This is a genomic window from Paenibacillus rhizosphaerae (genome assembly GCF_014192015.1).
Lineage (GTDB): Bacteria > Bacillota > Bacilli > Paenibacillales > Paenibacillaceae > Paenibacillus_AQ > Paenibacillus_AQ rhizosphaerae.
Genome location: NZ_JACHXJ010000011.1, coordinates 1 through 55287, shown reverse-complemented (window position 1 = coordinate 55287; position 55287 = coordinate 1). Strand labels below are relative to the sequence as shown.

At 50.2% G+C, this 55287-nt stretch carries 73 protein-coding genes, 1 rRNA gene and 1 other annotated feature (1 of these 75 only partly in view); of the genes, 70 read left to right on the top strand and 4 right to left on the bottom strand.

The genetic code is table 11. The annotated features are described in order from the left end of the window. The 3 genes in view from radA to pssA are tightly spaced (at most 54 nt apart) and all read left to right on the top strand, a layout consistent with a single transcriptional unit that may run on beyond the window. A protein-coding gene (radA, locus tag FHS19_RS33440; RefSeq protein WP_183587621.1) for a DNA repair protein RadA crosses the window boundary here: on the top strand, positions 1-192 show its 3' portion. 1176 nt of this gene lie to the left of the window's left edge; 192 of the gene's 1368 nt are visible here — the last part of the coding sequence; its start codon lies off the left edge, out of view; it ends in the stop codon at positions 190-192. 13 nt (positions 193-205) lie between these two features. Beyond that, the gene (disA, locus tag FHS19_RS33435; protein WP_183587619.1) at positions 206-1282 is read left to right on the top strand and encodes a DNA integrity scanning diadenylate cyclase DisA; all 1077 of its coding nucleotides are present in this window, start codon (positions 206-208) and stop codon (positions 1280-1282) included. A 54-nt stretch (positions 1283-1336) separates the two neighbouring features. Beyond that, entirely contained in the window at positions 1337-2068 is a 732-nt protein-coding gene (gene pssA / locus FHS19_RS33430) for a CDP-diacylglycerol--serine O-phosphatidyltransferase (RefSeq protein WP_183587617.1), read from the top strand. Positions 2069-2175: 107 nt separating this feature from the next. Here pssA and FHS19_RS33425 read toward each other — a convergent pair whose 3' ends face one another. Beyond that, a complete protein-coding gene (locus FHS19_RS33425; RefSeq protein WP_076176710.1) occupies positions 2176-2571 on the bottom strand; it encodes a nucleoside triphosphate pyrophosphohydrolase family protein in 396 nt (131 codons plus the stop codon). A gap of 227 nt (positions 2572-2798) precedes the next feature. Here FHS19_RS33425 and FHS19_RS33420 point away from each other — a divergent pair, with 227 nt between their 5' ends. From FHS19_RS33420 to rpsI, 59 genes are all read left to right on the top strand, one after another. Next, complete coding sequence (locus FHS19_RS33420; protein WP_183587615.1) at positions 2799-3875, top strand: PIN/TRAM domain-containing protein; 1077 nt, start codon at positions 2799-2801, stop codon at positions 3873-3875. Between the two features lie 60 nt (positions 3876-3935). Continuing rightward, positions 3936-4640: a 2-C-methyl-D-erythritol 4-phosphate cytidylyltransferase gene (gene ispD / locus FHS19_RS33415; protein ID WP_281382626.1), complete on the top strand. Its 705-nt coding sequence runs from the start codon at positions 3936-3938 to the stop codon at positions 4638-4640. Then, the gene (ispF, locus tag FHS19_RS33410) at positions 4637-5125 is read left to right on the top strand and encodes a 2-C-methyl-D-erythritol 2,4-cyclodiphosphate synthase (RefSeq protein ID WP_183587613.1); all 489 of its coding nucleotides are present in this window, start codon (positions 4637-4639) and stop codon (positions 5123-5125) included. The genes ispD and ispF overlap by 4 nt, the downstream gene beginning before the upstream one ends. Positions 5126-5200: 75 nt before the next feature. Next, positions 5201-6661: a glutamate--tRNA ligase gene (gene gltX, locus FHS19_RS33405; protein WP_183587611.1), complete on the top strand. Its 1461-nt coding sequence runs from the start codon at positions 5201-5203 to the stop codon at positions 6659-6661. Positions 6662-7262: 601 nt separating this feature from the next. Continuing rightward, positions 7263-7946: a serine O-acetyltransferase gene (cysE, locus tag FHS19_RS33400; protein WP_183587609.1), complete on the top strand. Its 684-nt coding sequence runs from the start codon at positions 7263-7265 to the stop codon at positions 7944-7946. 38 nt (positions 7947-7984) lie between these two features. Beyond that, positions 7985-9391, top strand: coding sequence for a cysteine--tRNA ligase (gene cysS, locus FHS19_RS33395; protein ID WP_183587607.1), 1407 nt, complete (start codon positions 7985-7987; stop codon positions 9389-9391). After that, positions 9388-9852, top strand: a complete 465-nt coding sequence (locus FHS19_RS33390; RefSeq protein ID WP_183587605.1) for a Mini-ribonuclease 3 — start codon at positions 9388-9390, stop codon at positions 9850-9852. The genes cysS and FHS19_RS33390 overlap by 4 nt, the downstream gene beginning before the upstream one ends. Positions 9853-9895: 43 nt before the next feature. After that, on the top strand, positions 9896-10642 hold the full coding sequence (gene rlmB / locus FHS19_RS33385; RefSeq protein WP_183587603.1) for a 23S rRNA (guanosine(2251)-2'-O)-methyltransferase RlmB: 747 nt from the start codon (positions 9896-9898) through the stop codon (positions 10640-10642). A 5-nt stretch (positions 10643-10647) separates the two neighbouring features. Beyond that, a complete protein-coding gene (locus tag FHS19_RS33380; RefSeq protein ID WP_183587601.1) occupies positions 10648-11169 on the top strand; it encodes an NYN domain-containing protein in 522 nt (173 codons plus the stop codon). Between the two features lie 161 nt (positions 11170-11330). Continuing rightward, positions 11331-11975: an RNA polymerase sporulation sigma factor SigH gene (sigH, locus tag FHS19_RS33375; protein ID WP_076176719.1), complete on the top strand. Its 645-nt coding sequence runs from the start codon at positions 11331-11333 to the stop codon at positions 11973-11975. Positions 11976-12379: 404 nt separating this feature from the next. Further along, entirely contained in the window at positions 12380-12529 is a 150-nt protein-coding gene (rpmG, locus tag FHS19_RS33370) for a 50S ribosomal protein L33 (RefSeq protein WP_076176720.1), read from the top strand. Between the two features lie 21 nt (positions 12530-12550). Next, positions 12551-12739, top strand: a complete 189-nt coding sequence (gene secE, locus FHS19_RS33365; RefSeq protein WP_076176721.1) for a preprotein translocase subunit SecE — start codon at positions 12551-12553, stop codon at positions 12737-12739. Positions 12740-12761: 22 nt separating this feature from the next. Beyond that, positions 12762-13295 carry a transcription termination/antitermination protein NusG gene (gene nusG, locus FHS19_RS33360; RefSeq protein WP_076176722.1) on the top strand — a complete coding sequence of 178 codons (534 nt, stop codon included), beginning with the start codon at positions 12762-12764 and terminating at the stop codon, positions 13293-13295. Between the two features lie 66 nt (positions 13296-13361). After that, positions 13362-13787 carry a 50S ribosomal protein L11 gene (rplK, locus tag FHS19_RS33355; protein WP_076176723.1) on the top strand — a complete coding sequence of 142 codons (426 nt, stop codon included), beginning with the start codon at positions 13362-13364 and terminating at the stop codon, positions 13785-13787. Between the two features lie 83 nt (positions 13788-13870). After that, positions 13871-14563, top strand: a complete 693-nt coding sequence (rplA, locus tag FHS19_RS33350) for a 50S ribosomal protein L1 (protein ID WP_076176724.1) — start codon at positions 13871-13873, stop codon at positions 14561-14563. A 72-nt stretch (positions 14564-14635) separates the two neighbouring features. Next, positions 14636-14791 (top strand) — a sequence feature (ribosomal protein L10 leader region). Between the two features lie 112 nt (positions 14792-14903). Continuing rightward, entirely contained in the window at positions 14904-15407 is a 504-nt protein-coding gene (gene rplJ, locus FHS19_RS33345; protein WP_183587599.1) for a 50S ribosomal protein L10, read from the top strand. A 63-nt stretch (positions 15408-15470) separates the two neighbouring features. Further along, a complete protein-coding gene (rplL, locus tag FHS19_RS33340) occupies positions 15471-15836 on the top strand; it encodes a 50S ribosomal protein L7/L12 (protein WP_094600187.1) in 366 nt (121 codons plus the stop codon). 136 nt (positions 15837-15972) lie between these two features. Next, positions 15973-16578, top strand: coding sequence for a class I SAM-dependent methyltransferase (locus FHS19_RS33335; RefSeq protein ID WP_183587631.1), 606 nt, complete (start codon positions 15973-15975; stop codon positions 16576-16578). A gap of 357 nt (positions 16579-16935) precedes the next feature. Continuing rightward, on the top strand, positions 16936-20481 hold the full coding sequence (gene rpoB / locus FHS19_RS33330) for a DNA-directed RNA polymerase subunit beta (protein WP_183587598.1): 3546 nt from the start codon (positions 16936-16938) through the stop codon (positions 20479-20481). A gap of 83 nt (positions 20482-20564) precedes the next feature. After that, on the top strand, positions 20565-24179 hold the full coding sequence (gene rpoC, locus FHS19_RS33325; protein ID WP_183587596.1) for a DNA-directed RNA polymerase subunit beta': 3615 nt from the start codon (positions 20565-20567) through the stop codon (positions 24177-24179). Positions 24180-24338: 159 nt separating this feature from the next. Continuing rightward, positions 24339-24590: a ribosomal L7Ae/L30e/S12e/Gadd45 family protein gene (locus tag FHS19_RS33320; RefSeq protein ID WP_152400028.1), complete on the top strand. Its 252-nt coding sequence runs from the start codon at positions 24339-24341 to the stop codon at positions 24588-24590. 144 nt (positions 24591-24734) lie between these two features. Then, on the top strand, positions 24735-25157 hold the full coding sequence (gene rpsL / locus FHS19_RS33315; RefSeq protein WP_076176731.1) for a 30S ribosomal protein S12: 423 nt from the start codon (positions 24735-24737) through the stop codon (positions 25155-25157). Positions 25158-25199: 42 nt separating this feature from the next. After that, positions 25200-25670, top strand: coding sequence for a 30S ribosomal protein S7 (gene rpsG, locus FHS19_RS33310; RefSeq protein ID WP_145030011.1), 471 nt, complete (start codon positions 25200-25202; stop codon positions 25668-25670). 48 nt (positions 25671-25718) lie between these two features. Next, positions 25719-27800, top strand: a complete 2082-nt coding sequence (gene fusA / locus FHS19_RS33305) for an elongation factor G (RefSeq protein WP_183587594.1) — start codon at positions 25719-25721, stop codon at positions 27798-27800. 119 nt (positions 27801-27919) lie between these two features. After that, complete coding sequence (gene tuf / locus FHS19_RS33300; protein ID WP_145030007.1) at positions 27920-29110, top strand: elongation factor Tu; 1191 nt, start codon at positions 27920-27922, stop codon at positions 29108-29110. Positions 29111-29433: 323 nt separating this feature from the next. After that, positions 29434-29742, top strand: coding sequence for a 30S ribosomal protein S10 (gene rpsJ, locus FHS19_RS33295; RefSeq protein WP_005544556.1), 309 nt, complete (start codon positions 29434-29436; stop codon positions 29740-29742). A gap of 36 nt (positions 29743-29778) precedes the next feature. Next, positions 29779-30402: a 50S ribosomal protein L3 gene (gene rplC, locus FHS19_RS33290; protein ID WP_094600179.1), complete on the top strand. Its 624-nt coding sequence runs from the start codon at positions 29779-29781 to the stop codon at positions 30400-30402. Between the two features lie 26 nt (positions 30403-30428). Continuing rightward, positions 30429-31052, top strand: coding sequence for a 50S ribosomal protein L4 (gene rplD, locus FHS19_RS33285; protein WP_076176736.1), 624 nt, complete (start codon positions 30429-30431; stop codon positions 31050-31052). Further along, positions 31052-31345, top strand: coding sequence for a 50S ribosomal protein L23 (gene rplW, locus FHS19_RS33280; RefSeq protein WP_076176737.1), 294 nt, complete (start codon positions 31052-31054; stop codon positions 31343-31345). Before rplD ends, rplW begins: the two co-directional genes overlap by 1 nt. Positions 31346-31357: 12 nt before the next feature. After that, complete coding sequence (gene rplB / locus FHS19_RS33275; protein WP_076176738.1) at positions 31358-32188, top strand: 50S ribosomal protein L2; 831 nt, start codon at positions 31358-31360, stop codon at positions 32186-32188. 70 nt (positions 32189-32258) lie between these two features. Then, on the top strand, positions 32259-32537 hold the full coding sequence (gene rpsS / locus FHS19_RS33270; RefSeq protein ID WP_076176739.1) for a 30S ribosomal protein S19: 279 nt from the start codon (positions 32259-32261) through the stop codon (positions 32535-32537). A gap of 35 nt (positions 32538-32572) precedes the next feature. Further along, positions 32573-32905 (top strand): 50S ribosomal protein L22, encoded by a 333-nt coding sequence (gene rplV, locus FHS19_RS33265; protein WP_076176740.1) that lies wholly within the window; start codon positions 32573-32575, stop codon positions 32903-32905. 13 nt (positions 32906-32918) lie between these two features. Continuing rightward, positions 32919-33584, top strand: coding sequence for a 30S ribosomal protein S3 (gene rpsC / locus FHS19_RS33260; RefSeq protein WP_105441900.1), 666 nt, complete (start codon positions 32919-32921; stop codon positions 33582-33584). Between the two features lie 2 nt (positions 33585-33586). Beyond that, positions 33587-34021 carry a 50S ribosomal protein L16 gene (rplP, locus tag FHS19_RS33255; RefSeq protein ID WP_076176742.1) on the top strand — a complete coding sequence of 145 codons (435 nt, stop codon included), beginning with the start codon at positions 33587-33589 and terminating at the stop codon, positions 34019-34021. Continuing rightward, a complete protein-coding gene (gene rpmC / locus FHS19_RS33250) occupies positions 34011-34208 on the top strand; it encodes a 50S ribosomal protein L29 (protein ID WP_076176743.1) in 198 nt (65 codons plus the stop codon). The genes rplP and rpmC overlap by 11 nt, the downstream gene beginning before the upstream one ends. Positions 34209-34252: 44 nt before the next feature. Further along, positions 34253-34519, top strand: coding sequence for a 30S ribosomal protein S17 (gene rpsQ, locus FHS19_RS33245; protein WP_025336666.1), 267 nt, complete (start codon positions 34253-34255; stop codon positions 34517-34519). A gap of 36 nt (positions 34520-34555) precedes the next feature. Next, entirely contained in the window at positions 34556-34924 is a 369-nt protein-coding gene (gene rplN, locus FHS19_RS33240; protein WP_076176744.1) for a 50S ribosomal protein L14, read from the top strand. 76 nt (positions 34925-35000) lie between these two features. Continuing rightward, on the top strand, positions 35001-35354 hold the full coding sequence (rplX, locus tag FHS19_RS33235; protein ID WP_076176745.1) for a 50S ribosomal protein L24: 354 nt from the start codon (positions 35001-35003) through the stop codon (positions 35352-35354). 31 nt (positions 35355-35385) lie between these two features. Beyond that, entirely contained in the window at positions 35386-35928 is a 543-nt protein-coding gene (gene rplE, locus FHS19_RS33230; protein ID WP_076176746.1) for a 50S ribosomal protein L5, read from the top strand. A 46-nt stretch (positions 35929-35974) separates the two neighbouring features. Continuing rightward, on the top strand, positions 35975-36160 hold the full coding sequence (locus FHS19_RS33225) for a type Z 30S ribosomal protein S14 (RefSeq protein WP_013312154.1): 186 nt from the start codon (positions 35975-35977) through the stop codon (positions 36158-36160). Between the two features lie 33 nt (positions 36161-36193). Further along, positions 36194-36592 (top strand): 30S ribosomal protein S8, encoded by a 399-nt coding sequence (gene rpsH, locus FHS19_RS33220; protein WP_076176747.1) that lies wholly within the window; start codon positions 36194-36196, stop codon positions 36590-36592. 30 nt (positions 36593-36622) lie between these two features. Next, a complete protein-coding gene (gene rplF, locus FHS19_RS33215; RefSeq protein ID WP_183587592.1) occupies positions 36623-37165 on the top strand; it encodes a 50S ribosomal protein L6 in 543 nt (180 codons plus the stop codon). A gap of 84 nt (positions 37166-37249) precedes the next feature. Then, positions 37250-37618 carry a 50S ribosomal protein L18 gene (gene rplR, locus FHS19_RS33210; protein ID WP_183587590.1) on the top strand — a complete coding sequence of 123 codons (369 nt, stop codon included), beginning with the start codon at positions 37250-37252 and terminating at the stop codon, positions 37616-37618. A gap of 26 nt (positions 37619-37644) precedes the next feature. Further along, the gene (gene rpsE / locus FHS19_RS33205) at positions 37645-38142 is read left to right on the top strand and encodes a 30S ribosomal protein S5 (protein ID WP_076176750.1); all 498 of its coding nucleotides are present in this window, start codon (positions 37645-37647) and stop codon (positions 38140-38142) included. Between the two features lie 12 nt (positions 38143-38154). Next, positions 38155-38340, top strand: a complete 186-nt coding sequence (gene rpmD, locus FHS19_RS33200) for a 50S ribosomal protein L30 (protein WP_076176751.1) — start codon at positions 38155-38157, stop codon at positions 38338-38340. Positions 38341-38388: 48 nt separating this feature from the next. Beyond that, positions 38389-38829, top strand: a complete 441-nt coding sequence (rplO, locus tag FHS19_RS33195) for a 50S ribosomal protein L15 (RefSeq protein WP_076176752.1) — start codon at positions 38389-38391, stop codon at positions 38827-38829. Then, positions 38829-40127, top strand: coding sequence for a preprotein translocase subunit SecY (gene secY / locus FHS19_RS33190; protein ID WP_183587588.1), 1299 nt, complete (start codon positions 38829-38831; stop codon positions 40125-40127). Before rplO ends, secY begins: the two co-directional genes overlap by 1 nt. 86 nt (positions 40128-40213) lie before the next feature. After that, positions 40214-40858, top strand: a complete 645-nt coding sequence (locus FHS19_RS33185) for an adenylate kinase (RefSeq protein WP_183587586.1) — start codon at positions 40214-40216, stop codon at positions 40856-40858. Between the two features lie 5 nt (positions 40859-40863). After that, positions 40864-41616 (top strand): type I methionyl aminopeptidase, encoded by a 753-nt coding sequence (gene map, locus FHS19_RS33180; RefSeq protein WP_183587583.1) that lies wholly within the window; start codon positions 40864-40866, stop codon positions 41614-41616. A gap of 10 nt (positions 41617-41626) precedes the next feature. After that, on the top strand, positions 41627-41935 hold the full coding sequence (locus tag FHS19_RS33175) for a KOW domain-containing RNA-binding protein (RefSeq protein WP_076176756.1): 309 nt from the start codon (positions 41627-41629) through the stop codon (positions 41933-41935). A gap of 2 nt (positions 41936-41937) precedes the next feature. Beyond that, positions 41938-42153: a translation initiation factor IF-1 gene (gene infA / locus FHS19_RS33170; protein ID WP_017692098.1), complete on the top strand. Its 216-nt coding sequence runs from the start codon at positions 41938-41940 to the stop codon at positions 42151-42153. A 155-nt stretch (positions 42154-42308) separates the two neighbouring features. Next, the gene (gene rpmJ / locus FHS19_RS33165) at positions 42309-42422 is read left to right on the top strand and encodes a 50S ribosomal protein L36 (protein WP_026688601.1); all 114 of its coding nucleotides are present in this window, start codon (positions 42309-42311) and stop codon (positions 42420-42422) included. Between the two features lie 21 nt (positions 42423-42443). Beyond that, positions 42444-42812 (top strand): 30S ribosomal protein S13, encoded by a 369-nt coding sequence (gene rpsM / locus FHS19_RS33160; protein ID WP_076176757.1) that lies wholly within the window; start codon positions 42444-42446, stop codon positions 42810-42812. Positions 42813-42831: 19 nt separating this feature from the next. Beyond that, positions 42832-43227: a 30S ribosomal protein S11 gene (rpsK, locus tag FHS19_RS33155; RefSeq protein WP_009589209.1), complete on the top strand. Its 396-nt coding sequence runs from the start codon at positions 42832-42834 to the stop codon at positions 43225-43227. Between the two features lie 135 nt (positions 43228-43362). Further along, positions 43363-44307, top strand: a complete 945-nt coding sequence (locus tag FHS19_RS33150) for a DNA-directed RNA polymerase subunit alpha (RefSeq protein WP_076176758.1) — start codon at positions 43363-43365, stop codon at positions 44305-44307. A gap of 33 nt (positions 44308-44340) precedes the next feature. Beyond that, the gene (gene rplQ / locus FHS19_RS33145; protein WP_076176759.1) at positions 44341-44706 is read left to right on the top strand and encodes a 50S ribosomal protein L17; all 366 of its coding nucleotides are present in this window, start codon (positions 44341-44343) and stop codon (positions 44704-44706) included. Between the two features lie 260 nt (positions 44707-44966). Continuing rightward, on the top strand, positions 44967-45791 hold the full coding sequence (truA, locus tag FHS19_RS33140; RefSeq protein WP_183587581.1) for a tRNA pseudouridine(38-40) synthase TruA: 825 nt from the start codon (positions 44967-44969) through the stop codon (positions 45789-45791). A 134-nt stretch (positions 45792-45925) separates the two neighbouring features. After that, positions 45926-46363, top strand: coding sequence for a 50S ribosomal protein L13 (gene rplM / locus FHS19_RS33135; protein WP_076176761.1), 438 nt, complete (start codon positions 45926-45928; stop codon positions 46361-46363). 19 nt (positions 46364-46382) lie between these two features. Further along, complete coding sequence (rpsI, locus tag FHS19_RS33130; RefSeq protein WP_076176762.1) at positions 46383-46775, top strand: 30S ribosomal protein S9; 393 nt, start codon at positions 46383-46385, stop codon at positions 46773-46775. A gap of 113 nt (positions 46776-46888) precedes the next feature. Here rpsI and FHS19_RS33125 read toward each other — a convergent pair whose 3' ends face one another. Continuing rightward, complete coding sequence (locus FHS19_RS33125) at positions 46889-47122, bottom strand: hypothetical protein (RefSeq protein WP_183587579.1); 234 nt, start codon at positions 47120-47122, stop codon at positions 46889-46891. A 340-nt stretch (positions 47123-47462) separates the two neighbouring features. On the opposite strand from FHS19_RS33125, the gene FHS19_RS33120 reads away from it, so the two are divergent. The 4 genes from FHS19_RS33120 to salA all read left to right on the top strand — a co-directional run bounded on the left by FHS19_RS33120 (position 47463) and on the right by salA (position 51371). Further along, on the top strand, positions 47463-48155 hold the full coding sequence (locus FHS19_RS33120) for a phosphoadenylyl-sulfate reductase (protein ID WP_183587577.1): 693 nt from the start codon (positions 47463-47465) through the stop codon (positions 48153-48155). A gap of 33 nt (positions 48156-48188) precedes the next feature. Continuing rightward, positions 48189-49358, top strand: coding sequence for a sulfate adenylyltransferase (gene sat / locus FHS19_RS33115; RefSeq protein ID WP_183587575.1), 1170 nt, complete (start codon positions 48189-48191; stop codon positions 49356-49358). Positions 49359-49427: 69 nt separating this feature from the next. Further along, a complete protein-coding gene (cwlD, locus tag FHS19_RS33110; protein ID WP_183587573.1) occupies positions 49428-50195 on the top strand; it encodes an N-acetylmuramoyl-L-alanine amidase CwlD in 768 nt (255 codons plus the stop codon). 72 nt (positions 50196-50267) lie between these two features. After that, positions 50268-51371 carry an iron-sulfur carrier protein/transcriptional regulator SalA gene (salA, locus tag FHS19_RS33105; RefSeq protein WP_183587571.1) on the top strand — a complete coding sequence of 368 codons (1104 nt, stop codon included), beginning with the start codon at positions 50268-50270 and terminating at the stop codon, positions 51369-51371. Between the two features lie 59 nt (positions 51372-51430). Here the strand turns inward: salA and gerD are convergent, their stop codons facing one another. Further along, complete coding sequence (gerD, locus tag FHS19_RS33100; protein WP_183587568.1) at positions 51431-52147, bottom strand: spore germination lipoprotein GerD; 717 nt, start codon at positions 52145-52147, stop codon at positions 51431-51433. Positions 52148-52274: 127 nt separating this feature from the next. Between gerD and FHS19_RS33095 the strand changes: the two genes are divergently transcribed. After that, positions 52275-52865 (top strand): KinB-signaling pathway activation protein, encoded by a 591-nt coding sequence (locus tag FHS19_RS33095; protein ID WP_183587566.1) that lies wholly within the window; start codon positions 52275-52277, stop codon positions 52863-52865. 30 nt (positions 52866-52895) lie between these two features. On the opposite strand, the gene pdaB is transcribed toward FHS19_RS33095, so the two are convergent. After that, positions 52896-53702, bottom strand: a complete 807-nt coding sequence (gene pdaB, locus FHS19_RS33090; RefSeq protein ID WP_183587564.1) for a polysaccharide deacetylase family sporulation protein PdaB — start codon at positions 53700-53702, stop codon at positions 52896-52898. 216 nt (positions 53703-53918) lie between these two features. Between pdaB and FHS19_RS33085 the strand changes: the two genes are divergently transcribed. The 3 genes from FHS19_RS33085 to FHS19_RS33075 form a co-directional block, all read left to right on the top strand. Continuing rightward, positions 53919-54491 carry a stage II sporulation protein M gene (locus FHS19_RS33085; RefSeq protein WP_246426954.1) on the top strand — a complete coding sequence of 191 codons (573 nt, stop codon included), beginning with the start codon at positions 53919-53921 and terminating at the stop codon, positions 54489-54491. A 121-nt stretch (positions 54492-54612) separates the two neighbouring features. Then, on the top strand, positions 54613-54843 hold the full coding sequence (locus tag FHS19_RS33080) for a hypothetical protein (protein ID WP_076176772.1): 231 nt from the start codon (positions 54613-54615) through the stop codon (positions 54841-54843). A gap of 350 nt (positions 54844-55193) precedes the next feature. Beyond that, positions 55194-55287 (top strand): 16S ribosomal RNA (locus tag FHS19_RS33075); the annotation flags it as partial.

The following is a 55287-nucleotide window of genomic DNA, read 5'->3' as shown; positions in this document are numbered from 1 at the left end:
GGCGAAGTCGGCCTGACCGGCGAGGTCCGGGGCGTATCCCGTGTGGAACAGCGCGTCCGGGAAGCGGAGAAGCTGGGGTTCAAGCGGATTATTTTACCGGAGAAAAGTTTGAAAGGATGGAGGCACCCCAAAGGTATTGAAATCATCGGAGTGAGTACCGTTGCAGATGCACTAGCGGTCGCGTTAGATTAGGGGGCAAATGAAGATGAAAGAACCGAGCCAATTGGAGAAAATGAACGATTTATTGAAGCTCGTGGCACCCGGCACGCCGTTTCGCGACGGCCTGGAAAACGTGCTGCGCGCCAAAACCGGGGGACTGCTGGTGGTCGGCTACAGTCCCGAAGTGATGGAGGTTGTGGACGGAGGCTTCTCCATCAACTGCGATTTTTCGCCCAACTACTTATATGAGCTGGCCAAGATGGACGGGGCCATCATTTTGAGCGAGGACCTGAAGCGGATTCTGTATGCCAACACCCAGCTGATTCCGGATTCATCCATTTCTTCGATCGAAACGGGGATTCGGCACCGGACAGCCGAGCGGGTCGCCAAACAGACCGGCAAGCTGGTCGTGTCGATTTCCCAGCGCCGGAACATCATTACCTTGTACCAAGGCACGCTCCGCTACGCGCTGAAAGAGATCGGCGTCATTCTGACCAAAGCCAACCAGGCGCTTCAGACGCTGGAGAAGTACCGGGCGGTGTTGAACCAGTCGCTGACGAACCTGTCGGCTTCCGAATTCGAAGAGCTGGTCACCGTTCCCGAAGTGGTCAACGTCATCCAGCGTGTGGAGATGGTCCTGCGCATCAAAATGGAAATCAAGCGCTACATCAACGAGCTCGGGAATGAAGGGCGCCTGATCAGCATGCAGATGGAAGAACTCGTAAGCAACATGGAGGAAGAAGCCTGGCTCCTGTACAAAGACTATGCCCGTGACGACAGCGATGAGAAGATCCGCGAGATGATCGCCGGACTGAAACGGGCGACCGACGACGAGCTGCTTGATATCCACTATGTCGTCCGCCTGCTAGGATATCCGTTGTCGGCCGCGACCTCAGAAGAGTCTGTAGCGCCCCGTGGTTACCGGATCCTCAACAAAATTCCACGTCTGCCGAATGTCATCATCCACAACCTGGTGGAACGCTTTGAACGGCTGCCGCATATTATGATGGCTACGATCGAGGAACTGGATGAAGTGGATGGAATTGGCGAAGTCAGAGCCCGCAATATCAAAGAGGGACTGAAACGCTTGCAGGAACAAGTATTCATTGACAGACAAATTTAAATGCCATACAATCAATGGATGACATGGGGGTACTACGATATTTGAGGTGAGAAAATGTTTACGAAATCAATTCCGAACATGTGTACCTTGGGTAACTTGTTTCTCGGAATGGTAGGGATTATGCTGGCCCTCGACAACAAGCTGAGCTTGGCGGCCATCATGATTATCATTGCAATGCTTCTCGACGGATTGGACGGCCGGGTGGCCCGGGCGCTCAATGCACAGAGTGAGTTGGGCAAGGAACTGGACTCCCTCTCGGATGTAATTTCCTTTGGTGTTGCACCCGCTCTTATCATGTACATTTCTTGTTTCAACGATATGCATCACGCGCTGATCTGGACGGTAACCGCCGTATTTCCCATGTGCGGGGCGCTTCGGCTCGCCCGCTTTAACGTCCAATCAGGCAGCCCTGGATACTTTATAGGTCTCCCTATACCGGCAGCAGGCGGCGTGCTTGCTACATTATCTTTGTTTCGTGATGATATTTCCGCCCCCTATATGATCATCGCCATGCTGCTGCTGTCATACCTGATGGTCAGCACGGTCCGGTATCCGAATTTCAAAAAAATCGGCTTTCCGAAGAAAGCGATGATGTACGCGCCGTTCGTCATTCTTGCCGGAGTCGCGGTCGCCGTCACGTTCCCGGATCAGCTCTCCAAGCTGATTTTCCTGCCGCTGGTGCTGTATGCCGCTTACGGTGTGAAAGAGAACGTGAGAAGGTTGTCGCGCAGACGCCGCCGTCAACGCGAGCAGTCCGATAAAGTGTTCAACGACCACTCTTCATAAACGACGTCCTGTTTAATAGAACGGGATGCAAAAAATAAAAAGCATTTATTTCCTGCCCGGAGCAGCGAGATAAATGCTTTTTTTGATGTATAAAAAATCTTGTCGTTCTATGACATGTTAAACAGCCCGAGGGTGGAGCATTTTTGCGATTCCTTCCGGACCACTTCATCCATATTGATATCGAGCAGATTGCACAGCGCCGACATATAGAACAGGTTCCGCCCCAGCTCGGTGCTGATCACCTCGCGGCAGTTCTCGCACAGCTCCCCTTGGACATGGGTCCGTACCGTTTCCTTGGCTTCCTCGAGGTTCAGTCCCGGAGCAAAGGTTTGTTTGGTGGCATGAAGTTCAATACAACCGCAATCGGTAATCGCCTTGGCGACGGACCGGTTAACGGAGGCACTGCTTTGTCCATTCTTTGACAATACATCCAGCAGACTGCGGTGACGGAGCAACAGTTCGGAAACCTGATCTTGAAAGTCTTGTAAACTTGGTGTGCCCATGTAACCTATTCACCTCTAACCTCTAGTTTTTTGAATTGAACTTATTATATTCCAGTCAATTCCCCATTTTCAACCAAAAACGAGACTTCTGTAGGATGGTACAAAAGAAAGGTTCAGCCGTCCAATAAAAATTGGAATATACAGGATTAGGTTGCTGCAAAATGGACCATACTGCTAATGAAATCTGCAACTATTAAAAATATGGATTTAAGGAGGTGAGGGAACTGATGCTGAGGAAATCGATCACGGCATTCGCCGGATTATGCGGGGCATGGATCGGGTACTCGCTGCATCATGCAGCAGGCTGGTCGTTCCCTGGAATTGGAATTGATGATTCGCTGTGGGGCAGCCTGATGTTCGCTGGGGTTGGCGCAATTTTATTTTTGTTGATTGGTTCCCTGTGTGCTCAAGCTGTATCGTATCGTCTGCATTCGTTTATCGCTTCGTTCTCGAACACGCCGATGAATGAGCTGGCGGCCGGAGCGTCGGGCCTGATCGGAGGACTGCTGCTGGCTCTATTAATCTACCCCAGCCTTGCCTGGATTGGACATGCCGGGGATTTGCTGGCTGTCGGTGTGACATTCGTGTGCGGTTATATGGGGCTGCGGATTGGCTTGGAAAAGAAAGAGGAGCTCGCGTCCCTGTGGACTTCAGGCAAATGGAGCCGGGGCGAGCTGCCGGAGGAACGCCGGATTGAGGAGCATAAAATTCTGGATACGAGCGTCATCATTGACGGCCGGATCGCGGATATCTGCAAAACCGGTTTTATCGAAGGAACGATCGTCATTCCCGAATTCGTTCTGGAAGAGCTCCAGCATATTGCAGATTCCTCGGACCTCTTGAAGCGCAACCGCGGACGCAGAGGACTCGATATTTTGAACAAAATCCAGAAGGAACTGGATGTCAGGGTGTTGATCTATGAAGGGGATTTCGAAGAAATTTCCGAAGTGGACAGCAAGCTGGTGAAGCTCGCCAAAGTGCTGCAGGGCAAAGTGGTGACCAACGATTTTAACCTGAACAAGGTATGCGAGCTGCAAGGCGTATCCGTACTGAACATTAACGATTTGGCTAACGCCGTGAAGCCGGTCGTCCTGCCGGGGGAAGAAATTATGGTGCAGGTGATCAAGGACGGCAAAGAGCATGGCCAGGGAGTGGCTTATCTCGACGACGGAACCATGATTGTGGTTGAAGGCGGACGCGACTATATAGGCAATATGATGGAAGTGCTGGTAACGAGCGTGCTGCAGACCTCCGCGGGGCGGATGATCTTCGCCAAACCGAAACTGTTGGAAAAAGCCCAGTAAACGCGGTATGATGGGGGTATACTCTTTTTCGGTCAGTTGTTGAGGAGGCTTTGCATCGACTTGGGCACAGAGAATCAGGTGGGCGTCATTGTGGTATCCGCGGGCCGCGGCTCCCGGATGGGGACGCAGGAAAGCAAGCAGTACCTTATGCTTGAAGACAAGCCCATCATTATGCATACGCTTGACATTTTTGAACAAATGCCGCTGGTGAAAGAAGTGGTCCTGGTCACCGGTGCGGACGATATTCCGCGCTGCGAGCAGTGGATCCAGGATTACGGACTTGGTAAAGTCACCAAGGTCATCGCCGGCGGAAGCGAAAGACAACAATCCGTATACAACGGCTTGATGGAAATCGGTACAGAATGGGTAATGGTTCATGACGGGGTTCGCCCGTTCGTGGAACCTGCGCACATTGAGGCATGCTACCGGAAGGCGCTCCAGGAAGGAGCGGCCGTGCTGGCGGTGCCGGTGAAGGATACCATCAAGCAAGTGAACGATTCGGGGACGATTCTGGCGACCCCTGATCGCCGGAGTCTGTGGGCCATTCACACCCCACAGGCTTTTCGTCTTTCCGATTTGAAAAGGGCTCATGAACGCGCCGCGGCGGACGGCTTTGCCGGCACCGACGACTCGATGCTCGTGGAGCGGCTGGGCATTCCCGTGGCGGTTGTGGAAGGCAGCTATACGAATATCAAAATTACGACACCGGAAGATTTGGAGTACGCCGTATTTATGCAGAAACGCAAGGGAGAGAAAAAGGGATGATACGTGTAGGACAAGGGTTTGACGTTCATCAGTTGGTGGAGGACAGGCCGTGCATTATTGGCGGTGTGACGATTCCGTACGAGAAGGGGCTGCTGGGACATTCCGACGCGGACGTGCTGCTGCATGCCGTGGCGGATGCCATTCTGGGTGCGCTTGCGCTGGGGGACATCGGCAAGCATTTTCCCGATACGGATCCGGAATTCAAGGACGCGGACAGTCTGAAGCTGCTGCAGCATGTGTGGGGCCTCGCCAAGGAGCGGGGGTACCGTCTGGGCAACATCGATTCGACCATTATCGCCCAGCGTCCGAAGATGGCTCCTTATATTCCGCAGATGGCCGAAGTCATCGCCAAGGCGCTGGATGCTGATGTGACGCAGGTCAACGTGAAGGCGACCACAACGGAGCAGCTCGGATTCACGGGGCGGGGAGAAGGCATTGCAGCCCAATCGGTTGTATGCTTGATCCAAGATGTGCTATCATCTTGAAGGATTTAGGCTGGAATAGGGTAAAGTATTTCTGAACGGACTTTATTGATCAATGATATGACGGAGGGGATCAGGATGAGCAAAGTGCGCGTACGTTATGCACCGAGTCCAACCGGACATTTACATATTGGCAATGCCAGAACGGCGCTGTTTAACTATTTGTATGCCCGCAACCAGGGCGGAGAGTTTATTATCCGAATCGAAGATACGGACGTGAAGCGGAATATCGAAGGCGGCGAAGAAAGCCAGCTGAAGTATTTGAAATGGCTCGGCATGGACTGGGACGAAAGCGTCGATGTGGGCGGGGCGTATGGGCCTTACCGCCAGACCGAACGTCTGGACATTTACAAGAAATACTGGCAGGACCTGCTGGACCGCGGCTTGGCTTACCGCTGCTATTGCACCGAGGAAGAGCTTGAGAAGGAGCGGGAAGAGCAGATCGCCCGCGGCGAGACGCCGCGCTATTCCGGCAAGCACCGCGACTTGACCCCGGAGCAGTGTCAGGCATTTGAAGCGGAGGGCCGGGTGGCCAGCATTCGCTTCCGGGTGCCGGACAACAAGACATACACGTTCAACGATATGGTCAAAGGAACGATTTCTTTTAATACCCAGGACACCGGAGACTTCGTCATCTTGAAAAAGGACGGCATTCCGACGTACAACTTCGCGGTAGCGATCGACGATCATCTGATGGAAATTTCCCACGTCCTGCGCGGGGAAGACCATATTTCCAACACGCCGCGCCAGTTGATGATTTACGAGGCGTTCGGCTGGGAGCCGCCGCAGTTCGGTCATATGACGCTGATCGTGAATGAGAACCACAAGAAGCTCAGCAAACGGGATGAGTCGATCATACAGTTCATCGAGCAGTACGACCAGCTGGGTTACCTGCCGGAAGCGATGGTGAACTTTATCGCCCTGCTGGGCTGGTCTCCGGAAGGCGAAGAAGAGATTTACAGCAGAGAAGAGCTGATCAAGATCTTCAATCCGGACCGCCTGTCGAAGAGCCCGGCCGTGTTCGATCAGAACAAGCTGGCTCACCTGAACAATACGTACATTAAGAATGCCGATACCGATCGGATTACGGCGCTGGCCATTCCGCATCTGCAGCGGGCGAGCCGTCTGTCGGCCGAATTGGATGAGGAGCAGAAGGCCTGGACGCGCAAGCTGGTCGCCCTCTATCAGGAGCAGATGACAGCCGCATCGGATATTGTCGATCTGTCGGAGGTGTTCTTCCGCTCTCATCTGGAAATCGATCAGGAAGCCCTGCCGGTGCTGGCCGAAGAGCAGGTGCCTACCGTATTGTCGGCGCTGCTAGCGAAGATCGAGGCTTCGGAGGAGTATACCGCTTCGCATATTGCCGCGCTCATCAAAGAGGTTCAGAAGGAGACCGGCGTGAAAGGCAAGCAGCTCTTTATGCCGATCCGCGTCGCGCTGACCGGCCAGATGCACGGCCGCGATCTGAACGAAACGATCTTCCTGCTGGGCCGCGGACGCGTTATCGAGCGGCTGAAATCGCAAATTAAGGGAGCATAAGTGGATTCTTTCTTGTAATCACGGCATATTCTAACCCATAAGCTCCCTGAAACACTTCTTGTCAGTAAGACGACTTATCGGCTATAATTACAAGCAAAATCAATTCGGCCCCGCTGTTCCAGGGAGTGTCGAATGATCCAATGTGCGATCAGCGAAGATCAGGAGAAGTACATTGATCAAGCCATTGACAGAGAGGGTGACCGAGAGGAAGGCGTAAGTCTTTCTCAAGGCTGGAAGTTACCTATTGGCCGGCAGTGGAAATGCACCTGTGAGCTGCACGGATGAGCGGAGGAGGATCTCCCCGTTAGACTGTGCCGGACGTCCGCCGTTATGAGGACAGAAAGTGGGGCTTGGTTTGCGATGCAGTCTGCCGGAATCACCGGTGGTACGTCATCAGCAGCTAGGCCCAAGCAGAGTGGGACCGCGCGTATAACGTCTCTGCAGCATGATGCTGCAGGGGCGTTTTTTGTTGGAAGATCTTTTGCTGAGCGTAGGTTGGCTTCTAGAATAATCGTCATGAATGTTTTTGTCGTCATTGCGAGAAGGGTGTTGTGCCTCCACGTAACGATGGAGAACAGAAGAAGCAAAGAGGGGAACGGATATGTTCAAGCACATGAAATCGGATATCCAAACCGTATTCGAGAATGATCCGGCGGCCAGAAGTCTGTTCGAGGTCATTTTCACCTATTCCGGACTGCATGCCATCTGGGCTCATCGGGTTGCGCATGCGCTGTACAAACACCGATGGTTTACGCTGGCGCGCGTGATCTCCCAGGTTAGCCGCTTCATGACGGGGATCGAGATCCATCCCGGAGCGAAGATCGGCAAGCGCCTGTTCATCGACCATGGCATGGGCGTGGTCATCGGGGAGACCTGTGAGATCGGGGACGACGTCGTTATTTACCAGGGCGTTACCCTCGGAGGCACCGGGAAGGAAAAAGGCAAACGGCATCCGACCATCGGCAACAATGTCGTAATCGCGTCCGGCGCGAAAGTGCTGGGTTCGTTTACGGTCGGGGACCAGTGCAACATCGGAGCCAACTCGGTCGTCCTGAAGGAAGTCCCCGCGAACAGCACGGTGGTGGGCATTCCGGGAAGAATCGTGAAGCAGGACGGGCGCCGGGTGGACCGTCTCAGCCACCAGCTGCCTGACCCGATCGTTGATTCGCTGCGCAGCATGCAGCAGGAGATCGAACAGCTTCGCGGTGAATTGGAAAGACTACAAACGGAAAACAACCGGCTGCAGCAGGAGGAGGAAACTCCGGCTGGAGCACGTTCGAAATAAAGAAGCAGCGAATTTCATGAATGAAAGGAAATGTGGATATGGCCCTTCAAATTTATAACACGATGATCCGGGCGAAAGAAGAGTTTGTGGCGAAGCAGCCGGGAAAGGTGAACATGTACGTGTGCGGTCCGACCGTATACGACTACATTCATATTGGGAATGCGCGTCCGATGATCTTTTTCGACGTCGTTCGCTCGTATCTGGAGCAGATCGGCAACGAAGTTAATTACGTGGTGAACTTCACGGATGTGGACGACAAGCTGATCCGCAAGGCCGAACAGATGAGCAGCACCGTGCCGGTGGTGGCGGACACGTTTATTAAAGCGTACTACGAGGACCTCGACGGGCTGGGCATCCATAAGGCGACGATCAACCCGCGGGTGACGGAGAACATGGATAACATCATCTCCTTTATCAAGGAGCTGGAAGACGAAGGCTTCGCTTATGAAAAAGGGGGCGACGTGTTCTACCGGACCGGCAAATTTGCGGGTTACGGCAAGCTTTCGCATCAGAAGCTGGAGGAGCTGCAGTTCGGCATCCGGATCGGCGTCGACGAGCGGAAGGAAAGCCCGGAGGACTTCGTGCTCTGGAAGGCGGCGAAGCCGGGAGAGATTTTCTGGGCGAGCCCTTGGGGCGACGGCCGCCCTGGCTGGCACATCGAATGCTCGGCCATGGCCCGCCGCTACCTTGGTGACACCCTGGATATCCATGGAGGCGGACAGGACCTGCAGTTCCCGCATCACGAGTGCGAAATTGCGCAGTCGGAAGCTTTGACCGGCAAGCCGCTGGCCAACTACTGGATGCATAACGGGTACATCAAGATCAATAACGAAAAAATGTCGAAATCGCTCGGAAACGGCATTTTGGTCAAAGATTTGCGCGCACAATATAAAAAAGAAGCGATCCGCTACTTTATGCTGTCCACGCATTACCGCAATCCGCTCAACTTCAACAGCGAGACGATGGATCAGGCGATGAAGAGCGTGGAGCGGATCGCCAACGCCGTCACGAATATGAAGCACCGCCTGGATACGGTGGCTCCGGACGGAAACGGTCCCGTCCGCGAATCCGTGCAGCAGAAGCTGGATGCGATTCTGGCTTCCTACTATGAAAAAATGAACGACGATTTCAATACGCCGGATGCGATTACCTCCGTATTCGAATGGGTCAGTGAAGCCAACCTGCTGCTTCAGGAGCCTGTGGCGAACCCTGCGGAACTGCAGGCGATGCTGGCGGCTTTTGACGAATTGAACGCGGTGCTGCGGCTGTATTTCGAGGAAAAGGCCGAGCTTCTGGACGAGGAAGTGGAGCAGCTGATCGCCGAGCGTGTCGAAGCCCGCAAAAACAAAAACTGGAGCCGTGCGGACGAAATCCGCGACGAGCTTGCGGCCAAAGGAATTCTGCTGGAGGATACGGCGCAGGGCATGCGCTGGCGCCGCAAATGAGCGGGGCGGACGGAAACGAACTGCTGCCGGAAAGTGCGGGGAGCTGGATGTTCAGCTACCCGCCTTCCAAGCCGGCCCGGCTGATTCCGCCGATCGTCCTGGCGTATATTGGCGATGCCATCTATGAGGTGGCCATCCGCCAATATTTGATCTCCAAGACGAACCTGCGGCCCAATCAGCTACACCGTTCGGCGACCGGACTTGTCTCAGCCAAAGCCCAGAGCCGGATTATCGGCGCGTTGGAGGAGATGCTGACCGAAGAGGAGCGCGACGTGGTCCGTCAGGGCCGCAACGCCAAGTCGGGCACCATTCCGAAAAATGCCGACGTGCTGGAATACCGGCATGCCACCGCGTTCGAGTCCCTGATCGGTTACTTGTACTACACCGGACAGTTCGAGCGGCTGCAGGAGTTAATCGACGCGGGGATCCGGTTCATAGAGCAGCAGCCCAAGAAGAAATAAGACAGCAGGCCATCACAGGCAATAAGAATCAGGAGGAAAATCGATGGAGGAAGAAATCATTGCCGGGAAGCATTCGGTCACCGAAGCGCTTCGATCCGGGCGGACGATCAATAAAATATGGATTGCGGAAAATGCCCAAAAGCATCTGACGCAGCCGATCATTTTCGAGGCCAAAAAGCTTGGCGTCGTCATTCAGCAGGTGGACAAGCGAAAGCTGGACCAGATGGCGCCGGGCATGCAGCATCAGGGCGTGGTCGCGCAGGCTGCGCCTTACGCTTACGCCGAAGTGGAGGACATCCTGCAGGCGGCGGAAGCCAAAGGCGAGGCGCCGCTCATCCTGCTGCTGGATGAGATCGAAGATCCGCACAATCTCGGCTCGATTCTCCGGACTGCGGACTGCACCGGCGTACATGGGGTAATCGTGCCGAAACGCCGGTCGGCGCAGGTCACCGCGACCGTGTCCAAGACGTCCGCCGGCGCCGCCGAATACGTCCCGGTCGCACGCGTAACGAACCTGGGGCAGACCATTGAAGAACTGAAGGAGAGAGGGATTTGGGTCGTAGGTACCGACGTTTCGGCTTCTTCCGAGATGTACGACACCAATGTGTTTGACGGCCCCGTCGCCGTGGTCATCGGCAACGAAGGGAAAGGCATGGGCAGACTGATTCGCGAAAAATGCGATGTTTTGGTGAAACTCCCCATGAAAGGTCAAATCAACTCGCTTAACGCTTCCGTGGCCGCGGGAGTCGTGATGTACGAAGTTCTGCGCCGGCGCCGCACCCAAGGTTAGCCGGAATGGCGGCTTTGCGCGATGTGCTTCTGGTCGATGGCTATAACATGATCGGTGGATGGCCTTCCCTTGCAGAGCTGTCGCAGATCAGCATGCAGGAGGCCAGGGACGAGCTGCTGGCCAGGCTGGCCGATTATCAGGCCTTTTCCGGAAGAAAAGTGATCGCGGTATTTGACGCCTACCGGGTGCCGGGGCTGGGCAAATCCTTTTCCCAGAGCAAGGTCCAGGTGTACTTTACGAAGGAGAAGGAGACAGCGGACGAATGCATTGAACGCCTGGTTGGAGAGCTGACCCGGAGAAGCAGGCAGATCTATGTGGCGACCAGCGATTTGATCGAACAGCATGTCATCTTTGCGCGGGGAGCGCTCCGCTTGTCCGCCCGGGAGCTGCTGATCGAAGTGGAGAACAGCGAGCAGATGATCCAGAAGCGGATCAAGGAAGATCAGGCCAAATCGACGCGCAATACGCTGGACAGCAAGCTGTCACCAGATATCCGCGAAATCTTCGAACGGTGGCGGCGGGAATAGCCAACTTTTGTATGAAATGACAAATATGCAGCTCTTGACAATTTTGCTATCGCTGTTCTTTTTTGGATAATCCGTGGTTGACGGCTCGGAGAGCATCATTTATACTGTTCGTATATTTCACGAGTAACGGGTACCTTGCGTTGCAGCCGGGGGGTTTCTTGGTGAGCGTCGACCTTAAAGAGTTAATGTTATCTGATTATGATTACAAGACGGATGAGGACGTAGTCGAATATTTCCGCGAGGGTGACAGTGAAGCGCTGGAGTACTTGATTAACAAGTACCGGAATTTCGTGCGGGCCAAAGCCAGATCTTATTTTCTGATCGGCGCCGACCGCGAGGATATCATCCAGGAAGGCATGATCGGTTTATACAAATCGATCCGTGATTTCAGAGGGGACAAGCAGTCCTCGTTCAAGGCTTTTGCCGAGCTGTGCATTACGAGGCAGATCATTACGGCAATCAAGACCGCGACGAGACAGAAGCATATCCCGCTGAATTCTTACGTGTCGTTGGACAAGCCTATCTATGATGAGGACTCCGACCGTACGCTGCTTGACGTGATTTGCGGCTCGCAGGTATGCGATCCGGAAGAGCTGATTATTAACCAGGAAGAGTTCGTCGGACTCGAGGACAAGATGTCCGAGATTCTGAGCGACTTGGAGCGCAAAGTGCTGATGCTGTATTTGGACGGCCGCTCCTATCAGGAAATTGCGGTGGATTTGAAACGGCATGTGAAATCAATCGATAATGCTCTGCAGCGGGTCAAGCGCAAGCTGGAGAGATATTTGGAAGTTCGCGACAACTGAACAGACGCTAAGGTGAAGAAAGGCTCGTAAGGAGTCTTTTTTTATTCACACCGGAAGTGCCGAGGTTTAACCTCTGGACGAATGAATCATACTGGTAAATGAATGCAGGCGGCTTATGATGAGAAAAAAGGCTTGAAACGACAGGGAATCGTGGTTTTTAAACGCGTATTGACAAGGCCATTCTTTCGTTGACATGGTTTGACCCTTGTGATAAAGTGTTTTAGGTAGGCCTAAATTCGCGTGTTTTAATGAATGAGAGAGCAAAGGCTTCGGCACTAGCTTAATCGTTCATTTCGCAGGAACGGTTTTTTTTCTTTTCAGCGATGAAAAGTTTAGGCTGTTTCCTACTAGGGATCAATATTGACTCTTCTGAAATAGAAGGACGTCTTCGGGAGGTGCACAGCATGCGGGTAATTATCACTTTGGCTTGTACGAATTGCAAACAAAGAAACTATACGACGACCAAAAACAAGCGAAATCACCCCGACCGCATGGAGATGAAGAAATTTTGCAAGTTTTGTAACGAGCAAACTCCTCATCGCGAAACCAGATAGTTTTTTGGAGGTGTAGTCGGCGTGAAAGGTTTCAAGTCTCTGTTTTCCTTTTTCTCTGAAAGCTGGGCGGAACTTAAAAAAGTTCGCTGGCCTAATCGTAAAGAGTTGACGAATTACACGCTTATCGTACTTGGCACCATTGCGATCGTCACGATTTATTTTTGGGTTCTAGATATCGGCATTTCCGCTGTGATCGAAGCGATTATTTAAGAAGGGTCCCGGGTGGCTTGATATGGAAAAAAGATGGTACGTAGTTCATACCTACTCTGGGTATGAGAATAAGGTCAAAGCCAATTTGGAAAAGCGCGTTGAGTCCATGGGCATGGAGGACAAGATTTTCCGCGTTCTTGTTCCGATGGAAGAAGAAGTGGTAAACAAGGACGGCAAGAAAAAAGTCGTCATGAGAAAGGTTTACCCCGGATATGTCTTGGTGGAAATGATCCAGACTGACGATTCCTGGTACGTTGTCCGCAATACGCCAGGGGTTACGGGTTTTGTCGGTTCAACGGGTTCGGGTTCCAAGCCGACGCCTTTGCTTCCGGAAGAAGTGGAACAGATTCTGAAGCATATGGGTATGGAAGAGCCGAAGCCGAAGATCGAATTCGATATTAAAGAATCCGTACGGATCAAAGTTGGTCCTTTTGCGAATTTTGTTGGCTCGGTAGAAGAAATTCTCGTCGACAAGAGCAAGCTGAAGGTACACGTCAACATGTTTGGACGGGAAACCCCGCTTGAGCTGGATTATACTCAGGTGGAGAAGATATAAAGTTCTTCAGGTTTCTTGTGGGAGGGCCCCGAGGCCCGCTAACCACTTTTGAAGGAGGTGTCTTACATGGCAAAGAAGGTAATCAAGGTTGTTAAACTGCAAATCCCTGCAGGTAAAGCGAATCCGGCCCCGCCAGTAGGTCCAGCATTGGGTCAAGCAGGTGTCAACATCATGGCATTCTGTAAAGAATTCAACGCTCGTACCGCTGATCAAGCTGGTTTGATCATTCCGGTTGAAATTTCGGTATTTGAGGATCGTTCCTTTACGTTCATTACCAAAACTCCACCGGCTGCAGTTCTGCTTCGCGTAGCTGCCAAAATCGAGAAAGGTTCCGGCGAACCTAACAAGAAGAAAGTCGCTACCGTTAAACGCAGCACTGTCCGTGAAATCGCTGAGCAAAAAATGCCTGACCTGAACGCCGCTTCTGTTGAAGCAGCTATGCGTATGGTTGAAGGTACTGCACGCAGCATGGGTATCACAATCGAAGACTAATCCGGTTTTTCTTGCGACACCCGGCCTATGAGGCCGGCACATGTGGGAGGAATATCCGCTAAAACCACAAAGGAGGAACAAACATGGCTAAACATGGTAAGAAATATGTTGAAGCTGCCAAGCTGATCGACAGCGAAGCAGTATACGAGCCAGCAGAAGCTGTAGAGCTTGTGAAAAAGGCTGCGACTGCCAAGTTCGACGAAACCGTTGAAGTTGCAGTTCGTTTGGGTGTTGACCCACGTAAACAAGACCAAGCCGTTCGTGGTGTTGTTGTCCTGCCTCATGGCACGGGTAAAACACAACGCGTATTGGTATTTGCGAAAGGTGACAAAGCGAAGGAAGCGGAAGCGGCCGGCGCGGATTTTGTTGGCGATCAGGACATGATCAACAAGATCCAACAAGGCTGGTTCGAATTCGACGTCTGCGTCGCTACACCTGATATGATGAGCGAAGTCGGTAAACTGGGTCGTCTGCTCGGTGGTAAAGGCCTCATGCCTAACCCTAAAGCAGGAACAGTGACGTTCGATGTTGCCAAGGCTGTTCAAGAAATCAAAGCCGGTAAAATCGAATACCGTCTGGACAAAGCAGGTCAAATTCACGCACCGATCGGTAAAGTATCCTTTGATGCGGCCAAACTGAATGAGAACCTCAAGTCTCTCATCGACGCACTCAACCGTGCTAAACCAGCTGCTGCAAAAGGTGTTTATCTGAAAGGGATCGCCGTATCCTCGACGATGGGACCAAGCGCACGCGTGAATACAGCAACCTTTAAATAAGTTATCGTTGACTCGTTCCGAGTTATCTGTTACTATATAAAAGTTGTTGTTTAGGTCCTTGTGACCGACCACTAAAGTTGAATATGCTTACCGTAGACAGTAGGTGCCTATTGGCTTAATTTCCTACCGAGGTGTTGTGATAGAATATATATGATTTTCCTGCATCTTGTCGGACAATCATCATTCATCAGGCCTTCGTAAATCTACGGAGGCTTTTTACTTGCCTATGAAATCGGAGAAGCCGAGAGTACTCAGACTCGAAGCGGATTCCGACGTAGATCGAACTGGCGGCCGGCAAGTCCGGCCGGACAGTCATTGAAACTTTCAGGAGGTGTAGACATTGGCAAACGCAAAAGTGATTCAAGCGAAACAAGAAGCTGTAGATGCGGTAACTGCGAAATTGCGCGGAAGTGCAACGACAGTAGTAGCCGACTACCGCGGATTGAACGTTGCCCAAGCTACCGAACTGCGTAAGCAGCTTCGCGAAGCGGGTGTTGAATTCCAAGTGTTGAAAAACACTTTGCTGCGCCGTGCGACTGCCGCTGCTGAGCTGACTGAACTGGACGAAGTATTGACCGGTCCTACAGCTATCGCATTCAGTGCAGAAGACGCCGTAGCACCAGCTAAAATCCTTAACGATTTTGCTAAGAAGAACGAAGCTTTGAAACTGAAAGGTGCCGTGGTTGAAGGCCGTGTAGTCAGCGTTGACCAAATCAAGGCGCTGGCAGAACTGCCATCCCGCGAAGGTCTCCTTTCCATGCTCCTCAGCGTGCTTCAAGCTCCAGTTCGCAACTTCGCGCTTGCAGTTAAGGCTGTGGCTGAGAAAGAAGAACAAGGAGCGTAAGCTTCCCGTTCTGACTGCTTAAAGTAAACAAAAATAATTTTATTATAAAATGGAGGTTCAACCATGAGTAAAGAGCAAATCTTGGAATCAATCAAAGGTATGACTGTTTTGGAACTGAACGACCTGGTTAAAGCAATCGAAGAAGAATTCGGCGTAACTGCTGCAGCTCCAGTAGCTGTAGTTGGCGGCGGCGCTGGCGCAGCTGAAGCTGCTGAGCAAACTGAATTCGACGTAATCCTGGCTAGCGCTGGTGCTTCCAAAATCAACGTTATCAAAGCCGTTCGCGAAATCACGGGTCTTGGCTTGAAAGAAGCTAAAGAACTCGTTGACAACGCTCCAAAACCACTGAAAGAAAAAGTGGCTAAAGAAGAAGCTGAATCCGTTAAAGCTAAATTGGAAGAAGCAGGCGCTACTGTAGAAGTGAAGTAATTCCTTCTCACTTGAAGCACATAGCAAACCCCTTGATCATTCAAGGGGTTTGTTTTTGTAAAACCGCATCCCTTGTGACTAAACGTCTAGAACCAGGGGATCCTGTGTAATGAAACCAAGGATTCGGAGGGAAAGCATGTCACAGCATTACTATTCCAACCAGCCTGAAGCCGGACATGACCGGCGGAGTCTGGAAGAGCGACTGCGGGGTGCAGTCTACAAGTTCACGAGCGATGCCGGGGTGTTTTCCAAGAAGGGAATTGATTTTGGCAGCAAGGTACTGATCGAAGCGATGGATATTCCGCAGGGGTCCGAAGTTCTGGATGTGGGCTGCGGGTACGGTCCCATCGGACTGGTGGCGGCAAGACTGGCCGGGGATGGGCATGTGACGATGCTGGATGTGAACAGCCGTGCGGTGGAACTCGCCAAGGAAAATGCCAGGCTGAACGGAATTACGAACGTGACGATTCTGGAGAGTGATCTGCTGCAGCAGGTAGAAGGGAAGGCTTTCGATGTCATCCTGAGCAATCCGCCGATTCGTGCCGGCAAGGAAACAGTGCATCGGATTTTCGAGCAGGCGTATGAGCATCTTCGTGAAGGAGGAGCCTTATGGATTGTGATTCAGAAGAAGCAGGGGGCACCATCGGCAAAGGCGAAGCTGGAGAGCTTGTTTGCACAGGTGGAGGAAGTCACCAAGGATAAAGGGTACCGGATTTTTAAGGCTACAAAATCTTTTCAATAATTTGCAATAGGACTATTGACTTGAAAAATCATGTGTGATATTATTATAAAATGTCAGTATTAGGATAGGCTTCTTGTCTTTAGTTGGCTGAAATGTCAATAGTTTTTATGCGGAGATATGCATAAAATAGGGCATGTCCACGTATAATATGTACATTTTGGGCAAATCTACTGGATATGAAGTCACTTCTATGTTTAGAAGGCAAGACCATGGATAAGTTGCTCTTTGTTCGAAAGCATTCGGGTAAGGGCTTTTCTTTATTTGTGGATGAATCCTCTGCATGAATCCATTATAAGGTTCCAAACAGAGGTTCGCAATCAATTTTTAAAGTGAGTAGACATGAGGGGTGAGTTAAAGTTGGCAGGACATCTTGTTCAGTATGGTCGACGCACTCGGCGAAGTTATGCACGAATTAATGAAGTACTTGAGATTCCGAACCTGATCGAAATCCAACAGAAATCATACGAATGGTTTTTGGAGGAAGGATTGCGCGAAATGTTCCAGGATATCTCGCCAATTCAGGATTTTACGGGCAATTTGGTGCTGGAGTTCATCGACTACAGCCTGGGCGAACCCAAATACACCGTCGATGACGCGAAAGAGCGTGACGTGACGTATGCGGCGCCGCTTCGGGTGAAAGTACGGCTCATCAACAAAGAAACCGGAGAAGTCAAAGAACAGGAAGTATTCATGGGAGATTTCCCTCTGATGACGGAGACCGGTACATTTATTATCAACGGTGCAGAACGGGTCATTGTCAGCCAGTTGGTACGCTCTCCTAGCGTCTATTTCAGCACGAAAGTCGATAAAAACGGTAAGAAAACCTATACTGCGACGGTGATTCCAAACCGTGGTGCCTGGCTTGAACTGGAGACGGATGCGAAGGACATCATGTATGTCCGGATCGACCGTACCCGTAAAATCCCGGTTACCGTTTTGCTCCGGGCGCTTGGTTTTGGCAGCGACGCCGAAATTTTGGACCTGCTCGGCAACGACGAATACATCCGCAACACGCTGGACAAAGACAACACCGATTCCACGGAAAAAGCGCTCATCGAAATTTATGAACGCCTCCGCCCGGGCGAGCCGCCTACCCTCGACAATGCGAAGAGCTTGCTGGTAGCGCGCTTCTTTGATCCAAAGCGTTATGATCTGGCCAATGTCGGCCGTTATAAAATCAATAAAAAGCTGCATATCAAGAACCGTCTGTTCAACCAGCGTCTTGCTGAATCGCTGATCGACACCGATACCGGTGAGATCATTGCGGAAGCCGGACAAATGGTAGACCGCCGTCTCCTTGACGAAATCCTACCGCATCTGGAGAAGAATGTCGGACACAAGACGTACCATGTTGCCAATGGTGTGCTCGATGCCGACGACATTCCGATGCAGAGCATCGACGTATTCTCCCCGATCGAAGACGGCAAGGTCGTCAAAGTGATTGCGAACGGTAATATTGATAAATCGGTTAAACATATTACGCCTGCTGATATTATTTCCTCGATCAGCTACTTTATTAACCTGCTGCATGGCATCGGCGACACGGATGATATCGACCACCTCGGTAACCGTCGTCTGCGTTCGGTCGGTGAACTGCTGCAGAACCAGTTCCGTATCGGTCTGTCCCGTATGGAACGCGTCGTACGCGAAAGAATGTCCATTCAGGATGCGAATGTCATCACGCCGCAAGCCCTGATCAACATTCGTCCGGTTATCGCGTCGATCAAGGAGTTCTTCGGAAGCTCCCAGCTGTCCCAGTTTATGGACCAGACCAACCCGCTTGCCGAACTGACGCACAAACGCCGTCTGTCTGCACTCGGACCCGGCGGTTTGACGCGTGAGCGCGCGGGCTTTGAAGTTCGTGACGTCCATCACAGTCACTATGGCCGGATGTGTCCAATCGAGACACCGGAAGGTCCGAACATCGGTTTGATCAACTCCTTGTCTACGTTCGCACGGATCAACGAATACGGTTTTATCGAAGCTCCGTACCGTTGGGTCGATCCGAAGACGGGTGTCGTGACCGACCAGATCGATTACCTGACGGCCGATGAGGAAGACAACTATGTGGTTGCACAGGCGAACGCAGTGCTGAATGAAGACGGCACGTTTGCTGAGGATATGGTTATCGTCCGGTACAACAAGCAGTCCGACAACATCTTGCCGATGCCGAGCGAGCGCGTGGACTACATGGACGTATCGCCTAAACAGGTCGTGTCGGTGGCGACAGCGCTGATTCCGTTCCTTGAGAATGACGACTCCAACCGCGCCCTGATGGGATCGAACATGCAGCGTCAGGCTGTGCCGCTTCTCGTGCCTAAAGCCCCGCTGGTTGGTACAGGAATGGAACACAAGTCTGCGAAGGATTCCGGGGTATGTATCGTTTCCAAATATGACGGTGTAGTTGAACGTTCATCCGCCAACGAAATCTGGGTGCGCCGCATCGAGACCGTAGACGGCAAAGAAGTCAAAGGCGACATCGTTAAACATAAATTACACAAATTTATGCGTTCGAACCAAGGCACATGCATCAACCAGCGTCCGATTGTGAAGAGAGGCGACATCATCAAGAAAGGTGACATCCTCGCGGACGGACCTTCGACGGAAATGGGCGAGTTGGCTCTCGGACGTAACGTCGTCGTAGCATTCATGACCTGGGAAGGTTATAACTACGAGGATGCCATCCTCCTCAGCGAGAAGCTGGTGAAGGAAGACGTGTACACTTCGATTCACATCGAGGAATATGAATCCGAAGCGCGCGATACGAAGCTCGGACCGGAAGAAATTACCCGCGATATTCCGAACGTCGGCGAGGAAGCTCTCAAGAACCTCGACGAGCGCGGCATTATCCGGATCGGTGCCGAAATCAGCGCCGGCGACATTCTCGTTGGTAAAGTTACACCGAAAGGCGTAACGGAGCTGACGGCGGAAGAACGCCTGCTGCACGCCATCTTCGGTGAGAAGGCGCGTGAAGTGCGTGACACCTCCCTGCGCGTACCGCATGGTAGTGACGGGATTATCGTGGACGTTAAAGTATTTACCCGCGAGAACGGCGACGAGCTGCCTCCTGGCGTAAACCAACTGGTTCGGGTGTACATCGCTCAGAAGCGTAAAATTTCTGAGGGTGACAAAATGGCCGGACGTCACGGTAACAAAGGGGTCGTGGCCCGCATCCTGCCGGAAGAAGATATGCCGTTCCTGCCGGATGGTACGCCGGTACAGGTCGTACTGAACCCGCTGGGGGTACCTTCCCGGATGAACATCGGGCAGGTTCTGGAAGTCCACTTGGGCTTTGCGGCCATGCGCCTTGGTATTCACGTGGCCACGCCGGTATTCGACGGTGCCAACGAATATGACGTATTTGACACCATGGAAGAAGCCGGTATGCAGCGCAACGGTAAGACGCGTCTGTACGATGGCCGCACGGGCGAAATGTTCGAACGTGAGGTTACCGTTGGCGTCATGCACATGATCAAGCTGGCCCACATGGTTGACGATAAAATCCATGCCCGTTCAACTGGACCATACTCGCTCGTTACGCAGCAGCCTCTGGGTGGTAAAGCCCAGTTTGGCGGACAGCGCTTCGGTGAGATGGAAGTTTGGGCGCTGGAAGCATACGGCGCCGCATATACACTGCAAGAGATCCTGACCGTCAAATCCGACGATGTGGTCGGCCGGGTGAAAACCTACGAGTCCATCGTTAAAGGCGAGAACGTTCCGGAGCCGGGTGTTCCTGAATCGTTCAAGGTTCTGATCAAAGAGCTTCAATCCCTCGGTATGGATGTTAAGATCCTGAGCGGTGACGAGCAGGAGATCGAGATGAAAGAGCTCGATGATGAAGACGAGGCAGCCGGCGATAAGCTGAGCCTCAACCTGGAAGGCGAAGAAGTCGGAGTGGAATAAAGACCGTATGAAGGCGGGCGGTGATACCGTCCGTCCTCATTCACGGTTCAAATCATTAGGACTAGGTTAAGGAGGGTTGCTCCTTGTTGGACGTTAACAATTTCGAATTCATGAAGATCGGGCTTGCATCCCCGGAAAAAATTCGTTCATGGTCCCGCGGAGAAGTGAAAAAGCCGGAAACCATCAATTACCGTACGCTCAAACCGGAGAAAGAAGGCCTGTTCTGCGAACGGATTTTTGGACCGCAAAAAGACTGGGAATGCCATTGCGGCAAATATAAGCGTGTCCGTTACAAAGGCGTAGTCTGCGATCGCTGCGGCGTAGAAGTTACCCGCGCGAAGGTGCGCCGCGAACGGATGGGCCATATTGAGCTGGCAGCTCCTGTATCCCATATCTGGTACTTTAAAGGCATTCCGAGCCGTATGGGTCTCGCTTTGGATATGTCGCCAAGATCTCTGGAAGAGATCATTTACTTTGCATCTTATGTAGTAACCGACCCTGGAGATACGCCTCTGGAGAAGAAACAGCTTCTGTCCGAGAAGGAATACCGCAGCTACCGTGAAAAATACGGCTATGGTTTCCAAGCGGGCATGGGTGCTGAAGCGATCAAGAAGCTGCTGCAGGATCTCGATATCGAAAAAGAACTCGAGTTTCTGAAGGAAGAGCTGCGCACGGCTCAAGGCCAGCGCCGTAACCGTGCGATCAAGCGTCTGGAAGTCATCGAGGCTTTCCGCAACTCCGGCAACAAGCCAGAGTGGATGATCATGGACGTGCTGCCGGTTATCCCTCCGGAACTGCGCCCGATGGTGCAGCTGGACGGTGGACGTTTCGCAACGTCTGACCTGAACGACCTGTACCGCCGCGTGATCAACCGGAACAACCGCTTGAAGCGTCTGCTTGATCTGGGAGCTCCGGACATCATCGTTCAGAACGAAAAACGGATGCTGCAGGAAGCGGTTGACGCCCTGATCGACAACGGCCGCCGCGGCCGTCCTGTAACGGGACCAGGCAACCGTCCGTTGAAATCCCTCAGCCACATGCTGAAAGGTAAACAAGGACGTTTCCGGCAAAACCTGCTCGGTAAACGCGTTGACTACTCCGGCCGTTCCGTTATCGTCGTCGGTCCGTACCTGAAAATGTATCAGTGCGGTCTGCCGAAGAAAATGGCGCTGGAATTGTTCAAACCGTTTGTCATGAAAGAACTTGTAAACAAGGGCCTCGCCCATAACATTAAGAGCGCCAAACGTAAGGTTGAGCGCGTAAGTCCGGAAGTCTGGGACGTTCTCGAAGAAGTCATTAAAGAGCATCCGGTTCTGCTGAACCGTGCCCCTACGCTTCACCGTCTCGGTATCCAAGCGTTTGAGCCGATCCTGGTGGAAGGTCACGCGATCCGTCTGCATCCGCTAGTATGTACGGCTTACAACGCCGACTTCGACGGCGACCAGATGGCGGTTCACGTTCCGCTGTCCGCAGAGGCACAGGCTGAAGCCCGTATTCTCATGCTGGCATCCGGCAACATTTTGAACCCTAAAGACGGTAAACCTGTCGTAACGCCTTCGCAGGATATGGTTCTCGGATCTTTCTATCTGACCATGGACAACAAGGAAGAGAAAGGTTCCGGCATGATCCTGAGCTCCGTGAACGAAGCCGTATCGGCTTACCAACGCGGAACGGCAGGTCTGCATGCACGGGTAGCCATTCCGGTAAAAGCGCTCGGCAAAACGAGCTTTACCGACAAACAGCAGGACGCAATGCTCTTGACGACCGTCGGACGCATCATTTTCAACGAAATTTTCCCGAGCAGCTTCCCGTATATTAATGAAGCAACCCGTGACAACCTGTTCAACGGAACGCCGGATAAATATTTCGTCTATGAAAAAGGCGCGGACATCCGCGAGCGCATGAACGACCTGCCTATAAGCAGCGCCGTTGGTAAAGAGTATCTGGGTCAAATCATTGCCCGCTGCTTCGAGATTTACCACACGACGGAAACTTCCGTTATTCTGGACAAAATCAAGCAGCTCGGCTTCACGTATTCGACGCGTGCCGGCGTAACCGTTGCGGTATCCGACGTTATCGTTCCTGATGAAAAGCAGGCGATCCTGAAGGAATCCGACGAGAAGGTTGCGGTCGTTACGAACCAGTACCGCCGCGGCTTGATTACGAACGAAGAACGGTACGACCGCGTTATCGATATTTGGTCCAAAGCGAAGGATGACATTACGGACATCCTGATGAAATCCATGGACCGCTTTAACTCCATCATGCTCATGGTTGATTCCAAAGCACGGGGTAACAAATCGCAGATTACTCAGCTCGGCGGCATGCGGGGTCTGATGGCGAACCCATCCGGCCGGATCATCGAACTCCCGATCAAATCCAACTTCCGTGAAGGTCTGACCGTCCTCGAGTACTTCCTGTCGACGCATGGTGCCCGTAAAGGTCTGGCGGATACCGCGCTGCGTACAGCGGACTCCGGTTACCTGACACGCCGTCTGGTAGACGTTGCCCAGGACGTTATCGTCCGTGAAGAAGACTGCGGTACGGATAAAGGCTTTACCGTCAGCCGGATTCAGGATGGTAAAGAGGTTATCGAGGATCTGTATGACCGTATTGAAGGACGCTACTGCTTCGAGACGGTTCGTCATCCGGAAACCAACGAAATTCTGGTTAACCGCAACGAGCTGATCGATTCGGATAAAGCGAACCTGATCGTCAACTCCGGCGTAACGAAACTGCAAATCCGTTCGGTACTCAGCTGCCGTGCCCGTCACGGCGTATGTAAGAAGTGCTACGGACGCAACCTGGCCACAGGCAAATTCGTGGAAATCGGGGAAGCGGTCGGCATCATCGCCGCGCAATCCATCGGTGAACCAGGAACCCAGCTTACTATGCGTACGTTCCATACCGGTGGTGTCGCAGGGGACGATATTACCCAAGGTCTTCCGCGTATTCAGGAACTTTTCGAAGCCCGGAATCCGAAAGGTCAGGCAACCATTAGTGAAATCGACGGCGTCGTGAAGGAAATCCGCGAAGCGAAAGACCGTCGTGAAATCGAAGTCCAAGGTGAAGCGGAAACGAAAGTGTACTCCGTTACCTACGGTTCCCGTCTGCGCGTAAGCGAAGGTCAGGAAATCGAAGCCGGCGACGAGCTGACAGACGGTTCCATCGACCCGAAAGAAATGCTGCGCATTAAAGGGATCCGCGGGGTGCAGAACTACATTCTGCAGGAAGTACAGCGCGTATACCGTAACCAGGGCGTAGAAATCAATGATAAGCACGTCGAAGTCATGATCAAGCAGATGCTGCGTAAAATCCGTATCGTCGATGCAGGAGATACACCGCTTCTTCCTGGATCATTCACCGACATTCATGAATACGAAGCAGCGAACAAAGATGCAATCCTGTCCGGAAAAGAGCCTGCGGTGGCCAAACCGGTTCTGCTCGGTATCACCAAGGCTTCCCTGGAGACCGATTCCTTCTTGTCCGCGGCATCCTTCCAGGAGACGACCCGCGTTCTTACCGATGCGGCGATCAAAGGCAAGGTTGACCAGCTGCTCGGCCTGAAAGAAAATGTCATCATCGGTAAATTGATCCCTGCAGGTACCGGTATGAACCGTTACCGCAGCGTCAAATTCGATGATCCGAACGGCGAAGATCAGGACTCCAAAGAGCTTGAAACGGCAACCGTAGAGTAATAGACTGTAATTCAGGCGGTTTTACGCGGAGGCGGCATGAAAAAAGGCTGCTTCCGCGAAAACTTTCCTGAAACATTCTTGACATCGCCTAATGCAAGTGCTAATATAGCAAAGGTGCGTGAGTAGTTAAGTATTCCTGTGCTTTTGGAGGATATCAAAATGTCTAATGATAAAGGATTACAGGATGCTCATGTCAAGATCGGTGCCAAACAAACGATGAAACTCGTAGAATTGGGCCAAGCCGCCGAAGTGTTTGTGGCGGAAGATGCGGAACACCGGCTCGTTTCAAAGGTCGAAGCTCTTTGCACTAAGCATGGAGTGAAGATCACCTATGTGGATACTATGCATCATTTGGGTAAAGCATGTGGAATTGAAGTGGGCGCAGCGATGGCCGCCATCGTTAAATCATAGTTGTAAGGAACGTTTTTGTTGGGGAAATCAACAGAGTTCTTCCGGCAAAGACTTTTCATTTGTTCTTTTATGAACCGCCTGGGTCTGTGGACTTAAAAAGAGGTTTGTAATGAGGATAAGTATTATGGGAAGGGGGTGGCTAACATGCCAACAATTAACCAGCTAGTTCGCAAAGGACGTCAAGCTAAGATCTACAAGTCGAAGTCCCCTGCATTGCAGAAAGGATACAACGCTCTGAAGCGTGAAGAGACAGGACTTAGTGCTCCTCAAAAACGTGGTGTCTGCACCCGTGTAGGTACAATGACTCCGAAGAAACCGAACTCCGCGCTTCGTAAATATGCCCGTGTTCGTTTGACGAACCGCATCGAGGTGACTGCTTACATTCCGGGGATCGGACACAACCTGCAAGAGCACAGTGTGGTATTGGTTCGCGGTGGACGGGTAAAAGACCTTCCAGGTGTTCGTTACCATATCGTTCGCGGTGCGCTTGATACTGCAGGTGTGAACAACCGGATGCAAGCTCGTTCCAAATACGGCGCGAAACGTCCGAAAGCTAAAAAATCGTAATTGATTCTATAAGAGTTCAAGAATTGAGAAAGGGGGATATCCATGCCACGCAAAGGTCCAGTTAGTAAGAGAGACGTATTGCCGGATCCGGTGTACAACAGCAAGCTGGTTACGCGCCTTATCAACCGCATCATGCTGGATGGTAAAAGAGGTGTTGCCCAAAGCATCCTTTACAATTCGTTCAAGCTGATTCAAGAACGTACGGGTAAAGATCCTATGGAAGTGTTTGAAGCAGCCATCAAAAATATCATGCCAGTGCTGGAAGTTAAAGCACGCCGTGTCGGCGGTGCCAACTACCAGGTGCCGATTGAAGTAAAACCTGAAAGACGTACGTCTTTGGGATTACGTTGGCTCGTGAACTACTCCCGCAACCGCGGTGAGAAGACAATGGAAGAGCGTTTGGCGGCTGAGATCATCGACGCTTCCAACAACACAGGCGCTTCCGTTAAGAAACGCGAGGACACTCACAAAATGGCTGAAGCGAACAAAGCGTTTGCTCACTACCGCTGGTAGGATTCAGCTCAATAAATTATACTTCAATTTTGAAGGGAGACTATTTTCATGGCAAGAGAGTTCTCCTTGAAAAATACACGCAACATCGGGATCATGGCGCATATTGACGCTGGTAAAACGACCACCACAGAGCGGATCTTGTTCTACACAGGCCGTACGCACAAAATCGGTGAAGTTCACGAGGGTGCGGCTACAATGGACTGGATGGAACAGGAACAGGAGCGCGGGATCACGATTACTTCCGCTGCGACGACCGCTTCGTGGAAAGGTCACCGCGTTAATATCATTGACACCCCAGGGCACGTTGACTTCACGGTTGAAGTTGAACGTTCCCTTCGTGTATTGGATGGGGCAGTAGGTGTTTTCAGTGCGAAAGAGGGCGTTGAGCCTCAGTCTGAAACCGTATGGAGACAGGCTGACCGCTACGGCGTTCCGCGGATCGCATATGTAAACAAAATGGATATTATCGGTGCCGACTATCTGAACGTTGTTAACGACATGCGCGATCGTCTGCAAGCGAACGCAGTAGCGATTCAATTGCCGATCGGCGCAGAGAACGACTTCGTGGGCATCATTGACCTGGTTGAGCAAAAAGCTCATATGTACAAAGACGACCTGGGTCAAAACATTGAGGTAGTCGACGTTCCAGCCGAGTTCCAAGACAAAGTCGAAGAACTTCGCGCTGAACTGATCGAAAAAGTTGCAGAACTCGACGAAGACCTGACAATGAAGTATCTGGAAGGTGAAGAAATCACTGTTTCGGAACTGAAAGCTGCCCTCCGCAAAGGGGTTTGCGAAGTTAAGATCTTCCCGGTTATCTGTGGTTCCTCTTACCGCAACAAAGGGGTTCAGCTGATGCTGGACGCTGTTATCGATTATCTGCCAGCTCCAGTTGACGTGCCATCGATTCAAGGTCACCTTGAAGACGGTACGGAAGTTGAGCGTCATTCTTCCGATGAAGAACCGTTCGCGGCTCTGGCATTCAAAATCATGACTGACCCTTATGTTGGTAAACTGACGTTCTTCCGCGTATACTCTGGTATTCTTCAATCCGGTTCTTACGTATTGAACGCTACCAAAGGCAAACGCGAACGTATCGGCCGTATCCTTCAGATGCACGCGAACAGCCGTCAAGAGATCAGCGAAGTTTACTCCGGTGACATCGCGGCTGCCGTAGGCTTGAAAGATACCGGTACGGGCGACACGCTCTGCGATGAGAAAGCTCCGGTTATCCTGGAATCCATGAACTTCCCGGATCCGGTTATCGAAATCGCAGTTGAGCCTAAAACCAAAGCCGACCAAGATAAAATGGGCGTTGCTTTGGGCAAATTGACAGAAGAAGATCCTACGCTGCGTGCTCATACAGATGAAGAGACTGGCCAAACAATTTTGGCTGGTATGGGTGAGCTTCACCTTGATATCATCATTGACCGTATGCGTCGTGAATTCAAGGTAGAAACCAATGTGGGTAAACCACAGGTTGCTTACCGTGAAACCTTCCGTCAAGCTGCTCGCGTTGAGGGTAAATTTGTTCGTCAGTCCGGTGGTCGTGGTCAATACGGTCACGTCTGGGTTGAGTTCGAACCTCTCGAAGCAGGTACTGGCAGCCAGTTTGACAGCAAGATCGTCGGTGGCTCTGTACCAAGAGAATACGTCCAGCCTGCACTGAATGGTATCGAAGAAGCCATGAAGAATGGTGTTCTTGCCGGCTTCCCGCTTGTAGACATCAAAGCTACAATCGTAGACGGTTCCTACCATGATGTCGACTCCAATGAAATGGCGTTTAAGATTGCCGGTTCCATGGCGCTTAAAGCAGCTAAAGACAAGTGTAAACCTGTCCTGCTCGAGCCAATCATGAAAGTCGAAGTTACAGTGCCTGAAGAATACATGGGCGATGTAATGGGCATGCTGAACTCCCGCCGCGGACGTATCGAAGGTATGGATAGCCGTTCCGGCGCTCAGATCATCCGTGCGAAAGTGCCTCTTTCCGAAATGTTCGGATACTCGACGACACTTCGTTCCGGTACCCAAGGGCGCGGCGTATTCTCCATGGAACTCTCCCACTACGAAGAAGTTCCTAAGAACATCGCTGAAGAAATTGTTTCGAAGTCCAAAGGAACTGACGAGTAATTTCTGCTTTTGAGTTTTAAACCCTGACCGGTACGATTACATCCAGAACTGCTTGCATAAACACCGGTCAGTTCAAACATAAAACCTATATTCAATCCATTTAAGGAGGAATTGTTCAAATGGCAAAGGCTAAGTTTGAACGTACTAAACCGCACGTTAACATCGGTACTATCGGTCACGTCGACCATGGTAAAACAACTCTGACTGCTGCTATCACGACTGTATTGTCCAAAACTTACGGTGGTGCTGCAGTAGCATTCGATCAAATCGACAAAGCTCCAGAAGAGCGCGAACGCGGTATCACAATCTCCACTGCACACGTGGAATATGAAACTCCTAACCGTCACTACGCACACGTTGACTGCCCAGGGCACGCCGACTATGTTAAAAACATGATCACTGGTGCTGCTCAAATGGACGGAGCGATCCTGGTTGTATCCGCAGCTGACGGCCCAATGCCGCAAACTCGCGAACACATCCTGCTCTCCCGTCAGGTAGGCGTACCTTACATCGTCGTATTCCTGAACAAATGCGACATGGTTGAAGACGCTGAACTTCTTGAACTGGTTGAAATGGAAGTTCGTGACCTGCTGAACGAATATGAGTTCCCAGGCGACGACACTCCAATCATCCAAGGTTCCGCTCGTGAAGCTCTGCAAAACCCAGACGGCGAGTGGGCACAAAAAATCATCGAAATGTTCAACATCATCGATGAGTACATCCCTCTTCCAGAGCGCGACACTGACAAACCTTTCCTTATGCCAGTCGAGGACGTATTCTCCATCACTGGTCGTGGTACGGTTGCTACAGGCCGTGTAGAACGCGGAACGGTTAAAGTGGGCGACGAAGTTGAAATCGTTGGTATCGCTGAAGAAACTAAGAAATCCGTCGTTACGGGCGTTGAAATGTTCCGTAAATTGCTGGATTCCGCTCAAGCTGGTGACAACATCGGTGCCCTGCTTCGCGGTGTAGACCGTAACCAAATCGAGCGCGGTCAAGTACTTTGCAAACCGGCTTCCGTTAAACCGCATACTGAGTTCGCTGCTCAAGTATACGTTTTGACTAAAGAAGAAGGTGGCCGTCATAAGCCTTTCTTCACTGGATACCGTCCTCAGTTCTACTTCCGTACAACGGACGTAACTGGTGTGGTTAACCTTCCAGAAGGAACTGAAATGGTTATGCCTGGCGACAACATCACTGTAACCGTTCAACTGATCGCTCCAATCGCGATTGAAGAAGGAACGAAGTTCACGATCCGTGAAGGTGGACGTACAGTAGCTGCTGGTGCCATCGCAACAATCAGCAAATAATTAAAAGGCCAACTGCCTTCCATATAGCAACGATATGCTGGAACGATTAACGCTGTGTTGTAAACGCAAGACATACAGAGGAATCCTCTCCTGGCGGGAGGATTCCTTTCTTTATATAGTAGGAAGAAAAGAACAATACCGCTTTTCATTTAAAGCTTGCATTATGCCCATACTTTATATATAATAGTGAATGTTGTTCTGAGACGTTGCGATGATGTGAGAGGTTACTGACACACCCGGCCCCTTTGCCATGGAGCGGTGGGTTAGAAAATTTTCACGGAGTATGTCCGATACCAAATTGGGCGATAGAAGGAGGGACTAAAATGGCAAAGCAAAAAATTCGTATTCGTTTGAAAGCTTACGATCACAGAATTCTTGATCAATCCGCTGAGAAAATCGTTGAAACTGCAAAACGTTCGGGTGCTGGTGTATCTGGACCGATTCCGCTTCCAACTGAGAAACAAATCATTACTATTCTCCGTGCGGTACACAAGTATAAGGATTCTCGGGAGCAATTCGAAATGCGCACACACAAGCGTCTGATCGACATTGTTAACCCAACTCCACAAACTGTGGATGCTCTTATGCGCTTGGACCTGCCGTCCGGTGTAGATATCGAAATCAAATTGTAATCCGAAATGAATTAAGACGGGAAAAGAGGTGTCAACATGAAAGGTATCTTAGGAAAAAAACTCGGAATGACTCAAGTATTTACTCCAGAAGGTAATGTAATTCCTGTAACGGTTATCGAAGCAGGTCCTTGTGTTGTTCTGCAAAAGAAAGATCTTGAGAACGATGGCTACGAAGCTATTCAAATCGGTTTCGCCGATAAGAAGGAGAAACGTGCAAACAAGCCAGAAGCAGGACATGCTAAAAAAGCTAATACTGCACCTAAGCGCTACGTTCGCGAAATTCGCGGTGTTGACCTCGGATCATTCGAGGTTGGCCAAGAACTGAAGGCGGATGTCTTCGCAGAAGGCGAATTTGTTGACGTAACCGGTACTTCCAAAGGTAAAGGCTTCCAAGGCGTTATCAAACGTTGGGGACAAAGCCGCGGACCAATGGCTCACGGCTCGCGTTACCATCGCAGACCGGGTTCCATGGGCTCGATCCAGGCTAACCGCGTTCCTAAAGGTAAGCGTCTGCCAGGACACATGGGTAATGCTACGGTAACGGTACAAAAACTTGAAGTTGTTAGAGTCGACGTAGAACGCAACGTTCTGCTCGTTAAAGGTGCTATTCCTGGACCTAAAAACAGCTTCGTTAAAATTAACGAAACGGTGAAGAAATAATCACCTAAGGAAAGGAGGAACACATAATGCCAAAAGTAACCCTGTTTAATGTCAGCGGTAGCGAAGTAGGAGAATTGGAACTGAACGATGCGGTATTTGGCGTAGAGCCAAACGTACACGTGATGAACCAAGCGGTATTGCTGCAAAGAGCGTCTTTGCGTCGTGGTACACATAAAGTGAAGGGCCGTTCTGAAGTACGTGGCGGCGGACGTAAGCCTTGGAAACAAAAAGGAACCGGCCGTGCTCGTCAAGGTTCGATCCGTTCACCACAATGGAAGGGCGGCGGTACTGTGTTTGGTCCAACACCACGCAGCTATTCGTTCAAGCTTCCTAAGAAAGTTCGTCGTCTGGCTATTAAATCTGCATTGTCTTCCAAAGTGATCGCTAACAATCTGATCGTTCTGGACCAACTCGCTCTGAACACGCCTAAAACAAAGGAATTCGCAGCGATCCTGAACAATCTGAAAGTAGAACGTAAGGCTCTGATCGTGGCTCCTGGCTATGATGATAATGTGGCTCTTTCCGCACGGAATATTCCTGGCGTGAAATTTGTTGCAGCAGACGGCATTAATGTTCTTGACGTACTTCTGTACGACAAACTGATCATTACGAAAGAAGCAGTTCAGAAGGTAGAGGAGGTGCTCGCGTAATGAAAGATCCTCGTGATATTATCAAACGTCCAGTAATCACTGAACGTACGGCTGAATATATGGGCGACTTGAAGTATGCCTTTGAAGTGGATATCCGTGCGAACAAGACCGAGATCAAACAAGCTGTTGAATCGATCTTTAAAGTGAAAGTAACGAATGTAAATACAATGCGCGTCCCTGCTAAGCCGAAACGTTATGGCCGCTACAACGGTTATACAACCGAGTGGAAAAAAGCCATCGTAACGCTGAGCAAAGACAGCAAAGCGCTCGAGTTTTTTGAATCTGTAGAGTAAGGAGGAAATCACGTGCCTATTAAAAAGTATAAGCCGACATCCCCGGCTAGACGTAACATGTCCGTGTCTACTTTTGAAGAGATCACGACAAATCAGCCGGAGAAATCGTTGCTTGCACCGCTCAGCAAAACAGCTGGCCGCAACAACCAAGGTAAAATTACGGTTCGTCACCATGGCGGCGGACACAAGCGTAAATACCGCATCATCGACTTCAAACGTACGAAAGACGGCATACCAGGTACCGTTGCTACGATCGAGTATGACCCGAACCGTACTTCCAATATTGCTCTGATCCACTATGCAGACGGAGAGAAGCGTTACATCATCGCTCCTAAAGGTCTGAAAGTGGGAGACAAAATTGAATCCGGTCCTAACGCCGACATCAAAATCGGTAACGCACTTCCAATGGAGAACATTCCGGTAGGTACTGTTATCCACAACATCGAACTGCAGCCTGGCAAAGGCGGACAATTGGTTCGCGCTGCCGGTACCGAAGCTCAGCTTCTTGGTAAAGAAGATAAATACGTATCCGTACGTTTGTCTTCGGGCGAAGTTCGCAGACTGCTTAAAGTTTGCCGTGCTACAATCGGTTCCGTTGGTAACGAAGACCACGAGCTGATCAAAATCGGTAAAGCTGGCCGCAGCCGCTGGCTCGGACAACGTCCTGAAGTTCGCGGGGTAGTTATGAACCCTAACGATCACCCTCACGGTGGTGGTGAAGGCCGCGCTCCAATCGGACGTAAATCTCCAATGTCTCCATGGGGCAAACCAACCCTTGGTTACAAAACGCGTAAAAAAGGCAAAGCTTCTGACAAATATATCGTTCGCCGCCGCACAAAATAATGCACGCTGTGCATAACTTTGTGAAGTGCCGAAAGTAACGAGAAGATTGGATGAAGGGAGGATTTTATAGATGAGTCGCAGTTTGAAAAAAGGACCTTTCATTGACGGGTACCTGCTGAAAAAAGTAGAAGTGATGAACGAATCGAACAAGAAGGCGGTTATCAAAACTTGGTCCCGTCGCTCTACGATTTTCCCACAATTTATCGGTCACACGTTCGGTGTATACGACGGACGCAAGCACGTTCCGGTATACGTAACGGAAGACATGGTAGGACACAAGTTGGGTGAATTCGCTCCAACACGTACCTACAAGGGTCATACGGACGATGACAAGAAAACAAGAAGATAATTTCTAAGCTCTTTGTTTGAGAGGAGGTAAAACAAATGGAAGCAAAAGCACATGCCAGATCTATTCGGATTGCTCCTCGTAAAGTCAAGCTCGTTGTTGACTTGATCCGCGGTAAGCAAGTTGGTGAGGCCATCGCCATTCTCCGCCACACTCCGAAATCGGCTTCCCTGGTTGTGGAGAAGCTGCTGAACTCAGCGATCGCCAATGCTGAGCATAACTACTCGATGGATATTAACAATTTGGTTGTGAGCCAGGTTTTCGTTAACCAAGGCCCAACAATGAAGAGATTCCGTCCACGCGCCATGGGTCGTGCGAGCCGGATCAATAAACGCACCAGCCACATTACTTTGGTGGTATCTGAAAAATAAGGAGGGATAACGTGTGGGCCAAAAGGTAAATCCAGTCGGACTCCGTATCGGGATTATCCGTGATTGGGAATCGAAATGGTATGCTGGCAAAGATTTCGGTAATCTTTTGCTGGAAGATGTAAAAATCCGTGAATACCTGAAAAATAAATTGAAAGATTCTGCTGTTTCTCGCATTGAGATCGAGAGAGCGGCAAATCGTGTGAACGTCACTATCCACACTGCGAAACCAGGCATGGTTATCGGTAAAGGTGGTTCCGAAGTTGAAGTACTTCGCAGCCAAGTTACGAAAATTGCAGGCGGTAAAAAAGTTCACATCAACATCTCTGAAATTAAACATGCTGACCTGGACGCTGTCCTGGTTGCAGAAAGCATTGCTCAGCAATTGGAACGCCGCGTTTCTTTCCGTCGTGCTCTGAAACAAGCGATCCAAAGAACGATGCGTTCAGGCGCTAAAGGAATCAAAACTCAAGTGGGCGGACGTCTTGGCGGCGCCGAGATCGCTCGTTCGGAAGGCTACAGTGAAGGAACTGTTCCACTTCATACGCTTCGTGCTGACATCGACTACGGTACGGCTGAGGCGCATACAACTTATGGCCGTCTCGGCGTAAAAGTATGGATCTATCGTGGAGAGGTTCTTCCTACGGCTAAGAAACAAGCTGCTCAGGAAGGAGGCAACTAATCATGTTGGTACCAAAACGTGTAAAACACCGCAAACAGCAACGCGGTCACATGAAGGGTATGGCAAAAGGCGGAACTGAACTGAACTTCGGTGAATTCGGTTTGCAAGCTCTGGAGCCAACTTGGATCACGAACCGTCAGATCGAAGCAGCGCGTATTGCGATGACGCGTTACATCAAGCGTGGCGGTAAAGTATGGATTAAGATTTTCCCTGACAAGCCGATCACTCAAAAACCTCTTGAGGTTCGTATGGGTAGCGGTAAAGGTAACGTTGAGAAATGGGTCGCAGTTGTCAAACCAGGCAAGATTATGTTTGAACTTGGAGGCGTGTCTGAGGAAATCGCTCGCGAAGCGATGCGTCTCGCCGCCCACAAGCTGCCGATCAAAACGAAGTTTGTGAAACGTGAAGAATTGGGTGGTGAAGCAAATGAAAGCTAATGATCTGCGTAACTTGACCACTGCAGAAATCGAGCAAAAGATTGCGGGCTTTAAAGAAGAACTCTTTAACCTCCGTTTTCAATTGGCTACCGGACAGCTTGATAACCCAACTCGGATCCGTGATGTACGCAAGGAAATAGCTCGTGCTAAAACCGTCATCCGTGAAAGAGAACTTGGGATTAGTTAATAGATCACAGCCGTGCTCGTCTGTAATCAGGAAGGAGGCTAACTATGAGCGAAGAACGCAATGCTCGTAAAGTGCAAATCGGTAAAGTTGTCAGTGACAAAATGGATAAAACCATTGTTGTAGCCGTTGAAACTTACAAAAAGCATGATCTCTACCACAAGCGCATTAAATACACGAAGAAATTTAAAGCGCATGATGAGAACAACACAGCACAAATCGGAGATACCGTTAAAATCATGGAAACTCGTCCACTCTCTAAAGACAAACGTTGGAGACTGGTAGAAGTCGTTGAAAAAGCGGTTATCATCTAAAGATAGAGATAGTTTTTCCGAAAGGAGGAAATTTCAATGATTCAACCATTTACACGTCTTCAAGTAGCTGACAACTCTGGTGCGAAGGAACTGATGTGTATCCGCGTGCTGGGTGGTACGGGACGTCGTACAGCAGCCATCGGTGATTTGATCGTTTGCTCCGTCAAACAAGCAACACCAGGCGGCGTTGTCAAAAAAGGTGATGTTGTTAAAGCTGTTGTGGTTCGTACGAAACGTTCTGTACGCCGCAAAGACGGATCTTACATCTCTTTTGACGAAAACGCAGCGGTTGTTGTTAAAGAGGACAAAAGCCCGCGCGGAACTCGTATTTTCGGACCAGTGGCTCGCGAACTTCGCGACAAAGATTTCATGAAAATCGTTTCCTTGGCACCGGAAGTAATCTAATAGCTGATTCCCGGACAGTGAGCTGTTACGGGATCCCGATAAATCGCTGACATGCAGTCATAGGAGGTGTAACAAAATGCCGAAAGTGAAAAAGGTTCTGGAATCGCACAGCAACAAACTGCACGTGAAGAAAGAAGATACGGTTATGGTCATCAGCGGTAAAGACAAAGGCAAAAAAGGCCGTGTCATCGCAGCGTATCCTCGTGAAAACCGTGTGCTTGTCGAAGGCGTGAACATGGTGAAGAAGCACCAAAAACCGAACCAATCCAACCCTCAAGGCGGAATTATCGAGCAGGAAGCACCGATCCATGTATCCAATGTGATGCATATCGATCCGAAGAGCGGCAAAGTAACCCGTATCGGTTACAAAACGCTGGATAACGGTAAAAAGGTCCGTGTTGCGAAGAAATCCGGAGAGGTTATCGACTAATCGAATCGTTAAGAAAGGAGGTTCATAATTCATGGCAGCAAGAATGAAAGAACGTTTTTTGAATGAAGTTACTCCTGCTTTGATGCAGAAGTTCAGTTATTCTACGGTAATGCAGGTACCTAAAATCGAGAAGGTTGTCATCAACATGGGTGTGGGTGATGCCGTATCCAACTCGAAAGTCCTGGATGCCGCAGTCAATGATATGCAGCTGATTGCTGGTCAAAAGCCGGTAATTACTCGTGCTAAAAAATCCATCGCCGGATTCAAACTGCGTGAGAATATGCCGATCGGTGTGAAGGTAACACTGCGCGGAGAGCGTATGTACTACTTCCTGGACAAATTGTTCAACGTTACCCTTCCACGTGTCCGTGACTTCCACGGCGTGTCTACCAAAGCATTTGATGGACGCGGCAACTACACGCTTGGCCTCAAGGAGCAACTGATCTTCCCTGAGATCGAGTATGATAAAGTTGATAAAGTCCGTGGTATGGATATCGTTATCGTAACGACGGCTAAAACTGACGAAGAGTCCCGCGAGCTGCTCGCTCAATTGGGAATGCCTTTTGCGAAGTAATTCGCAAATCCATTTCTCCGAAAATTTTTAGGAGGTGTCAGGCTAAGTGGCAAAAACTTCGATGAAAGTAAAACAACAACGTACGCCTAAGTTTAAAGTGCGTGCTTACACACGCTGCGAACGTTGCGGTCGTCCACATTCGGTACTGCAAAAGTTCAAAATTTGCAGAATTTGTTTCCGTGAATTAGCTTATAAAGGCCAGATCCCTGGCGTGAAAAAAGCAAGCTGGTAAGAAGTTTACAATCGGGAAGGAGGTTCACACAAAATGACTATGTCTGATCCAATTGCAGATATGCTGACTCGTATTCGTAACGCCAACACTGTGCGTCACGAAACGGTTGAAATGCCTGCTTCGACGATGAAAAAACAAATCGCTGACATTTTGAAGCGTGAAGGTTTCATCCGTGATGCAGAATATATCGATGACAACAAACAAGGGATTATCCGTGTTTTCCTGAAATACGGTGCCAACAATGAACGCGTCATCTCCGGTCTGAAGAGAATCAGTAAACCAGGTCTGCGCGTGTACACGAAGAGCAACGAAATTCCTCGTGTCCTCGGCGGTTTGGGTATTGCGATTATCTCCACATCCAAAGGAGTTATGACCGACAAAGAAGCTCGTCAATCCAAAGCTGGCGGAGAAGTTGTCTGCTACGTTTGGTAATATACGTCACAGAACAAGGAGGTGCAACACATGTCCCGTATTGGTCGCAAACCAATCGCAGTACCAAGCGGTGTGGATATCACACTGAACAATTCCGTTATTACGGTTAAAGGACCGAAAGGATCTTTGACTCGTGAACTTCATAAAGACATGAAGGTAACGGTAGAAAACAACGAAATCGTCGTTGAGCGCCCATCCGACAACAAAGCGCATCGTTCGCTTCACGGCACGACCCGCAGCGTTGTCAACAATATGGTGAGCGGAGTAACAGAAGGCTTTTCGAAATCTCTGGAATTGGTTGGGGTCGGATATCGTGCAAGCAAGACTGGAGATAAGATCGTCCTGAACGTTGGTTACTCTCATCCAGTTGAAATCACTCCAGAACCAGGCATCGAGTTCGAAGTGCCTGCTAATACGAAAATCATCGTTCGCGGTATCGATAAAGAGCGCGTAGGTGCATACGCCGCTAAAATCCGTTCCGTTCGCGAACCTGAGCCTTACAAAGGTAAAGGGATTAAGTATGAAGGTGAGCGCATTATCCGTAAGGAAGGTAAGGCAGGTAAGAAGAAATAAGCCATTATTTCTTAAGCCTTCTTTACCCCGTGCGTCTTAAAGTGAAGCTGTCATGGCAAAACTGAAAGGAGTGAAAGGGAAGACATGATTACAAAAGAGGATAAGAACAAAGCTCGTCTCAAACGTCATCTGCGTGTACGCAAGAAGATCGAAGGTACTGCTGAACGCCCACGTTTGAACGTATTCCGTTCTTCTAAACATATCTACGCTCAACTGATCGACGACGTATCTGGCGTAACCATCGTTTCGGCGTCTACAGTTGATAAAGAGCTTAGCAGTTCCGTGAAAAACGGCGGCAGCGTTGAGGCTGCTCGTCAAGTCGGCGAACTCGTTGCTAAGCGTGCAAAAGAAAAAGGTCATACTTCGATCGTATTCGACCGCGGAGGATACCTGTACCATGGACGGATTCAAGCTCTGGCTGACGCAGCTCGCGAAGCAGGCTTGGAATTCTAAGAATTTCTAAAAAGGAGGTAAACGACTTGCGTGTAGATCCTAACACTTTGGAACTGACTGAAAGAGTGGTTAATATTAACCGCGTTGCTAAAGTAGTAAAAGGCGGACGCCGTTTCAGCTTCAGCGCGCTGGTAGTTGTCGGTGACGGCAAAGGCTGGGTTGGTGCTGGTATCGGTAAAGCAGGCGAAGTTCCTGACGCCATCCGCAAAGGCATCGAAGATGCTAAGAAAAATCTGATTCACGTTCCTCTCGTTGGAACATCAATTCCTCACCTGGTCACTGGTCACTTTGGTGCTGGACGCGTTCTTTTGAAACCAGCGTCTGAAGGTACTGGAGTTATCGCCGGCGGTCCTGTGCGTGCCGTACTGGAGCTGGCAGGTGTAGGTGACATCTTGACAAAATCTTTGGGTTCTTCGAACTCCATGAACATGGTCAACGCGACTTTGGAGGGCTTGTCCCGTCTGAAGCGTGCTGAAGATGTAGCCAAATTGCGTGGCAAATCTGTCGAAGAGCTGCTCGGTTAAGGAGGGAATGTCATGGCTAAACTTCAAATTACCCTCGTCCGCAGTTTGATCGGCCGTCCTGAAACTCAGCGCACGACTGTAAAAACTCTCGGCTTGCGTAAATTAAATTCGACGGTGGTTCATAACGACAATCCTGCAATTCGCGGAATGATCAACAAAGTGAGCCACTTGGTATCTGTTACTGAAATTGAAGGTTAATTCTTGCGACAAGACTAACCTAGAAATATTAAGGAGGTGCAACGAACGATGAAGTTACACGAACTTTCCTCAGCTGCTGGATCCCGCAAAGAACGCAAACGTGTTGGCCGTGGAACAAGTAGCGGTACTGGTAAAACATCTGGCCGTGGTCACAAAGGTCAAAACGCTCGTTCTGGCGGCGGTGTGCGTCCTGGCTTCGAAGGTGGGCAAAACCCATTGTATCGTCGTCTGCCGAAACGTGGATTTGTTAATCCTACGCGGAAAGAGTATGCGATCGTGAACATCGAGGAACTGAACAGCTTTGCAGAGGGTACTGAAGTAACTCCTGAGTTTTTGGTGGAAAGCGGCGTCGTGAAAAACACGAAGAGCGGCATCAAAATTCTTGGTAATGGCGAAGTAACCGTAAAATTGACTGTAAAAGCAAACAAGTTCTCTCAATCTGCGGTAGAGAAAATCGAGGCTGCCGGCGGTAAAACCGAGGTGATCTAATGTTTAAGACCCTGAAGAATATATGGCGGGTTGAGGACCTACGCAAGAGAATCTTGTTCACCTTGTTTGTACTGATCATTTACCGTATCGGTTCATTCGTACCTGTTCCAGGCGTTGATAAAACGGTCCTGGAGCAAACGAATCAGCAGGGTAGCGAGTTGTTTGGTCTCTTAAACACGTTCTCGGGAGGAGCGCTTCATCAGTTCTCCATCTTTGCCCTCGGGATCGTGCCGTATATTACCTCGTCCATCATCGTGCAGTTGTTGTCGATGGATGTCGTCCCGAAACTTGCCGAATGGGCTAAACAAGGCGAGCACGGGAAGAAGAAGTCGGCGCAATTGACACGCTATGGTACGATAGTATTGGGCCTGATTCAGTCGTTTGCGATGGCCATCGGTTTTAACCGGTTGTACGGTACGCAAATGATTCCCAACGCCACCTTCGTGGATTACGTGCTCGTTGCGATCGTATTGACCGCAGGTACCGCATTCCTGATGTGGCTCGGTGAACAAATTACTGAAAAAGGAATCGGTAATGGTATTTCCATTCTGATTTTTGCAGGGATTGTCGCTAACATACCGATGTATATCCGGAGTACAGCGAGTTCCAACTTTATTCAAGATGGTCAGGTATTTATGAATACACTCAAGACGATCATCATACTTATTGTGATCGTGGCGATTATTGCGGGTGTCATCTACATCCAGCAGGCGATTCGTAAAATTCCTGTGCAGTACGCAAAACGTGTGGTAGGCAACAAGATGTATGGCGGACAGAATACGCATATTCCGCTCAAGATCAATGCTGCGGGCGTTATTCCGGTCATCTTCGCCGTCTCCTTGCTGCAGTTCCCTACGATTATTGCGAGCTTCTGGTCAACTCATGCTTGGGCCCAATGGATCCAAACAAACTTGAGATATGACTACCCTCTTGGTATGGTACTGTATGTTCTGATGATCATTGGTTTCACTTTCTTCTACACGTTCGTGCAGATGAATCCAAACCAAATGGCTGATAACATGAAGAAAAACGGTGGCTACATTCCTGGCATTCGTCCTGGTAAAGCGACTGAGAAATACCTGACCCGCGTAATGTCCCGGTTAACCATGACCGGCGCCATCTTCCTGGCCGCTATTTCTCTGCTTCCGATCGGCTTCGGTACACTTGCCGGTTTGCCGAGCTCGGTGAAAATCGGGGGAACTTCACTGCTCATCGTCATCGGTGTGGCATTGGATACAATGAAGACCATCGAAAGTCAATTGATTAAACGCCATTACAAAGGCTTTATCAATAAATAGTAATAGGTCCCGGTGAAGTCAACTGAACTTCCCGGTGCTTATTGCGTTGTTTCTTGTAACGGTAGTGTTTGGAGGGAGAGAGAAACGTGAACATACTATTCATGGGCCCTCCTGGGGCAGGAAAGGGAACACAGGCGGAAGTCATTGTCAATGAATTCGGCATTCCCCATATTTCGACAGGCGATGCATTTCGTTTGGCGATTAAGCAGGGAACTCCTATCGGGAAGAAAGCCAAAGAATACATGGATCAAGGATTCCTCGTACCGGATGATGTAACGATCGGCATTGTTGAAGAACGTCTGCAGCAGTCCGATTGCGAAAAAGGTTTTTTATTGGACGGCTTTCCAAGAACCCTTTCGCAAGCGGAAGCGCTGGATGAAATTCTTAGCAGACTGAACACGAAGCTTGATCATGTCATCAACCTGAAAGTTGACCGCGACAAGCTGATGGCGCGCCTCACAGGACGCCGGATCTGCAAGAACTGCGGTGCGACTTATCATGTGATTTTCAACCCGCCAAAACAGGAAGGTGTATGTGATAAATGCGGAGGCGAATTGTATCAACGCTCGGATGATAACGAAGAGAGCGTAGGTACCCGCCTGGACGAATATATCAACAAAACAGCACCGCTCCTTACGTTTTATGAGAACAAAGGTCTTTTGCGTCAGATCGATGGGGATCAGGAAATCGGTACGGTATCCGATGAAATCGTATCGGTACTGCGAGGTTAATTGTAATGATCATTTGTAAGTCCGAAACGGAACTTGGCTTTATGAGGGAAGCCGGACGGATTGTTGCGGAAACGCATCGCCTTATGGCCAAACACATCGAGCCGGGGATGACTACCGGAGAACTTGATCGGATTGCAGACCACTACATTCGCAGTCAACATGCGCTGCCGTCTTTTAAAGGCTACAATGGTTTTCCTGCCAGCATTTGCGCTTCAGTCAATGATCAATTGGTGCACGGATTTCCCGGCAAACGCAAATTAAACGAAGGCGACATTATTACGCTAGACATCGGTGCGCAGTACCGTGGTTACCATGGAGACTCCGCTTGGACCTATCCTGTAGGGAGCATTTCGGAGGAAGCCCAGCGCTTGCTGGACGTCACCGAAAGGTCTTTGTATGCAGGCTTAGAGCTTGTCAAACCTGATGTGCGCCTGTTTACGATCTCGCATGCCATTCAACGCGTGATTGAAGATGCCGGCTTCTCGGTTGTCCGGGAGTATGTCGGGCACGGTGTTGGGGCAGAACTGCATGAAGAACCACAAATTCCGAACTTTGGCACGCCGGACCGAGGGCCTCGGCTTAAACCCGGCATGGTGTTGGCGATCGAACCGATGGTCAATGCCGGATCAAGGTATGTTAAGACGCTGGAAGACAACTGGACGGTCGTTACGGTTGACGGCTCTCTGTGTGCCCATTTCGAGCATACGGTGGCTGTGACGCCGGACGGCATGGAGATTTTCACAAAACTGGATGTGTAGGTGATCGTTCTTGAGCAATCAAAGCAGCCCGCAAATCGGTCAAATTGTGAAGATCCTGAAAGGCAAGGATGCCGGACAGCTCGCCGTGGTCGTATCCATAGCTGACAGCAGATTTGTGTATATAGCTGACGGGGACAAACGAAAGTTTGACCAATGCAAGAAGAAGAATCTATTGCATCTGGAACCCCAAAAGTTTATCAGCAGTGAGGTTGTTGACAGTTTAAAAGAAAGCGGTCGGGTCACAAACGGAAAGCTGCGTTATGCAGTGATGAAGTTTATGAAGTCCACCGAATCCCAAGCTGAAGAGAAAGGAGACTGACTGTGGCCAAAGAAGATGTTATTGAAGTGGAAGGCACCGTTCTTGAACCATTGCCGAATGCGACGTTCAAGGTCGAACTGGAGAACGGTCATCAGATTCTTGCCCATGTTTCCGGTAAGCTGCGGATGCACTTTATCCGTATTCTCACAGGCGACAAAGTGGTCGTTCAGTTATCGCCTTATGATCTAACCAAAGGTCGTATAACTTACCGTAAATAGCAATTCCGTTTCCTCTAGGGGAAGCGTTCAGGATGTTAAACATCCCATTTGCAGCAGTTAACGTAGTGAACATTTTATCCGGACCTGGTCCGGTTGACTCCGAGTCATCCTACGAAGAGAGTTTTGCTTGGCAAAACTTGAGGGAGGTAATGAACATGAAGGTAAGACCTTCTGTAAAGCCTATGTGCGAAAAATGCAAAGTCATTCGTCGCAAAGGAACTGTAATGGTTATCTGTGAAAATCCGAAGCACAAACAAAAACAAGGTTAAGAGAAGGGGGTGTAGCGTAAAATGGCTCGTATAGCTGGTGTGGATTTGCCACGTGACAAACGCGTTGAGATCGCCTTGACTTATATTTTCGGAATCGGTAAAACGACTTCCCAGAAAATTCTGAGCGAAACAGGCATCAATCCGGACACTCGTGTTCGTGATTTGACGGAAGATGAAGTCAGCAAATTGCGTGAAACGATCGACAAAGGGGTTAAGGTTGAAGGTGACCTGCGTCGTGAAATTTCCTTGAATATTAAGCGTCTCGTTGAAATCGGATGCTATCGTGGTGTGCGTCATCGCCGCGGTCTGCCGGTTCGTGGACAACGTACTAAAACCAATGCTCGTACACGGAAAGGCCCTCGTCGTACTGTAGCGAACAAGAAGAAATAATAAGGGGGGATAAAAGACAATGGCTAAACCGAAAAAAGTCGTACGTACTAAACGTCGTGACCGTAAAAATATTGAATCTGGCGTGGCTCATATCCGTTCCACGTTCAACAATACGATCGTAACGATCACGGATCCTCACGGAAACGCAATTTCCTGGGCAAGCTCCGGCGGCCTCGGATTCAAAGGTTCCCGTAAATCCACTCCGTTTGCTGCGCAAATGGCTGCTGAAACAGCTGCCAAAGCTGCAATGGAACATGGTATGAAGGCAGTTGAGGTTATGGTTAAAGGTCCAGGTGCAGGCCGTGAAGCAGCGATCCGTTCTTTGCAAGCTGCTGGTCTGGAAGTCAACCTGATCAAAGACGTAACTCCAATTCCTCACAACGGTTGCCGCCCGCCAAAACGTCGTCGTGTCTAATTGATAGTCAACCTGGGAATGTGGTATAAAACCGGCACAATCTGCTAATAATGGTTGTTTAGGCATACTACATGGATACACTTGAACAAGGTGACAGTTTCATATAGGAGCGACGTTTGAAGGAGGGGTACTTGCGTGATTGAAATCGAAAAGCCGAAAATTGAGACCGTAGACGTCAGTGAAGACGGAGCCTATGGAAAATTTGTGGTAGAGCCGCTGGAACGAGGATATGGAACGACTCTGGGGAATTCACTTCGCCGGATTCTGCTCTCCTCGCTGCCTGGCGCGGCCGTTACATCTGTTCAGATTGACGGTGTGCTTCATGAATTCTCAACGGTTCCGGGCGTCATGGAAGACGTAACGGAAATTATTCTGAACCTGAAGGCTCTTTCCCTGAAAATTCATTCGGACGAAGAGAAAGTGTTCGAAATTGATGCTGAGGGCGAAGGAGTCGTGACGGCAGGAGACATCCGGGCGGACAGCGATGTGGAAATTCTTAATCCGGACCTGCATATTGCTACACTGGGTCCTGGATCGAGACTCCATATGCGTATTTTTGCTAACCGCGGTCGTGGCTATGTCCAAGCAGATAAGAATAAACGTGATGATCAACCAATTGGCGTCATCCCGGTCGATTCTATCTATACCCCGATTAGCCGCGTGAATTACGGCGTGGAGAATACGCGGGTTGGTCAAGTGACCAACTACGACAAATTGACGCTTGAAGTATGGACTGATGGCAGTATCAGACCAGAAGAGGCGGTAAGCCTCGGCGCCAAAATTTTGACCGAGCATTTGATGCTGTTCGTGGGACTCACGGACGAAGCGAAAGATGCAGAGATTATGGTCGAAAAAGAAGAAGACAAAAAAGAAAAAGTGCTTGAGATGACAATCGAAGAGCTGGATCTCTCCGTACGTTCTTACAACTGTCTCAAACGTGCCGGTATCAATACGGTGCAAGAGCTGACCACGAAGACCGAAGAAGATATGATGAAAGTCCGCAATCTGGGCCGCAAATCTTTGGAGGAAGTTCAAGAGAAGCTCGAAGAGCTCGGTTTGGGACTCCGTACAGAAGAATAGCATCTTAGGATTGTTAGCGAAGGAGGGGAAAACATGGCATACCAAAAGTTGGGCCGCGATTCCAGCGCACGTAAAGCTTTGTTCCGTGACCTGGTAACCGACCTGTTCTTATACGAGCGTATCCAAACGACAGAAGCGAAAGCGAAAGAAGTTCGCACAATCGCTGAAAAGCTGATCACGAAAGCAAAGAAGGGTGACCTTCATGCACGTCGCCAAGTGGCAGCATTCGTTCGTCGTGAAACGGTAGATGGGGAGCAAGACGCAATCCAAAAACTGTTCAGCGAGCTGGCTACACGTTACGCTGAGCGTCCAGGCGGATACACTCGTATCCTGAAACTCGGACCTCGTCGCGGTGATTCCGCGCCTATGGTTTATTTGGAACTGGTTGACCGCGCGTAAACTGATGAGGATGAGGAAAGGGTGGAAGGAATCCATGATTCTGATCAAACCCTTTTTTTCACTTCTAGGGACGTGTCTAAGGAGCTCCTGAAGGGAGCTCCTTTTTCTGAAAAGAAGCAGCTGGTGCATCCGAGTCAGAATACAGGAACGGCTCCGCCGTGATATCGCGGTGGGGCCGTTTTTGTGTAAAAATGTAGGAATGGATAGGATTCCCCGTTTATCGGGAAACCATGCGGTATCGGATTCAGGAGGTTTAAGAAATGCGCAACCTATGCATGAAGGTCAGTTATGACGGTACAGATTACTGCGGGTTCCAGACCCAGCCGGACGGCAGCACGGTCCAGGATGCCCTGGAGAAGGCGATCAAGCTTCTGACAGGGGAAGGGGTCAAGATTCACGCATCAGGGCGTACAGATGCCGGTGTGCATGCTCGCGGTCAGGTGTTTAACTTTATCACCTCTTCCGAGATCCCTGTCGAGCGTTGGTGTATCGCCCTTAACTCAAGGCTGCCCCAAGACATTATCGTCTGGGAGGCGGCGGAGGTTCCGCTGGAGTTCCACTCCAGAAGGTCGGCCAAACGGAAGACGTACCGGTATACCATCAATGCTAACCAGTTCCCGGATCTGTTCCAGAGACGGACCCAATTCCATCATCCCGTTAAGCTGGACATTGCGGCGATGGCAGTGGGGCTGAAGCATTTGATTGGGACTCATGACTTTACTTCCTTTGCTTCGCGCCATTCTACGAAGCCTTCCCATATCCGGACGCTGTATGAAGCCGAGCTCGTGGTAGATGATACCATGTGCCGTCCAGGGACGCGAGATCAGGGGCTGATCCATATTTACGTAACAGGGAGCGGTTTTCTTCAGCACATGGTCCGCATTATCGTGGGGACGTTGCTGGAGATCGGGAAAGGCCGCAAGAAGCCTGAAGATATGCCGGCCATCCTGGAAGCCAAGGACCGGTCCAAAGCGGGGCCTACAGCCGTCGCCAAGGGGCTGATTTTATGGAACGTCGAGTATGAAGCGGCGGATGAAAATAATTTAAAATCAGCTTGCGATTTGCCTGGGTTTACTGTAAAATAAAAGTTGTGTTTTCTTAATGGCTTTCCCACAGCCCCAGTTAAGAGATTCACATTCCTAACATGAAAATTAACTTTTTAACAATGACAATTGAACGAAGATAAATGTTTTCGGACGAAACCAAGGAGGAACTATTCATGCGTACGACCTATATGGCCAAGCCAAATGAAGTAGAGCGCAAATGGCACATCATTGATGCCGAAGGCAAAACGCTCGGACGTCTGGCGAGCGAAGCTGCGGCCCTGATCCGCGGTAAACATAAGCCACAATTCACCACTCATGTTGACACAGGTGACTTCGTTGTCATCATCAACGCTGAGAAGGTTCACCTGACAGGCAAGAAGCTTCAAAACAAGAAATACTACCGTCACTCCCTGCATCCAGGTGGTTTGAAAGTGACAAACGCTCAGGATCTGCTGAACAGCAAGCCAGAACGTGTATTGGAATCCGCTGTTCACGGTATGCTTCCTAAAACCCGCATGGGCGAAAAGATGAAGCTGAGACTGAAAGTATACGCAGGTACTGAACATCCGCATGCAGCACAAAACCCAGAAGTTTACGAACTTCGCGGCTAATTAAAAGGAGGACAGTTTCATGGCACAAGTACAATACTATGGGACAGGTCGTCGTAAACATTCGGTAGCTCGTGTTCGCCTTGTACCGGGTGAAGGACGCATTGTCATCAATAAACGTGATATCAACGAATACTTCGGTTTGGAAACCCTCAAGCTGATCGTAAAACAACCACTGACTTTGACTGAAACGCTGGGACAATACGACGTGCTCGTTATTGCCAACGGCGGCGGCATTTCCGGCCAAGCCGGAGCCATTCGCCACGGGATCTCCCGCGCTCTGCTGAAAGCAGATCCGGAATACCGTCCAGCTCTGAAAAAAGCAGGCTTCCTGACTCGTGACCCACGGATGAAAGAACGTAAGAAATACGGTCTCAAAGCCGCTCGTCGCGCGCCACAATTCTCGAAACGTTAATATTTACTTTTATGTACAAATCGCCCTGGCCATTACCGGTCTAGGGCGATTTTTTGTTGTCTTTGCCGTAAGGATGTATAGTCCCGCTCAGTCTTAAAGTGCTCCCGGCCGTTTTATTGGCTCAGCACGTTAATCGCGTCGTCCAAATTATGAATATCCCCCACAGCCGACTTGTGATATACCTCATTGTGACAGGTGGCGCATTCCACATGGATGTTGCAGTAATCCAGGCCATCATCATTTTTACCGTCCGTCCACCATACATTGAACTGATCGGACAGCTGGCTGCAGGTCTCGCAATACAACGGCCCGCTCACATTTTTCAATTGATGCGAAGACACGATCACCAAGATCACTCCTTCCCAATAATCTATTGTACATAGCCCAATATTTGCACCGGTGCCCGATGCCCTTTGTACGGAGCAGCGTATACAGCTTGTCAGCCCCAAATTCCTCTACCGGATTAGTATGTCATTCCCAAAAGTGCGTTTATGCATAGGGCGAATGCGTAGAAATTGGCATAGGGGGGACCTTATTCAAAATCTTTATTCCAAAATGATAATAAATACGACGAAAAGGAATTGACAACCAGCGGTTTTACTTTATACTTGTGATTAATCATATTATTTCAGTAGGGATTATAGTGAATTACAAACGATACTTTTATTCAGAATGGAGGCATCTTATATGAATTTGCTTGAAAAAGAACAATGGATCCAGAAACAAGCCGAAGAAATGGAGCATGCTACGGCTGAAGAATTGATCCGGCTTGCGGTGGAGACATTCCCGAACATTACGTTTGCCTGCAGCTTTGGCGCTGAAGACGTCGTGCTCGTTGATATTTTGCAAAAGGTAAGCCCGTCGACCGACATTTTTTACCTCGATACCGATTTCCACTTTAAAGAAACGTACGAAACCCGGGACCGCCTTGCGGCCAAATACGGCATTGAGTTTGTCCGGGTATCGCCGAAACTGACGCCGGAAGAGCAGGCGGCTGCCCATGGCGAAGAGCTGTGGAAATCCGATCCCAACGCATGCTGCAACATCCGTAAGGTAGAGCCTTTGACCCGGATCTTGTCCCAGTACGACGCATGGATTACCGGCATCCGCCGCGATCAGGCGCCTACCCGGGCTAACTCCAAGAAGGTGGAATACGACAACAAATTCGGACTGGTTAAATTCAATCCGCTGGCAGACTGGACATCCGACGACGTATGGCATTATATTCGTGAAAACCAGGTATTCTACAACCCGCTTCACGACATGAACTTCCCAAGTATCGGATGCGAGCATTGCACGCGTGCGGTGGCCCCTGGAGAAGATCCTCGTGCAGGACGCTGGGCAAACAGTGACAAAATTGAATGCGGACTTCATAAGTAATAAATAACGGACCAGAAGAAGGGGAGCGAAAAGATGACAGCGATTCAGCCTCACGGAGGTACCTTGATTAACCGTATTGCTGAAGGCCAGGCCAGAGAAGAGCTGCTGCAGGCTGCGGCCGGTTTTAAACAGATTCCTGTGAATACTTGGACGATTTCGGATATCGATCTGATTGGCGTAGGCGCTTTTTCCCCGTTGACGGGTTTTATGAACGAGCAGGATTACCAGTCGGTCGTCGACCGCATGAGGCTGGCGGACGGCACGGTATGGAGCATTCCGATAACACTGGCTGTGGACGATGAGAAGGCCGCGGAACTCACTGTAGGCGACAAGGCAGCCCTCGTAGGAGCCGAAGACGGGGTGGTGTATGCCGTTCTTGATATCGAGAGCATTTACAGCGTCGATCAGACCGCTGAGGCGACTAAGGTATTCAAAGCTAGCGATTCCGAGCATCCTGGTGTCAAGAAGCTGTTTGAGCGTCCATCGAACTATGTTGGCGGAAGCATTCAGGTGCTGAACCGTCCGAAACCGGCCAAGTTCGGCGAGTTTTATTTTGATCCGGCGGAGACGCGCCGTATTTTTGCGGAGAAGGGATGGAAGAAGGTTGTCGGCTTCCAAACCCGCAACCCGGTTCACAGGGCTCATGAGTATATCCAGAAGAGTGCGCTTGAGATCGTCGATGCGCTGTTCCTGAACCCGCTCGTTGGCGAGACCAAGTCGGATGACGTTCCGGCCAACGTCCGGATGAAGAGTTATCTGGTCCTGCTCGAAAACTACTACCCCGCCGATCGTACGTTCCTTGGCGTGTTTCCGGCCGCAATGCGTTATGCCGGCCCGAGAGAAGCCATTTTCCATGCGATGGTCCGCAAAAATTACGGCTGCACCCATTTTATCGTCGGCCGCGACCATGCCGGCGTAGGCGATTATTACGGCACCTATGAAGCCCAGGAAATTTTCTCGAATTTCACGGCGGAAGAACTCGGCATTACCCCGTTGTTTTTCGAACACAGCTTCTTCTGCAAAAAGTGCGGCAATATGGCATCCAGCAAAACCTGCCCGCATCCGAAGGAAGATCATTTGACTTTGTCCGGTACGAAGGTACGCGGTCTGCTGCGCGACGGCATTTGCCCGCCACCGGAATTTACCCGTCCTGAGGTCGCTAAGATTTTGATCGAAGGGATGTCCACACAAGTATCTTCATAAAGTACTATTTGTCCACCTCGCCCCATATAGATGTGTAGAGTCGATATGGGGAACGGAGGTGGATTTTTTATGTCCAAGCAGGGACGAAAGAAACAGGTGCTGTGGATCCGGGTAAGCACGGTCAAAAAGGCGCTGATCGGCCTCTGCCTGCTGATTGTTTTTATTGCGGTGGCTACCTACCAAATTCCTGCCGCAAAGACGACGGGTTCTTTGGGGCTGCCGCTGTCGGGAAAAGTGATTGCACTGGATGCCGGTCACGGCGGGCCGGACGGAGGCGCCGTCAGCAAGCAGGGCGTGATCGAAAAAGATATTAACCTGGCCATCGCCCTATATCTGCGGGATTATTTGCAGCAGGCCGGCGCAGTCGTGGTGATGACACGCGAGGGTGACTACGACCTTGCCGGTGATACGAGAGGGTATTCCAAACGTAAGACAGAGGATCTGAAGCAGAGGGCCAAGTTCATTGAGGACAAGCATGCGGACCTGTTTTTGAGCATTCACATGAACAGCTTTCCGTCGAATCAATATCGGGGGGCGCAGACGTTTTATTATCCGAATCACCCGGACAACGCAGGACTGGCTGCATTAATTCAGGATGAGATTAAGCGGAACCTCGAAAATACGGACAGGGTGGCCAAAACAGTGAATACCGTGTATCTGCTTCAAGCGCTGAAAATGCCTTCGGCTCTGGTGGAGGTCGGATTTCTGTCCCACCCGCAGGAGTCGGAGCTGCTCAGGGATGAGAGCTACCAACGCAAGGTCGCCGCATCGGTCTACAAGGGAGTTCTCCGGTATTTGTCCGGCGAGAAGGCGAAAGTGTCGTCAGAAAATCCGTGAGAATGGTATAATAGCACCTGAGGCTTTAGATGGAACCTTAGATGAAAACTATAAAGCAGAGGTGCTGCCAGCATGTTATCACGTGAGCAAGTGCAACAGCTATTACAGCCAATCGTCGAGCCTGTCACAGGGAAGAGCCTGATTGAGCTGCAAATGATAAGAGATATCGTTGTGAAGGAAAGCCGTATTTCACTGTCGGTCATCACATTAGACAAGCGTGAAGATTACGCCCAGGCGCTTGAAAAGGACATCCGGGAGCGGCTCCGGGACGCAGAGGGTACGGAGATTCACATCCGGATGCGGGAAGCCAACGAGCTGGAACGCGAGAAAATATTAGGGGAGTCGGCGCGCATGCGCCAGGAGGACGAGGATAAGCTCGTCAAAGGACATGCCGCCGGGCTGGAGCACAACCAGCTGCTGCAGGATCCGAACGTCCATTTTATCGCGGTCGCAAGCGGTAAGGGCGGCGTAGGTAAGTCGACGGTGACCGTCAACCTGGCTGCAGCCTTGGCCCGTATGGGCAAGCGCGTAGGGCTTATTGACGCCGATATTTACGGCTTCAGCGTGCCGGATATGATGGGGATCGAAGAGGGGCCCGTGGTAGAGGACAACACGATCATCCCTGTAGAGCGCTTTGGCGTCAAAGTGATGTCCATGGGCTTTTTTATCCGAGAAAATAACCCGGTCATTTGGCGCGGTCCGATGCTCGGCAAAATGCTGCATCAATTTTTCGGCGACGTCGCTTGGGGACAGCTCGATTATATGCTGCTTGACTTGCCGCCGGGAACGGGCGATGTGGCCCTTGACGTTCATCAGATGCTGCCGCAGAGCAAAGAGATCATCGTCACAACCCCGCACGCCACTGCTGCTTTCGTTGCCGCTCGTGCCGGAGCGATGGCGCTTCAGACCAATCATGACATTTTGGGCGTTGTCGAAAATATGGCTTATTACGAGTGCGCAGGCTGCGGTAAGCGGGATTACGTATTCGGAAGGGGCGGAGGCGGACAATTGGCGGAAACGCTTCATACGGAATTGCTGGCACAGCTGCCGCTTGGAGCGCCGGATAACCATGTCTCCGAGCCGGACTTCTCGCCTTCCGTATATAAGGCGGACACGCAGACGGGTCAGATCTACGGCCAATTGGCCGCATCGATTGTTACCAAGTGCGAGCAATAAACTGCATGTTTGTTTCATTACAGCAAAAAAGCCCCTATTGGGGCTTTTTTTTAATGCGGTTAACTTCCTCCACCGCCGCCTTCGCCATTTTCCTTATCTCCGCCTTCGCTGCTGCCTTGGTCTCCGCCTTCTTGGCCTTTGCTCTGGCTTTTCTTTTGCGATTTTTCGACCTTAGGCTGGAGCTCTTGGGTCACGACATCCTTGAGCATGTTCATGACTTCTATTTTGAACAACGGGTTCTGCATGGCTTCCTGCATGACGGTCATCGACTGCTTGCGGTATTCAGGGGATTTGGTAATATCCAGGAACATTTTCATGACTTCGGGTGACTTCATAATATCGGCGACGGCTTGCTGATAAGTAGGATCTTTGATCAACTGCATATGCAGCTGCTTGTTCTGCGAGCTGATCGCTTTGGCGAAATCTCCAGCAAACTGGGGATCCGTCATGATTTTTTCGAACTCTTTTTTATATTCCGGAGCGGTAATGGTGTCTTTGACCGCCGTTCGGATTTGGTCTCCGGCTTGAAGGGACATCATCTGCATGCCGAGCCCCGATCCTGACCCGGAGCCGCTGCTGCCTGATCCCCCGCCGCCCTTCAGGGCATCCTCGACTGCTTTCTTGCCTTCATCGCTCTTCAGGATATCGACAACCATCGTTTTCATCTCTTTATAATCGCTCTGGGGCGGGGCATAGCTCTGTTCTGATCCACAGCCTGTCAGAGCCGCGGAAATACCGAGAAAAAGCGCACATAAACCGATAACCGGCCACTTCATCAGTGTTGTCCTCCTTTGCTTCAGATCCTGTTTGTAGTATGGCATCCGAAAATTCGAAATATGTCGAGGCATGGATGGTTTTTTATTGTGAACGTTGGTAAAATAAAGTCTTGGGGGTGCAGAATATTTGAACTTAAAAAGATGGATGACATTATTTTGGAAAACACTGCTTGCCGGCTCTATAGCGGCGATCGTGGCCGGGGTGCTGCTGCAGTTTGGAAGCGGTATAATTAAATTTAAGGGGCCTGCCGATTACTTGTTTTATCTGGTCATTTTATTCGGATACGGCCTGATGGTCAGCGTCTATTCCCAGCTTGGCTTTTTCGCTTATATGATCTTGAACTACACGGCCATCGGGGTCTTCCCCAAAAAAGTATGGCAGTACATACAGCTTGTCCTGGCGGTCCTGGCACTGCTTGAAGTCATGTTTTTCCGCTCCTTTGTCGGGAAGGAGAACAGCCAGTTTTCCGACTTGATCGTCGGTATATCGATTCTGGTCGTTGCCGTCGTTGTAGCTTATTTCAAGGCCAAAGCAACCAATCCGACTGCTTGGATACCGACAATCTTCTTCATGACGGCGATCACCATCGTGGAGCTGGTGGGAGGACTCAAGATTGGCGTCAACAACGCCACCGTCTTTATTCTGGTTCCGCTGATCGTCTGCAATGCTTACCAAATTTTAATCCTTCATAAAGTGTTGAACGCAAAAAAGAGCTAAGATTCTTAGCTCTTTTTTCTGTGCTTATGATTACATGCCGGCTGCGTCTTCAATGGCTTGCTGCATCGCCGCCTGGTCGCGGATCTCTTTTCCCTTGGTATCCGCTTGACTGAGCAGGTCGGACACGGTTACGAATTCGTACCCCTGTTTGCGGAGTTCATCAATGATGACCGGGAGCGCTTCATGGGTCTGCTTGACTGAGTCGCTCGCATGGAGAAGCACGATATCCCCGGGGTGCGCCTTCGACACTACGCGATTGACGATATTTTGCGCACCGATGTTTTTCCAGTCTTGGGAATCGGTATCCCATTGGATGACCTTATAATTAAGGCTATCAGCGATCTTCAGCACCCGCTTGTCAAAATCCCCGTTAGGGAGGCGGAGGAGATTGGGTTCCTTGCCAGTTAAATCGGTTAATATAGAATTGGCTGTGATCAGCTGCTTGCGAATTTCTTCGTCGCTCAGCGTGCTGTAATTCACGTGCTTGTGGCCGTGGCTTCCGATTTCAAACCCGCTGTTTTTGATATCATTTACGATATCCGGATGGCTTTTTCCCCAAGGGGAGGATAAAAAGAAAGTAGCCTTCTGCACATTCTTGTCCTTCAGAACCTTCAGAATGGGCTCTGCCCGCTTTTCTCCCCAGCTGATATCAAATGTCAGGGCGATCACTTTCTTCTCGGTAGGGACGCTGTAAATGGCTGCTGGAGCCCCTTCAGAGAATACCGTGATGTTGTCGCTCTCGACATAGATGATACCGATGGCAAATACCGCTGCGGCCAGCACGAGAAACGTGCGTTTTATTTTCCTGCCATTCAGCACATAGAAAAATGAATTCATATGCTCGTAAGCTCCCCTTTCCATACATCAGCATTTTGCGCTGTCGTCCGTTATAACAAAGGGGTTTTATAAATAGGCTGTAACGGCCCCTTGAAACGAATCTCAGGAAAAATGCTCATGTAAAGCTTGTTTACTTCAATGTATGCTCGTACTTGGGACTTATTACTTTGAGGAGGGAATCGTTTGCTTCGTTTGAGTACATTTATAAGAGACTTAATGTCGATCAAAAAAACATTATTGTTTGCCCTATTGCTTTTTGCTGCCGGAGTGGCGGCCGGGTGGATCAGTACCGGGGCTTTGGCCGACCTGGTGGACCAGCAGCTAAGCGGGTTGAGGGAAGTCAGCGGTAATCTGCAGAACTCGGAGCATCCGCAGTGGAGCTTCTTCGGGTTTATTTTTCTCAATAACAGCATTAAGGGCGTACTGATCATTTACCTGGGTCTTCTGGTTGGGATTCTGCCAGTGATGTTTCTGCTGGTCAACGGAATGGTTATAGGTTATTTGGTACACAGTTTAAGCACCCAAGGAGAGAATCTGGCCGATTTAGTCGTCCGGGGTCTCCTGCCGCACGGAATTATTGAAATACCGGCTATTATTATCGCGTGTGCCTATGGCATCAGAATGGGGAGCTGGGTCATTAGCGGAATCAATCCAGGAAGGAGAGCACGGGTCAGAAAAGGTGAGGGAGTGCTGCGTAAATCGGTTACGGCAGCTTTTTGGGTCGTCATCCTGCTGTTTGTTGCCGCAATTATTGAGAGCACGGTTACCTATGCCTTGATGCAGAATTAGTATTTTGTAAATTGTGATTCATAAATTTCCCAAAAGTTGAGCATAACAGTAAGACGATAAAATCATAACCGATCCGTTCATGGACGTTCAGGGATAAATCTACAGGGGGGCCAGTTCCAATATGTTGGGTATGTTATTTAACGAGAAGGAATGTAAGGAATTAGATTATGTGCTGCGCAAGGAGCTGGACGAGATGCTGTTCGACTTAAGTGATCAGCGTTTGGATCAGGATATCCGTAATGCCATTGCGAACCGCTACAAGACTGTTTTTCGGATGTATGCCCGATTTGCTCCGCAAAAGGAGCTTTCAAAGTATGCGCGTAACAGCAAGCTTTCACAATTTAAACAATAATGCTTGACGGCACTGCCTATCTTATGATAAATTAATTTTCGCTTCAGTTTTGCGTTTTGAGTTGAAGCACAGGGCTTTTGCAAGGTTAATAGAAAGTGGTAAAAAACTTTTTAAAAATAACTCTTGCAAAGTACCTGGTGAGTATGATATATTATAAAAGTCGCCGCTGAGATGCGGTGATAACGAAAGAAAGAGATTTTGATCTTTGAAAACTGAACAACGAGTGAGTATAAACGCGACGGTTTTATGACCGGAGCAACTTGAGATTAAATCAATCTCGTCAGATTCAAAATGAGCTACAAACTTTCGTTGGAAAGCTACTCCCTTTGGGTGAGCAGATTCTTCCAATTTTCTTGGAGAGTTTGATCCTGGCTCAGGACGAACGCTGGCGGCGTGCCTAATACATGCAAGTCGAGCGGACTTGATGGAGAGCTTGCTCTCCTG

Bases quoted from the DNA above. Each gene is read 5' to 3' on its own strand.
- truA (WP_183587581.1), top strand. From the start codon at position 44,967: ATGCGCAACCTATGCATGAAGGTCAGTTATGACGGTACAGATTACTGC.
- FHS19_RS33380 (WP_183587601.1), top strand. From the start codon at position 10,648: ATGGCGGCTTTGCGCGATGTGCTTCTGGTCGATGGCTATAACATGATC.
- rplR (WP_183587590.1), top strand. From the start codon at position 37,250: ATGATTACAAAAGAGGATAAGAACAAAGCTCGTCTCAAACGTCATCTG.
- rplL (WP_094600187.1), top strand. From the start codon at position 15,471: ATGAGTAAAGAGCAAATCTTGGAATCAATCAAAGGTATGACTGTTTTG.
- rplD (WP_076176736.1), top strand. From the start codon at position 30,429: ATGCCAAAAGTAACCCTGTTTAATGTCAGCGGTAGCGAAGTAGGAGAA.
- FHS19_RS33080 (WP_076176772.1), top strand. From the start codon at position 54,613: ATGTTGGGTATGTTATTTAACGAGAAGGAATGTAAGGAATTAGATTAT.
- rpsK (WP_009589209.1), top strand. From the start codon at position 42,832: ATGGCTAAACCGAAAAAAGTCGTACGTACTAAACGTCGTGACCGTAAA.
- sat (WP_183587575.1), top strand. From the start codon at position 48,189: ATGACAGCGATTCAGCCTCACGGAGGTACCTTGATTAACCGTATTGCT.
- map (WP_183587583.1), top strand. From the start codon at position 40,864: ATGATCATTTGTAAGTCCGAAACGGAACTTGGCTTTATGAGGGAAGCC.
- rpmD (WP_076176751.1), top strand. From the start codon at position 38,155: ATGGCTAAACTTCAAATTACCCTCGTCCGCAGTTTGATCGGCCGTCCT.
- FHS19_RS33120 (WP_183587577.1), top strand. From the start codon at position 47,463: ATGAATTTGCTTGAAAAAGAACAATGGATCCAGAAACAAGCCGAAGAA.
- cysE (WP_183587609.1), top strand. From the start codon at position 7,263: ATGTTCAAGCACATGAAATCGGATATCCAAACCGTATTCGAGAATGAT.
- cwlD (WP_183587573.1), top strand. From the start codon at position 49,428: ATGTCCAAGCAGGGACGAAAGAAACAGGTGCTGTGGATCCGGGTAAGC.
- rpmJ (WP_026688601.1), top strand. From the start codon at position 42,309: ATGAAGGTAAGACCTTCTGTAAAGCCTATGTGCGAAAAATGCAAAGTC.
- gerD (WP_183587568.1), bottom strand. From the start codon at position 52,147: ATGAAGTGGCCGGTTATCGGTTTATGTGCGCTTTTTCTCGGTATTTCC.
- rpsH (WP_076176747.1), top strand. From the start codon at position 36,194: ATGACTATGTCTGATCCAATTGCAGATATGCTGACTCGTATTCGTAAC.
- rlmB (WP_183587603.1), top strand. From the start codon at position 9,896: ATGGAGGAAGAAATCATTGCCGGGAAGCATTCGGTCACCGAAGCGCTT.
- nusG (WP_076176722.1), top strand. From the start codon at position 12,762: ATGGAAAAAAGATGGTACGTAGTTCATACCTACTCTGGGTATGAGAAT.
- pssA (WP_183587617.1), top strand. From the start codon at position 1,337: ATGTTTACGAAATCAATTCCGAACATGTGTACCTTGGGTAACTTGTTT.
- rplM (WP_076176761.1), top strand. From the start codon at position 45,926: ATGCGTACGACCTATATGGCCAAGCCAAATGAAGTAGAGCGCAAATGG.
- salA (WP_183587571.1), top strand. From the start codon at position 50,268: ATGTTATCACGTGAGCAAGTGCAACAGCTATTACAGCCAATCGTCGAG.
- rplV (WP_076176740.1), top strand. From the start codon at position 32,573: ATGGAAGCAAAAGCACATGCCAGATCTATTCGGATTGCTCCTCGTAAA.
- ispF (WP_183587613.1), top strand. From the start codon at position 4,637: ATGATACGTGTAGGACAAGGGTTTGACGTTCATCAGTTGGTGGAGGAC.
- gltX (WP_183587611.1), top strand. From the start codon at position 5,201: ATGAGCAAAGTGCGCGTACGTTATGCACCGAGTCCAACCGGACATTTA.
- rplP (WP_076176742.1), top strand. From the start codon at position 33,587: ATGTTGGTACCAAAACGTGTAAAACACCGCAAACAGCAACGCGGTCAC.
- tuf (WP_145030007.1), top strand. From the start codon at position 27,920: ATGGCAAAGGCTAAGTTTGAACGTACTAAACCGCACGTTAACATCGGT.
- disA (WP_183587619.1), top strand. From the start codon at position 206: ATGAAAGAACCGAGCCAATTGGAGAAAATGAACGATTTATTGAAGCTC.
- rpsQ (WP_025336666.1), top strand. From the start codon at position 34,253: ATGAGCGAAGAACGCAATGCTCGTAAAGTGCAAATCGGTAAAGTTGTC.
- FHS19_RS33320 (WP_152400028.1), top strand. From the start codon at position 24,339: ATGTCTAATGATAAAGGATTACAGGATGCTCATGTCAAGATCGGTGCC.
- rplO (WP_076176752.1), top strand. From the start codon at position 38,389: ATGAAGTTACACGAACTTTCCTCAGCTGCTGGATCCCGCAAAGAACGC.
- rplX (WP_076176745.1), top strand. From the start codon at position 35,001: ATGCCGAAAGTGAAAAAGGTTCTGGAATCGCACAGCAACAAACTGCAC.
- rpsI (WP_076176762.1), top strand. From the start codon at position 46,383: ATGGCACAAGTACAATACTATGGGACAGGTCGTCGTAAACATTCGGTA.
- rplK (WP_076176723.1), top strand. From the start codon at position 13,362: ATGGCAAAGAAGGTAATCAAGGTTGTTAAACTGCAAATCCCTGCAGGT.
- rpmC (WP_076176743.1), top strand. From the start codon at position 34,011: ATGAAAGCTAATGATCTGCGTAACTTGACCACTGCAGAAATCGAGCAA.
- rpsL (WP_076176731.1), top strand. From the start codon at position 24,735: ATGCCAACAATTAACCAGCTAGTTCGCAAAGGACGTCAAGCTAAGATC.
- FHS19_RS33335 (WP_183587631.1), top strand. From the start codon at position 15,973: ATGTCACAGCATTACTATTCCAACCAGCCTGAAGCCGGACATGACCGG.
- FHS19_RS33425 (WP_076176710.1), bottom strand. From the start codon at position 2,571: ATGGGCACACCAAGTTTACAAGACTTTCAAGATCAGGTTTCCGAACTG.
- FHS19_RS33420 (WP_183587615.1), top strand. From the start codon at position 2,799: ATGCTGAGGAAATCGATCACGGCATTCGCCGGATTATGCGGGGCATGG.
- fusA (WP_183587594.1), top strand. From the start codon at position 25,719: ATGGCAAGAGAGTTCTCCTTGAAAAATACACGCAACATCGGGATCATG.
- rplF (WP_183587592.1), top strand. From the start codon at position 36,623: ATGTCCCGTATTGGTCGCAAACCAATCGCAGTACCAAGCGGTGTGGAT.
- rpsG (WP_145030011.1), top strand. From the start codon at position 25,200: ATGCCACGCAAAGGTCCAGTTAGTAAGAGAGACGTATTGCCGGATCCG.
- rplQ (WP_076176759.1), top strand. From the start codon at position 44,341: ATGGCATACCAAAAGTTGGGCCGCGATTCCAGCGCACGTAAAGCTTTG.
- rpsS (WP_076176739.1), top strand. From the start codon at position 32,259: ATGAGTCGCAGTTTGAAAAAAGGACCTTTCATTGACGGGTACCTGCTG.
- pdaB (WP_183587564.1), bottom strand. From the start codon at position 53,702: ATGAATTCATTTTTCTATGTGCTGAATGGCAGGAAAATAAAACGCACG.
- FHS19_RS33085 (WP_246426954.1), top strand. From the start codon at position 53,919: ATGTCGATCAAAAAAACATTATTGTTTGCCCTATTGCTTTTTGCTGCC.
- rpsM (WP_076176757.1), top strand. From the start codon at position 42,444: ATGGCTCGTATAGCTGGTGTGGATTTGCCACGTGACAAACGCGTTGAG.
- cysS (WP_183587607.1), top strand. From the start codon at position 7,985: ATGGCCCTTCAAATTTATAACACGATGATCCGGGCGAAAGAAGAGTTT.
- rpsJ (WP_005544556.1), top strand. From the start codon at position 29,434: ATGGCAAAGCAAAAAATTCGTATTCGTTTGAAAGCTTACGATCACAGA.
- rplE (WP_076176746.1), top strand. From the start codon at position 35,386: ATGGCAGCAAGAATGAAAGAACGTTTTTTGAATGAAGTTACTCCTGCT.
- rplC (WP_094600179.1), top strand. From the start codon at position 29,779: ATGAAAGGTATCTTAGGAAAAAAACTCGGAATGACTCAAGTATTTACT.
- rpmG (WP_076176720.1), top strand. From the start codon at position 12,380: ATGCGGGTAATTATCACTTTGGCTTGTACGAATTGCAAACAAAGAAAC.
- secY (WP_183587588.1), top strand. From the start codon at position 38,829: ATGTTTAAGACCCTGAAGAATATATGGCGGGTTGAGGACCTACGCAAG.
- rplW (WP_076176737.1), top strand. From the start codon at position 31,052: ATGAAAGATCCTCGTGATATTATCAAACGTCCAGTAATCACTGAACGT.
- rplA (WP_076176724.1), top strand. From the start codon at position 13,871: ATGGCTAAACATGGTAAGAAATATGTTGAAGCTGCCAAGCTGATCGAC.
- rplN (WP_076176744.1), top strand. From the start codon at position 34,556: ATGATTCAACCATTTACACGTCTTCAAGTAGCTGACAACTCTGGTGCG.
- FHS19_RS33390 (WP_183587605.1), top strand. From the start codon at position 9,388: ATGAGCGGGGCGGACGGAAACGAACTGCTGCCGGAAAGTGCGGGGAGC.